Here is a 48,963-nt window from a genome sequence, read left to right on the forward strand (position 1 = left end):
TGCACTGGCAACCGGTCGGGGTGAGAAGCTAACCCCTGTGGCTAACCCGCCACAATGCTGGGTCATTCTAGCCAAGCTGCCGATTAATGTATCAACAGAGGAAGTCTATGGTCGATTCCGTAGTGACCGAATTACGAAGCATCCTTCGGCTAGCAGAATGATCCAGGCGATTGACAGTGGCTCTTTCCATGGGATGTGTCAGGAGCTGGGCAATGTGCTTGAGGAGGTTACATTGCAAATGCATCCGGAGGTAGCTCATCTTAAGGAGACGATGCTTCGTCTGGGAGCGGACGGCGTATTGATGTCGGGTAGCGGCCCAACCGTCTTCGGTCTAGTGTCCAAAGAGTCGAAGGTACCGCGGATTTATAACGGGCTGAGGGGCTTCTGTAAAGAGGTCTATGCCGTCCGCTTGCTGACTTAATGAGCAAAAGTTGTACAAAACCGTACGAAAATGATATATTTTCATTAAAATATTCGGATTTAGCGAGGGGTCTTCGTGAAAAAATTGAAAAGAAGCGCTCGATTAGTTGAAATGACGCAATATCTGTTATCTCGTCCGCATCATCTGATATCTCTGACGACGTTCGCGCAGCGATATGGTGCAGCCAAGTCCTCCATCAGTGAAGATCTGGCGATTATTAAAGAGGTGTTCGAGGATGAAGGAATTGGTGAGCTGCAGACATTGGCAGGCGCAGCCGGTGGGGTCAAGTATATTCCTAAGGTAGGGAAGGAGCAGGCTCTTGAATTTATCAGTGAGCTATGCGAGAAATTGTCAGAGTCCGACCGCATCCTTCCTGGAGGGTATTTGTATATGTCAGACCTGCTGGGACAGCCGGCATTGATGAATGAGGCAGGGAAGCTGTTTGCTACCGCATTTGCCCATATTGACATTGACTGCATTATGACTGTGGAGACGAAGGGCATTCCGTTAGCTTATGCAACCGGTGCCGAATTAAACTTACCAGTTGTACTCGTGCGCAGAGACCATCAGGTGACAGAAGGATCAGCAGTAAGTATTAACTATGTATCGGGATCTCATAAAAGTCTGCATACGATGACTCTGTCTCGTCGTGCGCTTAAGGAGAAGTCCAGAGTGCTCATCGTCGATGACTTTATGAAGGCTGGCGGTACCATACAAGGAATGGTCGACTTACTTGCCGAGTTCGATGCAACTGTGGCTGGAGTTGGGGTGCTGGTAGAGTCTGGTGAAGTTGAAACGGAACAAAGGCTTTTGCAAGATTATGTGTCCTTAGCAACACTCCGTGCTGTAGATGCGAAGGAAAAGGAAATCTCAGTTACCCCTGGTAATTATTTTAATAAATGATTTAAGCCCAAAATTAGTCATTTTCCCGTAAAAACTACCGGAATTATGGCGAATTCTGTCGAATAGTACATTATCCCAAAAAAAATCTTGAATTTGGCCTATTTTATTCACGAAAAAAAAAGGATTTCCGTTTGCTATGTGGAATATTACACCAAGTCTCTAATGGAAAAAGGTGGTGAACACATATGCAAATTACGGATGTAAGACTCCGCCGAGTCAGCTCTGAGGGCAGAATGAAGGCGATTGCATCCATTACCATCGATAACGAATTTGTTGTTCATGACATTCGTGTAATTGACGGTAACAATGGGATGTTCGTAGCTATGCCTAGTAAGCGCACACCGGATGGGGAATTCCGGGATATCGCGCATCCGATCTCTTCGGGTACTCGCGAGAAGATTCAGAGTGCAGTTCTCGCAGAATACGAGCGCGCAGCTGAACAAGAGGAAGTTATTGAAGAAGGGGCTTAAGTTTTTTTGTAATGTCTTAACTAATTGGGGTTCGAGGAAAAGGGAGCCATACCTATGGCTCTCTTTTCTTTTTGCCTTAAATGAGATATAGTCAGTAATGAGTTCAATTGAAGGAGGCCGGGGCCTTGAAAAGATTTGCGATTATTCTTGCTGCAGGACAGGGGAAACGCATGAAGTCGAAGCTCTACAAAGTGCTCCACCCCGTTTGCGGTAAACCGATGGTCGGACATGTCTTGGATACGGTGAAGAAGGTCCTATGTGAACGCAGCATTGTGGTTGTTGGCCATGGTGCGGAAGCTGTTCAGTCTTATCTTGGCACGTCAGCGGAATATGTACTGCAAGAGAAGCAACTAGGGACCGGTCACGCCGTCAAGCAAGTCAAACAGCTGCTTGGCCAAGAGGATGGAACGACGATTGTAATCTGTGGAGACACTCCGCTAGTAACCGAGGAATCGCTGGAAGCAATGATTCAGCTTCATGAGAAGAATGGGGCAGCAGCTACGATTCTTACTGCCGATGTGGATCGTCCTGAGGGTTATGGACGGGTCATTCGTGGTGAGAGTGGTTCTGTGAATCGAATTGTCGAGCAGAAGGATTGTTCTCCTGAAGAAAATGCGGTAAAGGAAATCAATACCGGCACTTATTGTTTTGATAATGCAAAATTATTTTCTGCTCTGGAGAAAGTGACAAATAACAATGCTCAACAAGAGTATTATTTAACAGATGTCATAGGAATCCTGGCTCAAGAAGGCGAAGTTGTTGAAGGTTACAGAACGGACGATCATACCGAGTCTATCGGTGTCAATGATCGTATCGCTCTCTCTGAAGCAGAGACGCTTATGCGAGTTCGCATTGCCCGTAAGCATATGTTGAATGGTGTGACGATTGTAGATCCGAGCTCTACGTATATTGGAGCTGATGTTGCGATCGGAGCGGATACCGTTATTTTGCCGGGTTGTTCCATATATGGACAGACTGTAATCGGAGAGGATTGTATGATCGGTCCTTCTTCTGATATCGAGAACTGTCACATTCTTGACGGTGCAAAGGTCAAACATTCGGTGCTGAGCCAGGCAGAAGTTGGCAAGGACACGACCGTAGGGCCGTTTGCTTATTTGCGTCCTGGGACCAAGTTGGGTAATCATGTGAAGGTGGGCGATTTTGTAGAGATCAAGAATGCCTCGATGGATGATGGCTCGAAGGTCTCTCATCTTAGCTATATCGGCGATGCCAAGGTAGGCAAGAACGTTAACTTTGGTTGCGGCGCGATTACTGTCAACTATGATGGATATAATAAGTCTATTACTGAGATCGAAGACGATGCTTTTATCGGCAGCAATGTTAATCTGATAGCGCCGGTGAAGATCGGCAAGGGTGCGTATGTCGTTGCAGGCTCGACGATCACTAATGCGGTGTCGGACAATGATCTGGCTATTGCACGGAATCGTCAGGAGAATAAGCCGGGCTATGCGGAGAAGCTCCGCGCTCGTGCCAAAGCGAAGAAGCAAAGACAACAAGAAGAATCAAGAGAATAGCAAGATGCCTAGGCAAGGAAGAAGTAGTATGAATCGAAGTTCAGGATTCAGGATGCAGTGATCATATTAATGACGGGGATAGTTCGAGATATCTCTAATCTATCTACACAGCACGGAGGGTATTAAATTTTATGACTTATTGTGATTCTAAACTGAAGATATTCACTTGTAACTCCAATCCGAAATTAGCGCATCAAATCGCCGATTATATCGGAATCCCAATGGGAGAGTCGGAGACGACTAGCTTCAGTGACGGTGAGATTCAAGTCAAATTGTCGGAAAGCGTACGCGGCTGCCATGTATATATCGTGCAGTCTACTTGCGCTCCTGTTAATGACAATCTGATGGAGCTGCTCGTAATGGTGGATGCTTTGAAGCGTGCTTCAGCAAAGAGCATTAATGTAGTTATTCCGTATTATGGATATGCGCGCCAGGACCGTAAGGCGCGTTCGCGCGATCCAATTACGGCCAAGCTGGTAGCTAATCTGATTGAGAAAGCAGGTGCCCACCGCGTCATTACGATGGACCTGCATGCTATGCAGATTCAAGGCTTCTTCGATATCCCAGTGGATCATATGCTGGGTGTACCAATCTTGGCTCAATATTTCCGCTCTAAGAATATTCAGAACCCGGTTGTCGTATCTCCTGACCACGGTGGTGTAGTTCGTGCCCGCAAGCTGGCCGACTTCTTGAATGCCCCGCTGGCGATTATCGACAAGCGTCGTCCGGAACCTAACGTAAGTGAAGTTATGAACATTATCGGGAATATTGAAGGAAAGACGGCTATTCTCATCGATGATATTATCGATACCGCTGGCACGATCGTGCTTGGGGCCAACGCGCTTAAGGAAGGCGGCGTAGAGGAAGTCTATGCTTGCTGTACACATCCCGTGCTGTCCGGTCCTGCGATGGAACGGCTCGACAATTCTCCACTCAAAGAAGTTATCGTAACGGATACGATTCCAATTACGCATCCTAATCCGACTAGCAAGTTGAAGGTGCTGTCTGTTGCTCCTCTTATGGGCGAAGCTATTATTCGTGTGCATGAGGAGTTGTCGATTAGTAAGCTGTTTGAAATAGAGTAAGTAATGTCTCAACCCTCCCAAACCCTCCCTTACCATAAGGGAGGGCTGCAAAGGGCTTGCTGCCCTCTGGACTCCTGCAAAATGGACTAACGTTGGAGGTAGAGAGGTGCTCCTGCGACTGTCCCCCTTCCAAGGGGGAGGCGCTAGGGGCTTTTGTTGCATGGAACGCTTTCCCCCTTCGGGTACGTCTTACTTTGGGAGCACCCGGGCTACCTGAACACAGGGGAGCATAGAGTGGGCTGTGGTACTTTTTGACTGCTACTTTGTGTGAAAGAGCCGCTGTTCCTTCGGAATGCGCTAAGGTTTGAGTAAGGATTATAGTGTGAACTGGAAGGAACTCCGTGGAGCAGAACTAGGAGAGTGAAGTTAGGCGGGGGATTGCAACAGTGAGTGCGCGGAGTCCGCTATTCCTTCGGAATGCACTGGATCGTGCAAGAAGGCCGCTGTTCCTTCGGAATGCGCTGGGTCGTGCAAGAAGGCCGCTGTTCCTTCGGAATGCGCTGGGTCGTGCAATGAGGGCTGTTCCTTCGGGATGTGCTGGGTTGGGCTAGCAAGCTAAGTAAATGGAGGATTAACGAAGATGAAGTGGATTGTCGGCCTTGGGAATCCGGGGAGTCAATATGAGAAGACCCGTCATAATATCGGGTTTATGGCGCTGGATGAGTTGGCGCGCAGGCATAATATTGAAATCAAGCAGAGCAAGTGCAAGGCTTTGGTTGGGGAAGGATTCTTGCCGGGCGGCAAGGTCGCGCTGATCAAGCCGATGACATATATGAATTTATCTGGGGAAGCAGTTCGGGCTTTTATGGATTATTATAAAGTTGCTCTGGAAGATATGATCGTAGTATATGACGATCTGGATACGGAGCTAGGACGTAATCGGCTACGCTATCAAGGTAGTGCTGGTGGGCATAACGGAATTAAGTCGATTATCCAGCACACAGGGACGCAGACGTTCAATCGGGTTCGCATGGGGATTTCCCGGCCGGAGCCGGGGCATGCTGTAGTAGATTATGTCTTGTCCAAGTTTGCTAAGAAGGACCAGCCGCTGCTTCAGCAATCGATTGATGCTGCTTGTGATGCGCTGGAGTACAGTATGGATCATACTTATGAGCAGACGATGGCCAAATTTAATCAATAGTTTCAGACTTCATATAGTTGAACCGAAGAGCTAATGCATAGGGCTAAGCTACGACGTTTCAGGGCATACTGAAGACATAATGATTCTTCAGGAGGCATATAGATGGCTATAAACTATATATGTCGGCACTGCCGAACGTTTATTGGTAGAATAGAGGCACCTTATATATCCGAATCTCAGCTAGGTTTCCATTCCTTGACCCCCGATGAGCGGAGAGATATAATAGCGTATGATTCGAACGGTGATACGACGGTTCGGGTAACCTGCGATTATTGCAGGGAGGCGCTGGAGAAAAATCCAGAGCTGACCTTGCTCTCGAATCCGCTGCAATGATCGGCAGCGAGGATGAAGGATTCACTTTGAAAAGACGGATAATAGAGCCTTGGCAAGCTTGCTGAGGCTCCTTTTTGGTTCGAATATGGACCCTGGAACGCGAGGGTCGCTTTACGGAATCGTGACTTTTCGTCATACGATTTTTATTAGAATAGTATCAATTATGCAATAAGAGAGGTGCCTCATTTGTTAAAAGCACTCATACAGGCTTTTTCGCAGGATTCTGACTTTGCTTCAATGGTAGCCGGGATAGAATCGGGAATGAGAGAGCAGCTTATTTCAGGCTTGTCCGGATCAGCCAGACAGGTCATGCTGGCATCGCTACACAAGAAGGTAGACCGTCCGATGCTGGTGGTTACCCATAATATGTTCTCTGCTCAGAAGATATATGAAGATTTACAGGAAGCGTTGTCATCCGAAGAGATCATGCTGTATCCGGCCAATGAATTGGTAGCCGCAGAGTCGGCCATTTCCAGTCCGGAGACGCTCGCCCAGCGGATTGAGGTGCTACTGCAATGCTCGCAACAGTTTCGCGGTATTGTGGTGGTGCCTTATTCTGGTGTGCGCCGCTACATCCCTACTTCAGAGGTGATGTCCAGTGCCAGCTTATCGATAGAGGTAGGAGGAACTATTCAGCTGGAGTCATTTTTGACCCAGATGGTTGAGTTAGGGTATGAGCGGGTTGAGCGGGTTGAATCCCGTGGGGAAATGAGTGTTCGGGGTGGAATTCTGGACTTTTATCCATTGACCTCGGAGCTGGCCTATCGGGTTGAACTGTTCGATGATGAGGTCGATTCAATTCGTACCTTTGATCCGGCCGACCAACGCTCTGTTGACAAGATCAAGCAGGTGACGATTACGCCTTGTAAGGAACTGATTGCTTCTGGTGATCGTATGTCACGAGCGGCTCAGGCGGCAACGGAGCAACTGGAGCGACAGCTTGATAAGATGACTGATCGTCAGGCAAAGAATAAGCTGAAGGAAGAAGTTTCCCGGGAGATTGAGATGCTACGTGAGCATGTATATTTTCCGGAAATCTATAAATATGTCTCTTTGCTCTATCCAGAGAATCACACATTGTACAATTACATGCCTAAGGATACGCTGCTTGTGTTGGAAGAACCGGCACGTCTACTGGAGACGGCTAAGCAGCTGGAGCGCGATGAAGCGGAGTGGAATTTGCATCTGCTGCAGAATGGGAAGAGTCTGCCTGAGCTTCCGCTAGCAGTGGAGGCGGACCAGGTGCTCTATCATCGTCCATTCCAAACACTGCTGTTGTCGTTATTCTTAAGACAGGTCCCGCATATCCAACCGCAGAACATTATCAATTTCGTAGCTCGCTCGATGCAGGACTTCCACGGACAAATGAATGTGCTTAAGGCAGAGATGGAGCGTTGGAAGAAGAGCGGAGCCAACATCATGATGCTGGCCAGCAACGAAGAACGCATGGACAGAATGCGCAGGGTGTTGCTGGATTATGGAATCGATGAGCCAACGCTACTGAAGGGCAATCTACAATCCGGCTTCGAATTCCCGTCCGTTCACCTGGTTGTGATTACGGAGGGGGAGATGTTCTCCAAGAAGCAGCGCAAAGCCCGTAAGTTCGGTAAGAGTATGGATAATGCGCAGCGAATTAAGAGTTACACTGAACTGAAGGTCGGCGATTACGTGGTTCATCAGAATCATGGGATCGGGAAGTATGTAGGTATCGGAACACTGGAGGTTGGCGGCATCCATAAGGATTACATTCATATCCTGTATGCCGGTGGCGATAAGCTGTCCGTGCCGATTGAACAAATTGATCTGATTCAGAAATATGTAGGCTCAGAGGACAAAGAGCCTAAGGTCTATAAGCTCGGGGGAATGAGTGGACCCGGGTTAAGAATAAAGTGCGCTCCTCGGTACAGGATATTGCTGATGACCTGATTAAGTTGTATGCGGATCGTCAGGCCTCGCCAGGCTTTGCCTTTGAGAAGGATTCGCCGGAGCAGCAAGAATTTGAAGCGATGTTCCCTTACGATGAGACACCGGATCAGCTCCGTGCTATTACAGAGATCAAGAAAGATATGGAAATCTCGCGTCCGATGGATCGTCTGCTCTGTGGAGACGTAGGCTACGGCAAGACCGAGGTGGCCATTCGCGCTGCCTTCAAGTCAGCGATCGAGGGCAAACAGGTCGCCGTATTGGTACCTACGACGATCCTCGCACAGCAGCACTACGAGACGTTCCGTGAACGCTTCGCTGGTTATCCGATCAATATCCAGTCGCTGAGCCGTTTCCGCAGCCGGAAGGAACAGAATGAGACGATTAAAGGAGTTCGTCAGGGGACTGTCGATATTGTTATTGGAACCCATCGTTTGCTGTCCCAGGATCTTATATTCAAGGATTTGGGTCTGCTCATTGTCGATGAGGAGCAACGCTTTGGCGTAACGCACAAAGAGAAGCTGAAGAGACTGAAGACCAACGTGGATGTTCTGACATTAACGGCAACACCGATTCCGCGGACACTCCATATGTCGATGCTCGGTGTACGTGACCTGTCGGTCATCGAGACGCCACCGGAGAACCGTTTCCCGGTACAAACCTATGTTGTGGAATACAGCCCTTCGCTCGTTCGCGAAGCGGTGGAACGCGAGATTGCACGTGGTGGACAGATTTACTATCTGTATAATCGAGTTCAAGGCATTCAAGAGATGGCTGCACAGATCTCCATGCTCGTACCTGAAGCCCGGGTTGCCGTTGGTCATGGACAGATGTCGGAGCAGGAACTGGAGAAGACGATTCTCGACTTCCTAGACGGGGAATATGATGTTCTGGTCAGCACGAGCATTATTGAGACCGGGGTCGATATTCCGAACGTGAACACGTTGATAGTACATGACGCTGACAAAATGGGTCTGTCCCAGCTGTATCAGCTGCGGGGTCGGGTCGGGCATTCCAACCGAATCGCCTATGCTTATTTCACATATCAGCGGGACAAATCCTTGACTGAGGTTGCGGAGAAACGTTTACAGTCCATTAAAGAGTTTACTGAACTCGGCTCAGGGTTTAAAATTGCTATGCGGGACTTGGCAATCCGTGGTGCAGGTAACCTGCTGGGGCGGAGCAGCATGGCTTCATCGCCTCGGTCGGCTTCGACTTGTACTCGCAAATGCTGGCGGAGGAAATCCAGAAACGGAAGGTATCCATGCTTGGCGAGCCTGATCCGATGGAATCATCCTGGAGCACGACGATCGATCTTGGCATCGACGCCTATTTACCGCCGGATTACATTTATGATAGTATGCAGAAGATCGAGATTTACAAAAAAACCGCATCCGCGGCTTCTTTCGAGGATGTCACCGATTTAGAGGACGAGCTGCTTGATCGCTTCGGCGATTTGCCGGTGGCTGTCATGAATCTGCTATCTGTGGCCAGGGTCAAGCTGTATGGCAAGAAGTATGGCATCGAATCCATCGTACTTCGCGGCGACGAGGTAACTCTGAAGTTCTATCAAGGCAGAGAGAAGGACCTGATTCCGGCGAAACTCGCAGAGGTTGGAAATCTGTTCGGAAGACGTGTACAATTTAACCAAGGGTCTGGTATGGTAATCCGGATCAAAACCAAAGGAATGGACGACCAAGAATTGATGGGCCTATTGGAGCAATTCCTGGGAGCCCTAAAGGACTCGTTCAAGACGAAAGGGGAACTACAAGATGTTTCGAAGTAAAGGGCGTTCTTGGAAGACGCTGCTGCTAACTGCTCTCGTGGTCGTACTAACTATGTCTGTATTAGCCGGATGTGGTAAGAAGACTGACAACAATGTCGTTGCTACTTATGACGGCGGAGAAATTACTCAAAAGGAATTCGATCTTGAACAACGCATGGTTCTTGCACTACAGCCAACGATGGCTCAGTTTGTGGAAATGGATGACTTCCGGCAATATTTGGTCAAGCAGGCAATCGCCTATAAATATTGGGAGAACAATGCCGATGACAAGATGAAGGAAGAAGGCAAAAAGAAAGCTGACGAACAATACAAGGCCATGAAGGACGCTAATGGCGCTGATAATGTCAAGCAAATGTTAGACGCTCAGAAAATTACAGAAAAAGAATTCCAGAACTACATGACCCGTATTTATACGGTGATGGAGACACAGTTAAAGGGAATTACGGAAGATGATGTGAAGAAGGAATTCGAAGCATCGAAGGAAGATTACATTACCGCTTCCGTTCGTCATATTCTGATTAGTCTGAAAGACGCTGAAGGTAAAGAACGTAGCAAGGAAGATGCCCTGAAATTAGCCAATGAGGTTAAGGCAAAATTGGACAAGGGTGAGGATTTCGCTACGCTCGCTAAGCAATATAGTGAAGATCCAGGCTCGAAAGATGACGGTGGTCTGTATGCAGATACACCTGTCAACCAATGGGTACCACAGTTTAAAGAAGCAGCAATGACGCTTCCTTTGAATAAAATCAGCGATCCAGTGGAGACGGATTACGGATATCATATTATTCGTGTAGAATCCAGAACCGAGAAGACATTCGCAGACTTAACAGATGCGGAGAAAGATACGCTGAAGATGTCTATTGCTTCTCAGAAATTGGACGAGTTCATGTCCGGTGATCTAGAGAAGAATATTATTAAGAAAATTACCTTGCCTAAGGTAGAGAAGAAGGCCGAGAACACAGATAAAGGCGCTAATTCTGGCAATGCTGGAACAGAAGGAAATGCCGATAAATCTGGAAACTCTGGAAATTCCAGCACCTCTGGTGCTAATAGCGAGAAGAACAGCAAATAATTACGGTCCATCTTGGATCGGGGATTATCTGTTTTTTAGAAGCTTAACGTTAGCGGCGTGAATTTACTTTACGCTGCTTTCTTGTCTCTTGTTACGGATAGCAAGTACTTACCGACAAGGTAAAATACGATGCATAAGGATTTGGGAAGGGATGAATACTATGGTCAGAATCACAAGGAGCCGACAATCCCTCTCATCCTGTACAAATACATCCGAAGATTTAAACCGATATCCCAAACAGTAGTTCAAAACTTCTTAAGAAAGCGGGGCAACATGTGATATGAAAGCTACTGGAATTGTACGTCGTATTGATGATTTAGGTCGGGTGGTTATTCCTAAGGAAATCCGCCGCACTTTACGGATTCGTGAAGGGGATCCACTCGAAATTTTTGTGGATCGTGATGGAGAAGTCATTTTGAAGAAATATTCGCCGATCGGCGAATTAGGGGATTTCGCTAAGGAGTATGCAGAATCGCTCTATGAGAGCACCGGACATACTACACTTATCTCAGATCGGGATACGTTGATCGCCGTTGCAGGGGCTTCTAAGAAGGAATATCTGGACAAGCAAATCAGTCTCCTGCTTGAGAGCAGCATGGAGGGTCGCAAGACAATCCTTGAGACCACGACGGGGACATATGAGATCAATAAGGATCATCCGGAGACGATTTCTGCTTACGTTATTGCGCCGATTATCTCCAGCGGTGATCCTATCGGTACTGTGATTTTGATGAACAAAGACGATTCGGTGAAGATGTCCGAAATGGAGACGAAGATGGCAGAGACCGCTGCTGGGTTCCTTGGCAAGCAGATGGAACAATAAAGGATTCTAATAGTTATACACGTACACTCCAATGCATAAGGCGGTTTACAGCCGTCATATCTCGGAGTGTATTTTTTATGTCTGAGAGGTAGTTCAGTCCCTAGCTTCATCCAACTGAAGCGTTTTGAAAAAACGCACATCGGAAGCTTAAGCTTTGGTGCTGAAAACCGTACTTTTGAACGCTATTATTTGAGATACCCCCTTGGCTCGAATAGCAAAAGTGGTCTCAGTGGTCGGTTTCGTTTTATAATGGACGTGTTCTTGGATCGACAGTTCATTATTTTACGTAAAGTAGGTTCATTATGAAATCAGGAAATAATAACGTATCGTCCCAACTGTTAAGGGGGCGGCGGTACTCAGTCTGGCAGCGATTATTACGAAGCTGCTGGGGACACTACAGAAAATTCCGCTTCAGAATATCGGAGGAGACGGCGTATTCGGCATATATAATACCGTCTATCCGTTTTATACAATCCTGTTAACACTAGCGACAGCCGGATTTCCGACAGCGGTATCTAAATTCGTAGCTGAACGTCATGCGAGAGGGGACGAACGTGGCAAACGAGCGGTACTCCGGTTGGCTACCCTCATGATGATCGCCCTCGGGTTAGCCGGCAGCGCATTAATGTATTTTGGCGCCCCACTGCTGGCGTTCTTGATTGGTAGCAACCAGTTGGTACCTGCGTTGCGGAGCGCGGCTCCGGCACTGCTATTCATACCACTCAGCGCCTCACTTCGCGGTTATTTCCAGGGCCTACAGAATATGATACCGACCGCCGTATCGCAAGTCACGGAACAGGCCGTAAGAGTGGCAGTAATGATTGTATTCTTATTGTATTTAAGTAATGTTGGAGCAACCCAGTCAGTCATAGCCGGGGGTGCACTATCCGGTTCAGCATTTGGTGGTGCAGCAGGCTTATTAGTCATGTTGATGTATTGGATTAACTATCGCCGACAGCTCGGAGCAGGCTCCGGGAAAGTCGGCGACACTAGGGTCGGAGCTAAGCTTGTCGGGGAATGGTTGGCAGAGAGATTCCCTCAGTTGCCGCAGGGAATCCGGGAGAACGAGGCGGAACCCTGCTCTCATCTATACTTCGCTATGCGATCCCAATCTGTCTTGCTTCCCTGGCCGTTCCGTTAATCAGCCTGGTGGACACCTTTACATTGCCGCGGTTGCTGTCCGCTCATGGAGACGAGCTAGCTGTAATGTCGGCTGTTGGTGTTTACAATCGCGGAATTCCTCTTGTACAATTGGTGACTATGCTGGCTTCTTCATTGTCGGTGTTGTTCATCCCTGTATTGGCGGAGATGAATGTTCGGGGATACTACGGGGATCAGGCGGCAGCTGACATTGGCGCTCCGCTGGTTCTGGCTGATCGGTCTTGCCTCCTCGGCAGGGATCGCTCTACTAGCCGAACCGATCAATGTCATGCTGTATCAGGATGGAACAGGTAGTGGAACGATGGCCTGGATTGCTTGGACGGCAGCGCCGAGCGCGCTTGTTACGGTAACAGCAGCACTGCTGCAGGGGCTAGGCTTCGTCCGCGCCCCGGCATTTCATCTGCTGCTGGCCGCTGCGCTCAAGACGGCGCTGAACGCGGCCCTTGTGCCGCAGATGGGCATTACCGGCGCTGCTGTCGCCGGTATCATCGCCTACGCTGTAGCTGCGGCTCTTAATCTCGCGCTGCTGCTCCGGCGCACGGGGCTCCGCCCCCATGCACAAGCAGCGCTGTTGCAGCCGGCCGTCGCCGTATTGGCGCTGGCCCTGCCCGTGCTCTTGCTGCGCCTTGCTGCCGCCCCGCTACCATCGAGCCGCCTGGTAGCGACTCTGGTCAGCCTGCTGGGCGTGCTGCTCGGCGCAGCCGTGTTCGCCGTCGCAGTCCTGCGAACACGTCTCTTGACCGCGGCGGAGGTGGCCGCCCTGCCGCGGATCGGACCGAAGCTACTGAAGCTGTTCGTAAGACTGCGGCTAATACGTCCAGAATAAAACAATAGATAAATCGTCTGCTACATTCTGCGATTGTTGCAATTTCGTAATTGGACAGAACTAGTGGTATAGTATTATCATGCCATTTAGGCATAATTTATGGACTGCAGTGCAGGATAGGCTGAAAAGCCTGCCGGCAAGCCGTTCTAACACGATTGGAACAGGAGTGTGACTCATACATGAGCGCGAGCATAACGGTGATAGGACTTGGATCTGGCAATCCGGAGCAATTGACTCTGGGCAGTCTTAGGAGGCTCAAGGAAGCACAGGAGCGGTACGTGCGTACGAAGGAGCATCCCGTTGTAGGCTGGCTGGAAGAGACAGGAGTTCATTTCACCTCATTTGATGCCGTGTATGTGGCGAAGGAGGATTTCCCTTCTGTATACGCTGAGATCGTAGATCAGCTGATCAAGCGTGCTATAGCTATGCCGGAGGAGCAGGAGATCATATATGCGATTCCTGGTCATCCAATGGTCGCGGAGGCAACGGTGAAGCTGCTGCGGGAGCGTTGTCCTGCTGAGCAAATTGCACTAAATATCATTGGGGGCGAGAGTTTCCTTGATGAAGCGTTCGTACGGCTTGGCTTTGACCCGATCGAGGGATTTCAGCTGCTGGATGCTTCGGAAATATCCGCCGGGGCGTTCAACCCGCGCTTGCATACCTTGATTGGTCAAGTATACGATGAATTTACAGCTTCCGACGTCAAGTTGAGTCTGATGGATATCTACCCGGACGATTATGAGATAACCGTAGGACATGCCCTCGGGGTGGAGGGCAGCGAGCAGATCGTTACCGTTCCGCTCTTTGAACTCGACCGCGTCGAAGGATTCGGTAACTTGTCGCTAGTTTACGTTCCGGCTAATATGGATGATGCCCTGCGCATTCGCACCTTAGATCGTCTGCACGAGATCGTGTCGATTCTACGCAGCCCTGGTGGCTGTCCTTGGGACCGCGAACAGACGCATCAGTCGATCCGCAAAAATCTGATCGAAGAAACTTATGAAGTGTTGGAGACGATCGATGAGGACGATCCAGACCATATGCGTGAGGAACTGGGTGATTTATTGCTGCAAGTTATGTTGCATTCACAGATGGAAGAAGAGGTAGGGACCTTCTCCGTATACGATGTAATACAGGAACTCAATGAGAAGTTGGTCTACCGCCATCCGCACGTGTTCGGAGAACTGAGCGCTGAGGATGCCGAGGCTGCGCTTCGGAACTGGGATGCGATGAAGGCCGAGGAGAAGCGCCGTAAAGGAATCGAACCGGAGCGGTTGTCAGCATTAAGCGGTGTACCTCGAGATTTACCTGCTTTGATGAAGGCATATAAGCTCCAGAAGAAGGCGGCGAAGGTTGGCTTCGACTGGGAACAAATTGATTCAGTCTGGGCTAAGCTGGAGGAAGAGATATTAGAGCTTCGCGAGGCTGTGAAGACGCAGCAACTGTCAGAACAGACACTTGAACTGGGAGATGTTCTATTCTCTGTCGTTAATGCGGCAAGATTCATCGGTGTCGATCCGGAAGAAGCCTTATCGCAGACGATCTCCAAATTTGTCCGTCGATTCAGCTATGTGGAGCAGCGGCTACACGAAGCTGGGAAGACTCCTAGCACTAGCTCCCTTGTCGAAATGGACGAATTATGGGAGGAAGCAAAGGCGAATGAACGGAGATAATTAGGAAAATTGCCTAAAATGCGGGTAATTTTGCGAAAAAAACAAAAAAAATCTAAGTTCCGGGCAGGATTTTCAATTTTAAGCAAGAATACTCATACAAAGATATCCTTGCGGTAAAAGGAGTTATAGCTCCAATTACTGCAATATCAATATCATTTATTTCTTTATCTATTGGGAGGCATTAATAATGAACAAAACAGATCTGATCAACAACATTTCCAGCAAGAGTGGCTTGACTAAAAAAGACGTTGAATCCGTATTGAACGGATTTCTTGGTGAAATCACTGAGGCTCTTGCTGGCGGAGACAAAGTACAATTGATTGGTTTCGGTACTTTCGAAACTCGCAAGCGTTCCGGTCGTACTGGCCGTAACCCACAAACAGGCAAGACGATCGAAATTCCTGCATCTAACGTACCAGCATTCAAAGCCGGCAACAAACTTAAAGAAGCTGTAAAATAATGCGTCTCGACAAATTCCTTAAGGTGTCGCGCTTGATTAAGCGGCGTACAGTCGCAAAGGACGTCTCTGATCAAGGGAGAGTTCTGATCAACGGCCGTGAATCGAAGCCGAGCAGTGCGGTCAAGGTGGGGACGAAATTACGGTGCAATTCGGCCAGAAGCTGGTTACCGTAAGAGTTGAACGCTTGGCTGAGACCACTCGCAAAGAAGAAGCAGCTACGATGTATACCTTGGTGAAGGAAGAACCGATCGCAAAGCATGATTTGTTCGAATAACAAATTGTGATTTTACTGCTTATTCAGCGGTGCCCTATGGCACCGTTTTTATTTTCCCTTCGGTTCTAAACCAGATATCTGCTCCATAAGCTATTTGTAAGAAGGAGGGGTACATGCCATGGTCGAACAAGGAAAAGGGAAGCGTCAGGAGTTGCATTTATTTCAAAGAAAGCTGCTCGAAATATCAGGGGTGCTGAATGTGGAGAGCTTCGATAGCGAGGAGTTTCTGCTGCAGACCGAGCTAGGGCATTTGACGATCCGCGGACAGAATTTACATATCAAGAACTTGAACCTAGAACAGGGGCTTGTCAGTATCGAGGGCCTGGTAAATTCCCTGTCCTATCTGGAGCCGGGCTCCCATTCATCGAATAAGGGCTTCCTCGGTAAATTGTTCCGATGAACTTACATACGCAGTGGATAACCCTTCTCTGGATGTTGGCATGCGGAGGAATTATGGGAATGGTCTTCGACGGCTACCGGGTCGTGTCCTGGCAATTTCGTTTCCCCGCTGGAGTATTCATACCCTTGACCTTTTATATTGGTGCGGTTCTGCGTTATTTGTATTTCGAACTTTATATCATACAAATCAGGGAGAATTAAGATTCTATGTGTTTTTGGGACTTTTTATAGGCGTTTGGATTCATTTTTTGTTTCTTAGTGTTATAACCGAACGTTTTGTGGTAATGTTAATTATAGTAATAAAGCGGTTTTATAGGATATTAGTCGGAATTGTCCGGGTCGTGCTCATTGCACCGATCAGGTTGCTCCTCAAAGGAATTAGGTTGTTACTTGGTTTTATATGGGTTATTTTATTATTCTTGGGGCGGATCACTTTGCTGCCGTTCTGGAAGCTTCTATTGTGGGCTACAAGGCCGCTGCGTAGACGTCTTCGCATTTCGGACAAGCTAACCGCAGCGCGGGACTGGATAAAGTCGTTATGGACACGCTGGTTTCATAGAGAGTAAGATTTCGCAAATGAATAAGAGATTAAGAGATTGGAGGGCGCTCAATTGCATAAGGTATCTACAGATAGACAATCGCAGAATAAAGCCGGAACAATCGGAGCGCGCCGTAGATTGCGGTTATGGATGATATTCATGGCTGTTTTTATGATATGGTCGGGCCATACCTTTATTTCTCAATCCAGCGAGATTGGACAGAAATCTGAGCAGCTGTCGGAGCGTCAAGCTTCTAAGGTAGCGGCGGAACAGAATTTGAATCAATTGAATTATGAATTGAATCGTCTGAAGGATCCTGAATATATCGGTCAGATCGCAATGAAGAAGTATGGACTGTATAAACCTGGTGAAATTCCGGTTCGGGTATCCGATTCCGGCTCGGATAATGATTGAAATCTAAGGGCATCCGTCTGTTGACCTTGTTTCACTCATTCGGTATAATCAAATCACCGCAGTCATGATTTCGAGGCCTGGCTGTATATTTTTAAGGGAGGATCATTTTATTTTATGGCAATAGAAGTGGGCACCAAGTTAGAGGGTAAAGTGACAGGCATCACGCATTTCGGAGCATTTGTGGATCTGTCAGGAGGTGTCACGGGTCTCGTTCACATCTCGGAGATCGCCGACAATTACGTGAAGGACGTCAACGATCACTTGAAGATTGGCGATATGGTTACCGTGAAGGTAATTAATGTCGATAAGGACGGTAAGATCGGACTTTCCATTAAGCAAGCCGTTGATAAGCCGGTTGAGTCAAGCAGACCGCCTCGTGCACCAAGAAGCGATCGCCCAAGCGGCGGCAGAGACGGGGACAGACCAGGTGGCGGATTTAATCGGGATCGAGGGGGACGTTCTTTCTCAAATAAGACTACATTTGAAGATAAAATGTCGCGTTTCCTCAAGGATAGTGAAGAGCGAATTTCTTCGTTGAAGAAGAATACGGAAGGCAAACGCGGAGGACGCGGAGCTAAACGAATGTAATTTCTTAATATGAAACCCACCGTAGGCATAGATATGCCTACGGTTTTTTGTTGTTTGTACGACGGTAGCTTAGGAATTTGTTTTTTGAACTTGTACTTTGAATTTTTTCCAGCTTCTATTTTTGTCGTCTGTCCCGCTCAGGCGACAGGTTATTACGCAATAACACGATTTGTATCAGATCAATCAGTGCTGTAGTGCGTTAAAATGAGGATGCCAGGTACGAACATAAGCACGTATATGAGCTATGTAACCTTTGACTGGCCTAGGTTCGTGGTGTTTCGTAAATCCCTCTCAATTTGTCGGAAATTTCTTAGCTCCCTGCTCCGGTATCTGACAAACTTTCCAATACGCTCTACCTATAATGGGACATACCTAACAAATTGGATAAGGTGGTGCCAGTTGATGGAGAAGTGGAATGTCATTATGTTTCCCGGTTTGAAGAGGCTAAAAGGACATACCAAGGCAAAAGGCAGAAGAGCCTGGATGGATGTACCGCTCTTGGAGCGAGCCGCTCAGCGTTTTACGGTGAATAAATGGAATTTGCTCTTTCTGGTGATGGCATTCTTACTGGGGAGAGCTACTATTCTGGACGAGCTGTCCCCGTTTGCTATCGCCTTCTTCGCAGTGATGATGTTTATGCGACGTGATATCGCGATAACCGCGGGGGCACTAATGGTGATTGGAGCACTCCTATCTCCAGTTCAGCACGGGATATGGATCGCAGCAGAACTGCTTATATTCTACTTGATTCATAGAGGTCTAGAGAATTTTGAGCGAGCGGACATTTCTTATGCCCCTTTAGCTGTATTTACAAGTACCTTTCTTGTAGGTCTATTCCAGGCAGTCGTCGGCCCCTCCTTAAGCTGGTACGCAATGATGATGATGGTAGCTGATTCCATACTTAGCTTTGTACTGACTTTGGTCTTTATTCAATCCGTGCCGGTCTTCTCGCTTCGCAGGAAGGGGCGTCATCTTAGGAATGAGGAGATCCTCTGTCTGGTCATCTTATTGGCATCAGTGATGACCGGTGCCATTGGTTGGGAGATATATGGTCTATCTATCGAACATATTATGTCGAGATATTTGATTCTGTTATTCGCTCTGGTTGGAGGTGCTTCGCTCGGAGCATCAGTAGGTGTGATTACCGGGCTGATTCTCAGTCTGGCCAATATGACAGCACTCTATCAGATGAGTCTGTTAGCCTTTGCCGGCATGCTGGCTGGTATGTTACGGGAAGGACGTAAGTGGGCTGTCGCTTTGGGGATGCTGCTTGGCTCATCGATTCTATCAATATATTTGACGGGTCCTGCTGAGGTGATGTCCTCAACTTGGGAGAGTTGCATTGCGATCCTACTCTTCCTAGTAACCCCGAAGGGAGCGATAAGTGTCATTTCCAAGTATGTACCTGGTACGCAGGATCATCTCAATTCACAGCAGGAATATGCAAAACGGGTCAGGGAGATTACAGCCGGGCGGGTAGCCCAGTTTTCCCAAGTGTTCAAGCAACTGTCGCGCAGCTTTGGTCAGATGGCTAGTAGTGGCGAGATATCCAAGCAGAGCGAAGAGGTTGGCCATTTTATGAATGCGATTACCGAAGGAGCTTGCGGGAATTGCCTCCGTCGCAAAGCTTGTTGGGACAATAATTTCTATCAAACTTATAAATTAATGACAGAGATGATGACGTCTGTAGAAGATAATCCGGATCTCTCAAGACGTGATCTGCCTCCCAAATGGAATAAGTTGTGCGTCAAGATCGATCAAGTGCTCGATCTGATGAAGCAGGAGTATAGTCTATATCAGAATGATATGCAGTGGAAGCGGCAAATATACGACAGCAGACAACTTGTAGCTGAGCAACTCTCAGGGGTCTCGCAGGTCATGGAGGATCTAGCGAGAGAGATTCAGCGAGAAGGACAGGTAATGTATAAGCAGGAGGAGCAAATTCGAGATGCTCTCGACAAAATGGGGCTGTCCATTCATAGCATTGACATTATTAACTTGGATCATGGCAATGTGGAGATTGAAATTGTCCATGCGTATACCCGAGGATTCGATGAGTGCCGGAAAATTATAGCGCCGTTATTATCGGACATTGTGGACGAGCATATTTCGGTGGTTAGGGAGAATATGCCGATGGGCAGAGATGGACTAGCAACTGTAACTTTCGGTTCAGCCAAGGCCTTCGAGGTGACGACCGGAGTAGCTGGGGCTGCTAAAGGTGGAGATTTATTATCAGGCGATAGCTTTAGTGCTATGGAGCTCGGAAATGGGACCTATGCTGTAGCCATTAGCGACGGAATGGGCAATGGAGAGCGGGCTCGACTAGAGAGCAGCACGGCGCTGGAAATTCTCGAACAATTGCTGCAATCGGGGATGGATGAGAAGTTAGCGGTGAAATCGGTCAATTCGATTCTCATGCTTCGCTCTCCGGATGAGGTATATGCTACGGTTGATATGGCCCTGATCGATGAGTTCTCCGCACAGACGACTTTCCTGAAGATCGGTTCATCACCGAGCTTCATTAAGCGAGGGAACGAAGTTATTCCGATTACTGCCAGCAATTTACCGATTGGGATTATTCAAGATATTGAGATAGACCTTGTGACGGTTCAGTTGCTTCCAGGCGACACCCTGATCATGATGACGGACGGAGTGTATGATGCCCCAGGTTATGCAGTGAATAAGGAGCTGTGGATTAAGCGGATAATCTCAGAGATACACGGCGATGACCCACAGGAAATTGCTGACTGCCTACTAGAAACGGTGATTCGTTATCAGAAGAATACGATCCATGATGATATGACAGTAGTAGTAGCTAAAATTGATCATTTAGTGCCACAGTGGGCGACCCTGCATATCCCGGGAATATCACGGTTGGACCGACCGCGGACCGTAAGCTGAAAAATGGAAAGGGACAGACAGTGACTTTAGTAGTGGATTAAAAGACGACAAACTTCAAGAAATGTACACAACTCTGGAATAATTTATCATGGGAAAGTTTTGGAAATTGGAGTAAGATTATCATTGCGGTTTTGTCGAAATTTGTATGATGGATCCCTTAAATTTATTATATATTATTTTGGGCAAAGCTATCGAAAGGTAGTGACGCAAAGCTATAGGGACTAATTCTCCTGAAGGGGGATATGTCAGCCAGTTGCTATTTTAGGTAACCTATAGTGTTTGCTATGCGGTTATCTTTTTTTTTGCCCGAATTATAAGTGGATCCCCATCTTGAAGGGAGAATGTATAAAAACCGATTACCGAAAGGAATTATTAGTAATTCCAAGTCATCACATGGAACGAAAAGGAGACTGAGTATGAAGATTTTTGGCTTTTTTAACCGTTTAAGTATTGTCACAAAGAATATGTTGTTAACGAGTCTATCTATTTTGATGACTGGCGTTATTTTGATTACCGCTAGCTATTATATTCAAGGAGCTGTTTTGACCAATCAGTTGGAGGACAATTCGCAGAAAGTCATGGGTGCCTGGAAGGACAAGATCACTCCAGAAGAAGCCAAAGCAGCGATGACAGACACGGATCGTAATTCGGAGCTTCAGAAGAAACTGACGGAGGTGTTCGATGACTTGTCGGCGACCCATCCTGATGTTGCTCAAGGTTATATTTTCGGGCAAAGGTTGAGAATGACAGCACGCAGATGATCGCTTTCCCAACGGCAGTCCTTGATATGTTCGAGGGTGAGGGCTTGCATTTGGGCGATATGCTTGGACAGCCTGTTTATCATGTGAAGGGCGTCGAGGAAATGCTGAAGACGAAGCATATTACATTTACGAAGCCATATAAGGATGATTACGGTGTTTGGTTGACGGTGCTCTATCCCATTCAGGATAAGAATGGAGAAATATTCTCTTACATGGGCATGGATTTCGATGCCAGTCTAATTATGACCTGGTCAAACGGATTTGCTGAAATATACGGTCCTCTCACTTATTGCAATTCTGATCGTTATTTTGTCGTTCCAATATTTCACGACCCGGAGAACCTTCGCTCCTGTGAAGGGTCTTATGTCCGCACTGGATAAGCTCAGCCATGGCGACTTCAGCGTACAGTTGAAGACAGATGAGAGTGAGCTGGGTCAGGTTAATGCGAAGTTTAATGCAACAGTTCGAAATATGAATGAGCTAGTAGCGACGATCAAGACGGTCTCTACCCAATCAGCGGATCAATCGAAGATTCTATTCGAGACGCTGGAAACCAACCATCAAAGCTCCATGGCTATCAGCGATAATATTGAGGAAATTTCTGAGAAGGCTTCGCAGCAGAGTAAGTCGATCTCCGAGAGTGTTACTTCATTGGAAGAGATCAACTCAGGTGTAGGAACGATTGCCAACAGTACTTCAGCGCTGTCGGATGCATCGATGCAAATGAAGGACAACTCTGAAGTTGGCCGGGATAATATCAGTGGTGTTATTAAGCAGATGGACTCGATCCAGCAATCGGTGCAGCAATCAGTCGTGTCGATTGAACAGTTGCAGAGACGTTCTGGCAAATTGAGGAGATTGTACAGGTGATAACACAAATCGCTGAACAGACTCATCTGTTGTCATTGAATGCTAGTATCGAGGCAGCCAGAGCAGGTGAGGAAGGAAGAGGCTTTGCGGTTGTAGCCAACCAGGTGAAGAAGCTGGCTGAAGAATCCGCCAAATCGGCAGAGCAAATTGCTGATCTGGTTCACTATATCCAGAAGGAGACGACAACGGCCGTTGCCGCGATTAGCGAAGGAGAACGGAATGTTGCGGCTGGCATTCAGATCGTGCAAGAGACGGGAGAACTCTTCGCTACGATACTGGATGGGACGGATTCTGTGACCAGTCAAATTCAAGAGGTATCTGCGGCCACTGAGGAGATGGTGGCTGAGACGGAACAGATTACAGCGACGATTAAACAGATTGCTGAATATGCAGAGAGAAATGCGGTTGTTTCCGAGCGAATCAAAGAAGGTGCCATGGAGCAACGGGCTTCTTCCGACAATATTATGAATTCTGCCGAGCACTTGAATCAAATCTCCGGAAATTAGAGAAACTGGTAGAGGGATTGAAGCTGTAGTTTGTTCAGGGGAGACGAATTGAACAACTTGTAAATAGAGAGAGAGAATAGGAGCTGATCACTTGTGAGTACCCTACTGATGAATCAGAATGCCCGGGAATATTGGCTAAGAGAGCTTCAGCCGCCATTATCCGGATTTAATATCCATACCGACTACCCAGATTTGGCTGTGGTTGGTGATTTCAAGAGAATGGCCTATGAATTGAATATCAGTTCATTATCGATAAGACAGGTGGTCCCGGAAGTTGACGTTCAGACCTGGATGATCGCCTGTTACTATGCCTTTCTGTATCGAATGAGTGGTGAACAGGACCAAATCGTCGGAGTACAAGCCCCGGAAGGCAGCGTACTTCCATTACGTATTCATACTGAAGCTGATATGCCATTCAGCCAATTGCTATCGACTATAGCGGAGAGGCTTGTTCTATCCAATGAGGCCAGCTTGCCTATTCAGGAGATTGAAAAGCTGGTCTCGCAGTCTCCCGTGGTTCAGACCATTTATGGCCAAAATGTCGCTTATGAGGCAAGTCGTCTTAACTGGTATGTGCGGACAGAAGGGGAAAAGTGGATAGCTGAGATCACTTATCCGAGCCGTCTGTTCAAAGAGAGTACGGTTAACAAGTTCGCCAGACATTTTCAATGCATTGTTCAGGCGGTATTGGATTATCCTGAGATCGTTCTAGGTGACATTTCCATCATGACTGACGAGGATGTACTGGCTTATGAGCAGCTCAATGATACAACTAGAAATTGGGGAGTAGAGCTGACGATTACATCTATGCTCAGCAGGACTGTTAAGAGTTTCCCAGACCGGATAGCATTATCATCGGCAGAGTGGAAGTTGACCTATGCTGAGCTTGACCGGTTATCTAATCAGGTTGCCCATGCACTAATTGAGCAACGACTTTACAAAGGTGGATTTGTGGCCATCTACATGGAGCGAAGCATGGAAGCCGTCGTCAGTATGCTCGGTGTCCTCAAAGCAGGTGGACTTATATTCCGCTGGACCCAGAGCATCCGGATGATCGAAATCAGTATATTATCGAGGATACCAGCTCCCATATTGTCCTAACTAAGGAAACCTATCTATCTAAGTTGCAGCCGCTTGTAGCAGGTAATGTGAATGAGTTGAAGCTATTATGCTTCGACCTCGAGCGGTTTGCTTCTTATCCAGAGGAAGCCTGCCATATTTCCATCGATCAGGATAATATTGCATACACGATTTACACGTCAGGTACAACGGGAAGACCAAAGGGAGTTCTGATCCGGCATGCGGGTGTCGTGAACCTGTCATTGTCTACGGTTATGCAGCTTCAATTTTCAGAGCAGGACGTCATTTTGCAATATTCTACCTTCAGCTTTGATGCTTCTGTGTACGATATATTCAGTGCAATATGCTGCGGTGCTAAGCTTCACCTATTGTCCAATGAACAGCGTTATTCGGTCGACAGCTTCACCACAGCGATTGAAGATACGGGGGCGACGCGGATCGGGATTTTGCCGACCGTATTCTTCAATCAATTATCCGCGTATTTAACGGAGGAAGAGGCGATAAAGTATCAAGCGATACGCAGCTTTGTTATTGGTGGTGAAGCGCTCCCTGGGGAGTCCGTCCGTCAATTACAGAAGAAGCTGGGGCACCAGCCGTTCATCGTAAATGCGTATGGGCCAACTGAGATCACGGTGGCCGCGACAACGCATATGATCAAGGAACAGGTATCAGAAGACTTGACTACGGTCAGTATCGGCAAGCCACTCGCTAATTACGAGGTGCTGATCGTCAACGAGAATGACCAACTCTGCCCGGTGAATGTTATGGGTGAGCTGTTGATTCATTCCATCGGTCTGGCTAAAGGCTATTTAAACCTGCCTGATAAGACGGAGGAGGCTTTTATTATCGATCCAACAGACCCCTCCTCAGGCAAAAGATATTATCGATCTGGCGACTTGGTTCGCCTACTGAACGATGGCGGTATCGAGTACATGGGAAGAAAGGATCTCCAGGTGAAGATTCGGGGCTACCGGATTGAGATCGGAGAGATCGAGGAGAATCTGGCGAAGCATGAGAAGGTGAAGGATGTTGCTGTGATCGTCAAAGAGGATGATAACGGCGAGAAGGTGCTGATTGGCTTTTATACTTCCAAGTCCGGCGAGGTGATCGGTAAGCAGGAGCTTGCTTCCTTCCTGAAGACTAAGGTTCCCGCCTATATGGTTCCTGGTCAATTTATGATATTGGATTCGATGCCGTTGTCACCGACAGGCAAGATTGATCGTAAACGGCTAGGTACCTACGATATCCCTGTAGAGATCGATGAAGACCCTAACTATGTCGCGCCGGTCACTGAATTAGAGAAGGAAATCACAGCCGCCTGGGAGAAGTCACTTCATCGCAGCCGCGTGGGCTTATATGACAACTTCTTCGAGATCGGTGGACATTCTCTGAAAATATTGGAGACGCTGGTGTTGCTAAAACCGCGGTTCCCCAAATTGAAAATTAACGATTTCTTCGTATACTCGACAGTACATACTATGGCTGAGCGAGTGATTGAATTAATGGATGCCGCTGAAGAAGAGGATTCCTTCGCAGGTAGCGAGGAAATTCGCGATTTGGCAGAATTTCCACTTGTGTTTGGCAAGAATAGTAAGCCTTTCGTGTCCGCTCAGAATCATATTCTATTGACTGGGGCTACGGGGTATTTGGGTTCCTCTCTACTCTATCAATTGCTGCAAACTTCTGAGGCGGTCATATATTGCCTCATTCGTGCCAAAGAAGGGGAAGAACCATACCAACGTCTCGTCGATGTGATGAAGGGGTATCACGGAGCTGAAATTACGCGGAAGATGGAAAATCGGGTTGTCGCAGTCCGCGGGGATTTACAGCAGTCGAATCTTGGCCTTAGTCCTCAAGATTCAGCGCTGCTTAGCCAGCATTTGGATTCCATAATTCATTGTGGAGCTGAGGTGAAGCATTTCGGTTCAACCGACTATTTCACTAAAGTGAACGTTGAGAGTACGGACCGACTACTCGATTTGGCCCGCGGGAAGGATGTACGCTTCCATTATGTATCTACACTGGGGATTCCAGAGGATCTGGCCTTCCTCGGCTTATGGGAGTCGTTCACAGAAGGCAGTGGCTACGATGCAGTAGCAACCGAGAACGTATATACGAATAGTAAGCTCGAAGCGGAGAAGCTGGTGATTCGGGCATGTGAAGAAGAAGGAGTGGCTACTTCGGTATACCGGGTAGGCAATCTGTCTTGCTACTCGACTACGGGTATGTTCCAAAAGAACATTGATAATAACGCCTTCTATCGGATGCTGAAGGCGATGCTGTTGCTTGGTAAGGCGCCGAGAGTACATTGGCAGGTAGACTTCGCTCCAGTGGATTATGCGGGTGCGTCTATCTCTGCTCTGGCACTGCAGGAGAAGAGTGCGGTAGATTGTTCCACATCTGCAATCCGGTGCAAATCTCTTATGTAGATATGGTCGATCACTTGCGTGAGTATGGCTATTATGTTGAACTGCTAGAATGGCGTGATTATGAGGCTTGGCTACTGGATCCGAATCAACCGAAGAATCAGGCTGGCATGGAACTGGCGATGGCCCAATTGGAGGGAGACGGAGCGAAAAATTCCATCTACCGCTTCGCCTGCCCGCAGACGAATGAATTTTTAGCGGGTACGCCTGTTGTCTGCCATGCTCCGGACCGCGAGTTTTTCGAACGTATGATAGACTACGCGGTACGGATCGGATACTTTCCTAAGCCTTAGAAGCTATGATTCTATATTTTCAATGATAATCGAAGTACAGAAGCGGCAGCGTCGTCTCATTGGCGTGAGCCGCTTCTGCTATTTTTGCTCAAGGTATAGTTAGCATTTCAAGAATCCATTACCCAGCCGCTTCCATCCCTCGATTAGTTCAACTGATCTAGTTTGAATCCTATCAGTCCTGGAAATGCTAGAGAAGAGAGATTACAGGAATGATTAGGAGGCGAATTATAGCGATGAAACAAATTATGTTGATTACAGATGGTTGTTCCAATGTAGGGGAGAGTCCAGTGATGGCGGCGGCATTGGCTCGTCAGGAGGGGATTACCGTCAATGTGGTAGGTATTGTTGATTACGGAACGATCGGTGAGCTTGGCAGCATTGAGATTGAGGAGATCGCTAGAAGCGGCGGGGGGATGAGTCGGTTAACAGGGACGGAGAAGCTGGCGCAGACGATGCAGATGCTAACGCGTAAGACGGTCGTTCAGACGATTCAGCAGGCGGTGGGTAAGGAGCTGAAGCATATTTTAGGGGAGTCCTCGATCGAGGTGTTGCCGCCGGAGCAGCGCGCCGAAGTGGTAGAGGTGATCGATGAGCTTAGCGAGAATAGTCCCTTGCAGGTAGCCCTACTGATCGATGCCAGCGCCAGTATGAAGCCGAAGCTTGCTGCTGTTGAGGATGCGATCCGCGATATGATGCTTAGCTTAGGGGCGAGAAAGGGGAGTAGCCAGGTGGCTGTCTTTCATTTTCCCGGTGCTCACAGCGGTGAGGATGCAGTCTTGGATATAGGTTGGACCAGCAATCTTGGCTCAGCCCGGTCTATCTTCCAGCGTCTCATGATGAGGGGGCAACTCCGACCTGTCCGGCGATCCTGAAGGTGATTGAATTCTTCCGTTATGGTACACTGAATGGACATGGAGCTAGGAATGGTTCGGACGAGAAAGGTGAAGGAGAAGCGATGCTTGGTGACTACGTCGTCTAAATGGACCCTGCCGCCAGGAACGATTATTACTGGGCGCTGGAAGGGTGAACGCTACTTAATTCAGCGTCTGCTTGGACAAGGCGCCAACGGGGTCGTCTATTTGGTAAAGCAGGTGAAGAGCTCGAGACAGTATGCACTCAAAATGGGCTTCGACACGATCGATCTACAATCGGAAATCAACGTGCTTAAGGCGCTGCAGCGGAAGAAGCGGAAGAGTGGGTTAACAGGGCAAAGGGATCTCTCATATCTGGTAGAGGTAGATGATTACTCTCTAGAGGGCAAGGAGATTCCTTTCTATGTTATGCGCTATGTGAAGGGTGAGCCACTACGGCCATTCCTGGCACAGCAGGGCAGCAGATGGCTGAATGTGGCCGGATATTCGTTGCTGCAGCAGCTGGAAGGGCTACATCGTCTAGGGTTCACGTTTGGGGACTTGAAGCCGGAGAATGTTCTTGTCTCGCCCTATGGCGAGGTAGAGCTCATCGACTACGGGGGCGTTAGCGAGAACGGTCGGAGTGTGCGGCAATTTACAGAATGGTATGATCGTGGCTACTGGGGGGCGGGAGGAAGGACGGCGGAGCCTTCCTATGATCTATTCTCATTCGCGGTCGTATGTATTCATTTGCTGGCTGAGGCTCCGCTGAAGGAGGTCGCCTCCGGCTTGCCGCAGACCCGAAGTAAGGGCGATTTGCTTGCGATCGTGCAGGGTGAGGCATCCCTGCAGCCTTATCGTAAATGGCTCGAGCGGGCGCTGGAGGGGAAGTTCCGCAGCACAGCGGAGGCTCGTCAATTGTGGAGGGAACAGGTACAGAAGCAAGTTCTGCAGCGTAAGTCCAAATCATCGACACCAGCGTGGATGATGGGGGCTTTTACGCTATCTTTGCTTTTACTTTTCTGCGCCTTGTTGTTCACTTTCTGGAAATAGACTTATAATGGAGAGATGACGATTGGAGGGGGAGGGCGCATGAACAGTAGAATTATGCACCGATTAGTTGAGCAAGTGCGCCAGATCGGCAACGAGGAAAGGCTGTGGTCTCCGGGAGACTGCATTATCGTGGCTGTATCGGGAGGCCCTGACTCTGTTGCGCTTCTACATATATTACATCATTTGGCGGCTGAGCCTAATCTCAAGCTGCGTCTTGTCTGTGCCCATGTGAACCATGGGTTCCGCGGAGCGGAGTCGGATGAGGAGGCGGAATTCGTACGCAGGATGGCCAGCGAACTTGGTATCCCGTTCGAGCTTGGTGTCTACGATATTCCTGCCTATATGAAGGAATCGGGACACGGATCTCAGCTGGCAGCCCGCGAGAAAAGGTATGAGTTCTTGCACAGCGTCGCAAAGAAATATGGGGCGGCTGCGATAGCTCTGGCCCATCATGCCGACGATCAGGCGGAGACAGTACTGATGCGAATTTTGCGTGGGAGTGGATCTTCTGGCCTTGCCGGCATGAGATTAAAACGGCTCGAAAAAAATGTGGAACTTATCCGTCCGTTGCTTCGTATATACAAGAATGATCTAATTCATATGTGCGAGAAGACAGGCATACCGTATGTTACAGACAGCACGAATTTATTGCCTAAGTACGCAAGAAATGCAATTCGTCTGGATGTGCTGCCCTTTTGGGCAGTATAATAGCGGACTTGCAGAATCTTTAAATCGTCTGGCCGAAGTAGTCGGTACAGAAGACGATTTTATACAGCAGAAGGCGGAACAGGTATATCAGGAGCTGGTCTTTGACGAAGGCGGAATTTTTTCATTTAAGATTGAGCCTTTTGTCGCCTTACATGCCGCTTTACAACGGAGGTTGATTAAACTAATATTAAATTATCTGCCTTTGGGCACAGAAGACAATGATTTTACCAAGATTGAAGCGATTCGCAAGGGTGCAATTCAGGAGCTGCCTACGACGTGGAGTCTTGATCTTGGCGGTGGACTGCGCTGTATGCGTGAATATGATACGATCCGGTTTATGCCTGATGGGGGAAATTCAGGTTTGTCCTATACATATCCCGTAGAGGATTTTCCGGCTGAAATATCTGTTCCAGGTACGGAGCATTGTTTGCGTTTCACCCGGTATAGGGCTAATATGGGCTCTGTATCCCTAGATGAATTGTGGGACGAGGAAGCGGTATTCGATGCGGATAGGCTCCTTTATCCGCTTACTGTGCGTTCCCGGCTGCCAGGAGACTTTATGAAGGTCATAGGATTAAATGGAAGCAAAAAAGTAAAGGATATTTTCATCGACGCGAAAATACCTCCTTCTTCTCGCTCCCAAATTCCTATGGTGACGGATGCAGAGGGCCAAATTATATGGATTCCCGGTCTTCGTCGCTCCGCAATTGCTACGGTAAGCCAGCATACGACTTCCGTTTTGCGAATAGTTTTGGATACGAGAGGGTTTAACTGAAGCAGGAACTGCAAATCTAAGGCATTCATAGTTTAACGTAGGGGGTTTACTTACATTGCATAACGACATTCAAGAGGTTCTGTTCACCCAGGAACAGATCGAAGCAAAAGTTGCAGAAATGGGTAAAAAATTAAGTGAAGAATATGAGGGACGCAATCCGCTGGTCATCTGTATTCTTAAAGGTGCTTTTATATTCATGGCGGATTTGGTTAAGCAAATTACAGTGCCTTTAGAGATGGACTTTATGGCTGTCTCAAGTTACGGGACGTCTACCCGTTCTTCAGGTGAAGTGAAGATTATTAAGGATCTAGATTCTTCCGTTGAAGGACGTGATATCCTAATTGTGGAAGATATTATCGACAGCGGGTTGACCCTAAGCTATCTGGTGGATGTGCTCCAGCGTCGCAATGTGAATTCTATAAAGCTCGTTACATTGTTTGATAAGCCAGTCCGTCGGACCGTTGATTTGAAGGCTGATATATCCGGGTTTATTCTACCGGATGCCTTCGTAGTCGGATATGGACTGGATTATGCTGAAAAATACCGTAACCTTCCTTACATTGGGGTGCTTAAGCCGGAGGTTTACTCTAGCTAATATCAGCCGTTACCTACGGTTTGATGGACTCCTGGCCTGTTTTTTGAAAAGGCGTATGCGGCTATGGTAAAATATTTTAAGGTTCTGAGAGGAGGTAGGGGATGAATCGGTTCATCCGGAATTCTGGTTTTTATTTGATACTTTTCTTAGTCGTGGTGGGCATCGCTCAATTTCTTATTGGCGGACAAGAGGAAACCGTCACCCCTAGTTATACAGAGTTGCGCCAGCAATTGAAGGCGAACAATGTTGAGGAATTAACCGGTAAATTTGACGGTTATGCCTATCTGGTAACCGGTGAGTATAAAGAAAAAGTCGGTGACAGCAGGACGAAGAAGTTCTCGGCTTATATTCCATTTGACGAGAACGTGCTCAAGGAGATTACAGATCTCAGTGAGCAGAATAACTTTAAAGTAACCTGGAAGAAAATGCAGGAACAGAGCATCTGGCTTACTTTCCTGACTTCGATTGTTCCACTGGCAATTATGTTCATTCTGTTCTTCTTCCTGTTTAATCAGGCGCAGGGCGGCGGAGGCAAAGTGATGAACTTTGGTAAGAGCCGAGCCCGTCTCTATAACGAGGAGAAGAAGAAGGTTACCTTCGAGGATGTAGCTGGGGCAGATGAAGAGAAGCAAGAGCTCGTTGAAGTTGTTGACTTCTTGAAGGATCCGCGTAAGTTCTCGGCAGTTGGTGCACGAATTCCGAAGGGCGTCCTGCTTGTAGGCCCTCCGGGTACAGGTAAAACCCTGCTCGCTCGTGCCGTAGCTGGCGAAGCAGGCGTTCCATTCTTCAGCATCTCGGGTTCTGACTTCGTTGAAATGTTCGTCGGTGTCGGTGCTTCCCGGGTGCGGGACTTGTTCGAGAATGCGAAGAAGAATGCTCCATGTATAATCTTTATTGACGAGATTGATGCGGTGGGTCGTCAGCGTGGCGCCGGCCTTGGTGGCGGACATGATGAACGTGAACAGACACTCAACCAATTGCTCGTTGAGATGGATGGTTTTGGTGGTAATGAAGGTATTATTATCATTGCAGCAACGAACCGTAATGATATTCTAGACCCTGCTTTGCTCCGTCCGGGACGTTTTGACCGTCAAATCACAGTTGACCGTCCGGATGTTAAAGGCCGTGAAGCAGTACTTAAAGTACATGCCCGCAACAAACCGCTCACGAAGGATGTCCGTCTGGATGTCATCGCGAAGCGGACGACTGGATTTACTGGTGCAGATTTAGAGAACCTACTGAACGAAGCTGCATTGCTTGCAGCGCGCCGTAATCGTAAGGATATTTCCATGATCGAGGTTGATGAGGCTATCGACCGCGTCATTGTTGGTACAGAGAAACGCAGCCGTGTAATCAGCGATCGTGAGAAGCGCATTGTCGCTTTCCATGAAGCGGGTCATACGATTGTCGGATATTTCTTGGCAAATGCCGATATGGTTCACAAGGTAACGATTATTCCACGCGGACGCGCTGGTGGTTATGTCATCATGCTGCCGAAGGAAGATCGTATGCTAGTGACGAAGCAAGAATTGCTCGAGAAGGTAACTGGCCTTCTGGGTGGCCGTGTATCCGAGGAATTGTTCATCGGTGAGATCGGTACTGGAGCTTATAGTGACTTCCAACAAGCGACTGGCATTGTTCGCAGCATGATCGTCGAGTACGGAATGAGCGAGAAGCTAGGCCCTATGCAATTCGGAACCTCGCAAGGGCAAGTATTCCTTGGCCGTGACTTCGGGCATGAGCAGAACTATAGCGATCGTATTGCTTATGAAATCGACCAAGAGATGCAGCGCTTCATTAACGAGTGCTATGAGCAGTGTAGACAAATCCTGACTGAGCATTCCAAGGAAGTTCATCTTATCGCTGAGACGTTGCTTGAAGTGGAGACACTGGAATATGATCAAATTGATCAATTGATCAAGCACGGTAGATTGCTGGAGAATGGCGAAGTTATCGACGGTAATAGTGAGGGCTCCTCGGAATCTGGAGAGCCGATCATTGATTCTGTTGGTGATGTGAAGGTGCGTATTCAAGGCAAAGCCGATGATACGAATCCTATCATCCCTAGAGGGGACATTCCGAACGATGTGCCAAGTGGTACAGCGAATGACTTCACACAGGATCCAGTCGTGGATAAGCCGCAGGGAACTGTAGGCGATGCTCCGATTACTCCGGAAGATGGCGACAATAACGGATCCAATAACGGTGGCGGCACGCCAACCGTATAAGCGAATCGATACGTTCCCGAGACTGGGGACAGAACAGCCGGGGGGCCAGAGATGGCCTTCCGGTTTTTTTATGTGCATAATTAGAGCTATATAAGAGGTTGTTTAAAAAGTCCCCCTTTGATCACGAAGTAGTACGGGTAGCTTAATCGACATCGAATCTTGAATTCAGCGGGGCCTAAGCAAATGCTTACGAAGTCATGTTTCCTACGGAAACATCTTAGGTGCTCACGTACCCACTACGTACGCTCCGCTCCTCAGACCCTAGCTTCATCCAACCTTCACGGTGCTGAAAGTTTGACTTTTTAAATACGCACTATAAGTTGAACTAATGGGTTCAGAACAGGTGAATAATGCCAGCCGGGTTGATTGACAGTGAAACTTACCTTGTGTAAATTAATTGTTAACACCGTGTGACTTGGCACGCACCTGTGCATGCTGTTAGAGGACACGACATGGAATGTATAGTTGTTAAGTGGTCATAGAGAGAAGCCGCGGCATAGAATCGTGAGCGCATGATGGGGAGGAAGGATCAAGTGGAGGCTCAGGCACTGGAGCGGAAGGCGGAGATGAACCGCGAACTGCGGGAGAAGCTCGTACAGCTCAAGAAGGAACGCAACGCAATTATTTTAGCGCATTATTATCAACGTGATGAAATTCAGGAGGTTGCCGATTTCCGTGGCGACTCATTTTTGCTTGCCCAGAAGGCGGCTTCAACTGATGCAGAGACGATCGTCTTCTGTGGAGTTCATTTTATGGGAGAGAGCGCGAAGATTTTGGCACCGAACAAGACGGTACTTATACCGGACGAACGGGCAGGATGTCCGATGGCCGATATGGTGAATGTCGATGGCCTTCGCAAGCTAAAAGCGCAGCATCCTAATGCCAAAGTAGTCACCTATATTAATTCTTCCGCTGAGGTTAAGGCAGAGACGGATATATGCTGCACATCCGCAAATGCAGTCAAGGTGATCAATTCGGTAGATGCCGATGAGATTATCTGGGTTCCGGATAAGAACCTGGGTCATTACGTCCAGCAGCACACGGACAAGAAAATGATCATCTGGGAAGGCTACTGTAACACACATGATATGCTAACTGTAAAAGATGTGGTTGAGATGAAGGCGAAGCATCCGAATGCTGAGTTTGTCGTTCATCCTGAGTGTCGTCCGGAGGTCGTCGCTATGGGCGATTTTGTCGGCAGTACGACAGCGATCATTGATTATTGTAAGAAATCGAACACACAGGAATTTATCGTAGGAACGGAAGATGGAACTGGGTATCAGCTTAGAATGGATAGTCCTGATAAGACATTCCATTTTGCATCCAAATTCCTCGTGTGCCCTAATATGAAGGTTAATAACTTGAAGAAACTCGTGAAATGTCTCGAGACGATGCAGCCGCAGATTTATGTTCCGCCTGCTGTCGCCGACAAGGCCAGAATTTCTCTAGAGCGCATGTTACAAGTTTAGTAGCATGCGCTACTCTCATCTCAAGACAGGTGACTATCGTGATTCCACAATATTTGGTCGATTTTGATCTCGGGCAATTGCCTGTGATCGACACAGACATCATTGTAATCGGCTCGGGTATCGCTGGGCTGTTCACAGCTATTAAGGCAAGTGAAGATCGGCACGTAACGATGATTACGAAGAAGGCACTTATGGAGAGCAATACAAGGTATGCGCAAGGCGGTATAGCCGCCGTCATGTCCGACGATGATTCTGCAGAATCTCATAGAGAAGATACTCTGATGGCAGGTGCAGGGTTGTGCTCCTTAGAATCCGTAAATAATCTGGTTCATGAAGGGCCTGCAGGCGTAGAGGAATTAATACGTCTTGGTACGGCCTTTGATGTGGAGAATGGAGAGATTGCCCTGACCAGGGAGGGAGCGCATAGCCATCGTCGTATCCTCCATGCTAATGGAGATGCTACAGGTTATGAGATCGTTCGGGCGTTATCTGAGCAGGTGACTTCCCATGATCGTATCGATGTATGGACCGATCATTATGTCATCGACTTGATTACCGAGGATAATGAGTGTTTGGGGGCACTGGTACAGCGGCCGGATGGACAGCGTGTATTCTTACGCGGGCAAGCCACGATTCTCTGCACCGGGGGCGCTGGTCAATTGTATCGCTATACGACGAATCCGGAGATAGCTACCGGAGATGGCATGGCGATCGCTTATCGAGCTGGAGCCTATCTGCGTGATCTGGAATTCATTCAATTTCACCCTACCTCGCTATGCTACCCGGGGGCGCCGCGGTTTCTGATCTCGGAGGCGGTGCGTGGAGAAGGGGCTGTGCTTCGTAATATTAAAGGCGAACGATTTATGGAGAAATATCATGAATTGCTGGAGCTGGCGCCCCGGGACATCGTAGCCAGGGCGATCGTAAGCGAGATGGAGGCTACCCATTCTACTCATGTGTATCTGGATATTTCCCATGAATCGCCTGAGTTGATCAAGCGTCGGTTCCCGACCATATATGAGACATGTCTCGGTTATGGGCTGGATATGACGACGGACTGGATTCCGGTCGCCCCGGCTGCGCATTATATGATGGGGGGCGTTCGTACCGGTCATCATGGGGAGACCAACGTTGAGCGGCTATTCGCCTGCGGTGAAGTCTCATCTACAGGTGTGCATGGAGCCAATCGTTTGGCCAGCAATTCGCTATCTGAAGCGATTGTATATGGGCGCCGTATTATCGAATGTATTCGTCAATTAGAACCACTTCGGAAGACTGGCTTAAATATCGCCTATTCCAGGGAGCGCACAGAGCCGGTGGCACACCCAATGGTGGAACACAGGTTGAAGATGCAGAAGAATATGGTTCGCCAGGTAGGTGTGCGCCGGACGCGTGAGGGCCTGCTTAAGGGATTAGAGGAGCTGCAACGGCTGCAGGCTATTTACACGACAGAACTGCATACAAGTGAGCAGATGGAGTTCGCGAATATGCTAACTTGTTCGCTATTGCTGACAGAATCAGCGTTAGCCAGGGAAGAGAGTCGCGGTGGGCATTATCGTGAAGATTTCCCAGTGCGGAACGATGAGCGTTGGCTAAGGCATATTTTGCGGCACCGAGAACAAGGGATGCTGGAGGATATTAGTGATGATGATTAATGGATATAATGAAGGGCTTATTGAGTCGATTCGTATATGGCTGCGCGAAGATGTGGGCTCGGGCGATGTTACTACGAGTGTAACGGTGCCGTCCGGCCATGAATCCAAAGGAATTATTCACGCCAAGGAGGCAGGTATAGTAGCTGGTATGCCTGTCGTGCAATTGGTGTTCGAGGTTGTGGATCCCACGCTGAAATTTACTCCATTCGTTCAGGATGGGGAAGCGATAGCGAAAGGGACCGTTTTAGCAGAGGTTGAGGGAAGCACACATAGTATTCTGACGGGTGAACGGCTTGCGTTGAACCTCTTGCAGCGTCTATCAGGTATCGCGACGCGTACGCGGTCGTTTGTTGACGCTCTGGAAGGTTTGTCTGTACGCCTTGTTGATACGCGCAAGACGACTCCTGGTCATCGCATGCTGGAGAAATATGCTGTTCGTATGGGTGGCGGAGCGAATCATCGCTTCGGATTATATGATGCGGTGATGATCAAGGATAATCATATCAAGGGTGCGGGCGGAATCGCAGAAGCAGTTAGCCGTGCCCGGGCGAATATTCCGCATACAATGAAGATCGAAGTGGAGACAGAGAGTCTTGAGCAAGTGAAGGAGGCTCTGACCGCCAAGGCGGACATTATTATGCTAGATAATATGGCGCCAGAGTTGATGAAGGAGGCGGTAGCTCTGATCAAGTCTAAGGCACCGCATGTAACGGTTGAGGCATCCGGAAATGTCTCGCTTCAGACAATCCATGGTATTGCCGAGAGCGGCGTTGATGTGATCTCTGTAGGACGGTTGACATATTCGTTTGAAAGTCTGGATATCAGTTTGGATCTGGGCGAGAAGAAAGTGAGGTAAAATCGATGTTCCTTGTGGTGGATGTCGGCAATACAAATATCGTCCTTGGTATTTATAAGGAGCGGGAGCTGCTGCATCACTTCCGGATTGGTACGAATCGGCAGTCTACAGTTGATGAATATGGGGTGCTGATTAATAACCTGTTCCAAATGTCTAATATAGATATTAAGCTGATCGAGGGTGTCATTATCTCTTCGGTAGTTCCTCCTCTGATGCATGTGCTGGAGGATCTCTGTGTGAAGTATTTACGGAGGAAGCCTCTGGTTGTTGGACCGGGAATTAGAACAGGTCTCAATCTAAGATACGAGAATCCGCGTGAAGTAGGTGCTGACCGGATTGTGAATGCTGTTGCAGCGATCGAGAAGTTTGGCGGCCCGCTCGTTGTCGTCGATTTCGGCACAGCGACGACCTTCGACTGCGTGGATGCTGCGGGAAATTATCTTGGTGGCGCGATAGTACCCGGTATCGGGATATCGACTGAGGCACTGTATCAAAGAGCCTCTAAATTGCCACGGATTGAGCTCGAGAAACCGAAGAAGGTTATTGGGCGTAACACGATCCATGCGATGCAGGCCGGTATCATATTTGGATATGCCGGACAGGTTGATGGTATCGTGGAGAGGATCGGCCGTGAGATGGATGGAGATATCAAGGTAATCGCCACCGGCGGCCTTGCTGAGCTAATTGCCAGCGAATCCAAATCTATTCAGGAAGTAGATCCACTCTTGACCCTAGAGGGCCTACGTATTATTTATGAGCGCAACCAATAAACAACTTTTACATTATAGGATAAGTTGAACTGAATCGACTTATATAGACAAGGGAGGATACTCGGGTGGAGAATACTGCAAATACAACAACACAAGATCGTCTTATTCGCGGGATCGCACTGAATGGGAAGGTTCGCGCCTTCGCTGTGCGTACAACCGAGCTCGTCGAAGAACTTCGTCGCAGACATGATACTTTCCCTACGACGACGGCTGCATTAGGCAGAACAGTTACAGCGGCAGCTATGATGGGCGCTATGTTGAAGGGTGAAGAGAAATTAACGGTGCAAGTGAAGGGTGATGGTCCTGTCGGGCAGATTATTGCCGATGCTAACGCTAAAGGTGAGGTGCGTGGTACAGTTAAGAACCCTCATGTTCAGACGCCGAGCAAGAGACCAGGCAAGATGGATGTGGCCGCTGCTGTGGGCACCTCAGGATACATTTATGTAACCAAGGATTTAGGGCTGAAGGAGCCGTACAGCGGCAGCTCGCCTATTGTTTCGGGTGAGATCGCTGAAGACTTCACTTATTATTTTGCGGTATCGGAACAAACTCCGTCAGCGGTAGGTCTGGGGTTCTAGTGAATGAGGATAACTCGGTCATCGTGGCCGGAGGGTTCATCATTCAGCTGATGCCTGGGCTTAGTGATGAAGAGATCAGTGCCATTGAGCAATCCATCGGAGCATTTCCGCCAGTGACCACGCTACTTGAGCAGAGTATGGAACTTGATGAGATGCTGCGTAGGATCGTTCCTGATGTGAAAATACTGGACGAGATGGATATTGTATTCGCTTGTCATTGTTCGCGGGAGCGGGTTGAACGTACTCTGATTAGCTTAGGTAGAAAAGAGCTGGAGGAGATCCGCGATTCTGGACATGAAGAAGAAGAGGTTATTTGTGACTTCTGCAATGAGGTGTACAAGTTCAGTCGCGAAGATATCAGTCATTTAATCTCACAGCTTGATGAACAGGAATAACAGAGTAGGCTGCAGTGACGTTTAGATAGCTTTGAACCTAAGAATGAGATGCTTTGCCCTTGGAATTAAGAATGATCCGAATGGGGCAAAGTATTTTTTGTGTCCTTTCTTGACAACTCCTACCTTGGGTTGTTAAGATAATATTAGTAAAACCGACTTGATTACTCGGAAATAAATGAAAGCAGGAGAACTTAACCATTTTCTTCGAAAGTCTTTCATTTTACATCATGATTATATGTAAAAGTTAAAAGAACAGCATGTCGTAATACGGCTGTTACTTCGATGAATTACCTTATGCTTTATATCCAAAGGAGGGCTTTGTATGGCAAAGATCGTTAATAATGTAACAGAGTTGATCGGTGGTACACCTCTAGTACGCTTGAATCGGATTGTTCCTGAGGATAGCGCGGAAATCTATGTGAAGCTGGAATACCAAAATCCAGGCTCCAGTGTTAAGGATCGGATCGCAATTAGCATCGTTGAGGAAGCTGAGAAGTCTGGCAAATTGAAACCGGGCGGAACGATTGTTGAAGCCACTAGTGGTAATACGGGAATCGGTCTTGCATTGGTTGCTGCAGCCAAAGGATACAAGGCGGTTATCATTATGCCTGAGACGATGAGTATTGAACGTCGCAACCTGCTGCGTGCATATGGGGCAGAGCTTGTGTTGACTCCAGGATCGGAAGGAATGAACGGAGCTGTTAAGAAGGCGGAAGAAATTCTGGCTGCAAATCCGGATTATTTCTTGGCAGATCAATTTAGAAACCAAGCTAACGTGAAAATTCACCGTGAGACGACGGGTCCTGAAATTGTTGAGGCTATTGAGTCGCTTGACGGTAAATTGGATGCTTTCGTAGCTGGGATCGGAACTGGCGGTACAATTAGTGGTGCAGGTGAAGTTCTTAAGAAGCACTTCCCTGACGTGAAGATCTATGCGGTAGAGCCTGCAGCGTCTCCAATTCTGTCAGGTGGCAAACCAGGTCCTCATAAGATCCAAGGCCTCGGAGCTAACTTCATCCCTGAGATTTTGAATCGTGATATCTATGATGAAATTATCCATGTTGAGAATGACGAAGCCTTCGATCAAGCGCGTCATGTCGCTAGAGAAGAAGGGATTCTAGGCGGTATTTCTTCCGGTGCGGCTGTATTTGCTGCTCTTAAGGTAGCTAAGGAACTCGGCAAAGGCAAACGGGTAGTAGCGGTGATTCCAAGTAATGGCGAACGCTATCTGAGCACACCGCTATACAATTTCGAGGCTTAATATTACGCGAGTCAGATCATACACCATCCCCCGGGTAGTTCGGTTCGAACTCCTGGGTTTTTTGTATACAATTTGATGTTGCTTACAAGGTCCACTTTTTGAACATACGCTTTTATAAGAGAGAAAAGCTTAGTATACTAACAAGCACAAACAAGATGATGGAGGATACAGCGCCTAATGAAGACTATACTAACGTTTGAAGATTGGGTTCGCCTGGCACAAGAGGGAAGTTGGACGATGCTTCCTTATGCAGTGAAGATGCATGCCGAGGACCCGTTGCCTGACCATTGGTCTGCTGCTTGGGAAGAAGCTCACCCGTATTCCTGTGTACTTGAGAGTGGAAAGGGGGGCGCTACACTTTTCTCGGTTTGACACTGGTGTCTGTGATCCGAGGGAAGGGGAATTCAGCCCGTATCTATGATCTGAAGTGTGAGCAGGCTGAGGTGGCAAGGATAGAGGGTAAGCCGCTTGAATTGTTAGGGAACTGGCTTGCTCCTTATAAGTCTCCGTCGATCTCGGAGCTTCCTTTCTTCTGCGGCGGAGCCGTTGGATTTCTGGGTTATGATGTGGCTAGATCGCTGGAGCGTCTGCCGAAAATGGCTGAGGACGATCTCAAACTTGATGATTATAGCTGGATGAGATTTGAAGAGCTCTGGGTCGTAGATGCTATGCAGGGTGATATTTATGCAGTTGTTCATTGTCCGATAGCTGGTATGGAAGAAGGCCTCGAGAATTTACGAGAGAAATATGACTTGGCGGGCAGAACGGCTGCTCGAATGTTAGAGCAATGGCAAAAGTTCAGCAGAATACAGAGCGGTAATTCTAAGCGGAACCCGTCGTCTACATTGGTGTCGAATCCGGAGCCTACGGCACATAGCGCTTCCTTCTCGCAAGAGGGCTTCGAGCGGGCGGTTGAGAAAGTTCAGAAGATATCTCTGCGGGCGATGTATTTCAGGTTAACCTGTCGTTGAGACAGGCATTCCCTCTGGCGGCCTTGCCCGAGCATATCTATGAGGATCTGAGACAGATTAACCCTTCTCCTTATATGGGTTTCATGCGCTTTCCGGACTTTCAGCTTGTATCTGCTTCGCCTGAGCTGCTGATTAAGCTGGATCAGGGGGTCATGCGCACCCGTCCAATTGCGGGAACCCGTCGTCGCGGTCTGACTGAAGAAGAGGATCTAAAGATGGAGGAAGAGCTGCGCACGAACGAGAAGGAGCAGGCGGAGCATATTATGCTTGTCGATTTGTTACGCAATGATCTAGGACGGGTGGCCGAGTTTGGCTCTGTCAGAGTGAGTGAGCTGTTCACGATTGAACGTTATTCGCATGTCATGCATCTTGTATCTGAGGTGGAGGGACGTCTTCCGGAAGACAAGACAGCAATGGATGCGATCGCGGCTGTATTCCCCGGAGGAACGATTACAGGCGCACCCAAGATCAGAACGATGGAGATCATCGAGGAGCTGGAGCCTGTCACCCGTGGGCCTTATACTGGGGCGATGGGGTGGATTGACTATAACGGCAATATGGAATTAAATATTATTATACGTACGCTGGTCGTAAAAGACGGTTTCGGATATATTCAAGCGGGAGCAGGAATCGTTATCGATTCTTCGCCTTACCGGGAGTACCGGGAATGTCATAATAAGGCTAAGGCAATAGCCATGGCGCTGGGAAGAAGCGAGCAAGACGGATGCCAAGGCGGTAAGAAGGGGGATGAAGGAAAATGATACTGGTCATCGATAATTATGATTCTTTTACGTACAATCTGGTGCAATATCTAGGGGAACTTGGAGAAGAAGTGACCGTCAGACGCAATGATGAGATTGATCTAGACGGGATAGCTGAACTTAAGCCTGATCACATTCTGCTCTCTCCGGGTCCTTGTACACCAAATGAGGCCGGATTATATTGGATGTCATTGAGCGGTTCAAGGGAGTAATTCCGATTTTTGGTGTATGTCTCGGTCATCAAGCGATTGGTCAGGCCTTCGGTGGGAATGTAATTCGTGCAGAGCGCTTAATGCATGGGAAGACATCGCCAATTCACCATCAAGGTGAATCGGTATTCGCTAGTTTGCCATCACCATTTACGGCGACACGGTATCATTCCCTGATCGTTGAGCGGGAGAGTTTGCCGGACTGCCTGGAGATTACCGCAGAGACTGCAGAGGGAGAAATTATGGGCCTGCGTCATAAAGAGTATGCTGTTGAAGGTGTGCAATTCCATCCCGAATCCATTATCACCGATCATGGACATCAGATTCTCCGCAATTTCTTAAGCCGGAAGGCAGAAGCAATTATATGAAATATATCGGGGTGAACGGAGTTCCCACCCCAACCGCTGAAGCCGTGCTGTCCGTAATGGATCACGGCTTCATGTACGGGATGGGCTTATTCGAGACTTTTCGAACCTATGATGGACGTCCTTTTTTATTGGAGAGGCATCTGGAACGGCTTGAGCAAGGCTGTAGAAGTCTGGGGATTGGTTACTCACTGCAGTTGAATCAGGTTGTCCAAGAGATCGGAGAACTGCTTCACCTCAATGAGCTACAGGACGGCTATATTCGTCTGACGATGTCGGCGGGAGAAGGTCCGCTTGGGCTTCCCTCAGAGGATTACGAGAATCCAACCGTTATCATTTATGTTAAGTCTCTGTCGCCCGCAGATTCGCAATTGTATGTTCAAGGTAAGTCATTATGGCGGTTGAATACACCTCGTAATACGCCAGAAGGTGAGATCCGCCTTAAGTCGCTGCATTATATGAATAATATGTTGGCGAAGCGTGAATTAAGAGAATATACGCATTTAAGGGCAGGCAATGACGAGGGCATGCAACTGACTACGGGTGGTTATTTGGCTGAGGGAATTGTAAGCAATCTATTCTTTATACAGGATGGTAAGCTATATACGCCTGATATAGGGACCGGGATTTTGCCGGGATTACCCGTGCGTTCATTCTCGAATTGGCCAACCAATTGGAATTACCGTTTAAAGAAGGATATTATAGGTGGGATCGATTGAAAGAAGCGGATGAGATCTTTGTAACGAACTCTATTCAAGAGGCAGTTCCTATAACATGTCTTCTCGAGCCTACGGGTGGCAGTCATATAGTCGGGAATGGAGAGATCGGACCTATTACAAGACAACTATTAGAGCAATATAGACAAAAGGCGGGAAAATAAATGCAACCAAAACTATATAAACGTAGTTATCGCTGTGGCGATACGGTGCTTGAGCTAGGTAACCGCACGTTAGTTATGGGTATCCTTAATGTGACACCGGATTCCTTCTCGGATGGAGGCCGTTATAATCAGATAGATGTGGCAATTCGTCATGCTGAGGAGATGGTGGCTGCCGGGGCAGATATTATTGATATTGGTGGGGAATCAACACGGCCCGGGCATAACCCGGTAGGGGCAGAGGAAGAACTGGAACGGGTTGTCCCTATCGTGGAGGCGCTCCATCGTGCGATGCCTCATGTTCCTTTGTCGGTGGATACTTATAAAGCTGTCGTTGCTAGAGAGTCGCTTCAGGCTGGAGCTCATATTATTAATGATGTGTGGGGCTTTAAGGCAGATCCGGAGATGGCCGCGGTTGCAGCGCAATTTGATTGCCCGGCGATCATCATGCACAATCGGAATGACCGTAATTATCAAGCTCTGATGCAGGATGTAGCGGATGACCTGCTGGAGAGCGTTAGAATTGCTAGGGATGCCGGAGTGCGTGACGATAATATCATTCTCGATCCGGGGATTGGTTTTGCCAAGGACTATGAGGAGAACTTGAAGGTGATGCAATCGCTGGACGAGCTGGTCCATCTTGGCTTCCCGGTGCTTCTCGGTACATCACGTAAGAGATTTATTAGAACGACGCTTGATCTTCCGGTAGATGAACTTGTGTTCGGAACCGCAGCTACGGTAGCGCTTGGTATTGCCCAAGGCTGTCAGATTGTACGGGTGCATGATGTGAAGGAGATTAAGCAGACGGTACAAATGTGTGATGCTATTGTGTATATTTAACACTTATTACGAAGATCACTCATTCTGATATGGAAGTAAGATATATGGAAAGGCGGACATAATTAAATTATGGATAAAATAGTTCTTCGCGGTATGGAATATTACGGGTATCACGGTGTTTTTGCTGAGGAGCGCAAGTTGGGCCAGCGTTTCATCGTAGATTTGGAACTAGAGTTGGATTTAAATGCTGCCGGTAGCAGCGATGACCTGACTACAACGGTAAATTATGCCGAAGTTCATGAGCTGGTTCAAGGAATCGTCCAGCATAAGAGTTTTAAGCTGATTGAAGCTCTAGCCGAGCATATTGCATCCTCAGTTTTGGACACTTATACTATGGTAGATGCATTAAAGGTTGGTGTAACTAAACCACATCCTCCTTTTGATATTCATTTTGAGGGCGTTACGGTGGAATTATACCGTTCAAGAAAGTGAGAAGCATACATGACAATACAGTCTTCCACTGATGCTTCAGTGGCTTATATTGCATTAGGGGCCAATCTGGGTGACCGTGAGGTTACCTTGAAGGAAGCGATCAGTTTCTTAAACGAACACCCTGAAATTTCTATACTTCGTTGCTCGAATATGTATGAGACCGATCCAGTCGGATATGCGGATCAGCCTGATTTTGTAAATATGGCTATTGCCCTGAGAACTACGCTGGAGCCGGGAGCACTGCTTGATGTCATGTTGCAGACGGAGCATGCGCTGGGCAGGGAACGCCTTATTAGATGGGGGCCCCGGACTGTCGATTTGGATTTGTTATGGGTGGAAGGGCAACAGTTGTCCACACCTCATTTAATTCTCCCGCATCCTCGGATGTTTGAACGGGCATTCGTGCTTGTTCCTCTGGTTGATATTGTCCCGGCTGAAGAAGCTACGGGTCTATATCGGCGTGTCCACGATGCTCTGGAACAGATGGATGATAAGGGGGCGTCCGATTTTGGAAAGCATGCAATTGGGCCAGCGCATCCGTGCGTTCCGGAAACTGAAAGGATTCACTCAGCAAGAGTTGGCTCATCAGACAGGGATTTCATTAGCAATTCTCGGTGCGATTGAGCGCGGGAACCGACATGTAGAAGATCAAATTTTAATTAAAATTTCAGATTGTCTAGGGATTTCCCTACAGGAACTGAAGTTGGAATAAAATAAATCCGATGATATTAAAGGAGGGCCATCATGCTGAAGATTGGCGATGTTGAAATGAAAAACCAAGTTGTGCTTGCTCCGATGGCTGGCGTCTGCAATCCGGCCTTCCGGTTGATTGCCAAGGAATTTGGTACAGGGTTGGTCTGTGCAGAGATGGTAAGCGACAAAGCTATTATCCATGGTAATAAACGCACAAAGGAAATGCTGTTTGTTGATGAGCGCGAAAAGCCACTAAGTTTGCAAATTTTTGGTGGGGATCGGGCATCTTTGGTGGAGGCGGCGAAAGTTGTCGATCAGCAGACAAATGCGGATATTATCGATATTAATATGGGCTGTCCAGTGCCTAAGGTTACGAAATGTGACGCGGGTGCAAGATGGTTGCTTGATCCAAATAAAATATTTGAAATGGTGTCCGCTGTCGTTGATGCCGTCAGTAAGCCAGTTACTGTGAAAATGCGCATCGGTTGGGATTCGGAACATATCTATGTGGTCGATAATGCTAAGGCCGTTGAACAGGCTGGAGCTAAGGCGGTCAGTGTGCATGGACGGACGCGTGAACAGCTATATACAGGGGTTGCTGACTGGAGTTACATCAAGCAGGTCAAGGACGCGGTATCCATCCCGGTTATCGGTAACGGGGATGTTCACACCCCTGAGGATGCTAAACGCATGTTGTCAGAGACAGGTTGTGACGGTGTTATGATTGGCCGGGCTGCGCTAGGTAATCCGTGGATGCTGTATCGTACCATTGAATATCTGAAATCAGGTGAACTTCTGCCAGAACCAGGGGCCGAAGAGAAGATCCGCATTGCAATTTTGCATATGGATCGTCTATCTGCGCTGAAAGGTGAGAGTGTTGCCGTTCGCGAGATGCGCAAGCACCTGGCTTGGTACTTGAAGGGCTTAAAGGGGCCGCCCGGATCAAGGACTCCATTATGGAAGAGACGAGACGAAATGAAATGGTTCGCATTCTTGAAGATTTTGTCGCTAGCATCCCCTTGGAGTCGGAAAAGGCTGAAGCATCAGCATAGTGACAAGAATAACCAGCTAAATCCAACCGAGGCAAAAAGTGAACTTTTTGAAACGTTTACAATTGGAAATTTAGCTGTCATTGACATTTCAGAATCGTTCCCCTATAATTTCACAGTATAAATTCGCCTCAGGAGATAACTTCCACAACATGGAGTGGTCTGACCTCCAAGAGATTGCATATTATAATCTCAATGATGCGTTATTTTTTGCCGCCTCGGCCAGGCGGAAATCCAGGGCCTTCGCCGTACGTGGGGGGATTGCTGCTCCTATTTGCAGGATATATCGACCGCTTATATTTAGAGGAGTTAAAGATCGCTTTACACGAGTGCGAAAATTATTTCCATGACAGGAGAATCGGTTGAGATGAGCGATAAAGAGGTTATTCTTACACAAGATGGTCTGAAAAGACTGGAAGAAGAACTTGAAAATCTGAAGTCTGTTAGACGTCGTGAAGTTGCTGAACGGATTAAAACTGCGATTGGCTACGGTGATATTAGCGAGAACTCGGAATACGAGGATGCGAAGAACGAGCAGGCATTTATTGAAGGGCGTATTATTACGCTGGAGAAGTTGCTTCGTAACGCTCGGATTATTAACAACGACGAGATCGATACAGATACTGTAAGCATCGGTTCAACGGTTATTGTAGAAGACTTGGAGTTCGGCGACACGATGGAATACGCAATCGTAGGTACAGCTGAATCCGATCCGTTGCAGAATAAAATATCGAATGAAAGCCCGGTAGGCAAGGCGATTCTGGGCCAACAGAAAGGCGCTGTAGTCGATGTGAACGTACCGGCTGGCGTTATTCAATATAAAATCGTTGATATTAAGAAATAAGCTGATTTAGCGATCCAAGAAGCTTCCTTAGCGGAAGCTTCTTTCACTGTTTTATGTGATTGGTTTGTGATTGAAGGTGTAAATAGCCCAAATTATAGTCTGTAAGGAGTGGAGCGAAAAAATGAGCGAAGAAATGCATAATAATGAAATGCATAATGAAGAAGTCGTTGAGATTAGCGAGCTATTGAAGGTTCGTCGCGATAAGTTGGACGAGCTGCGCGAGCTTGGAATTGATCCTTTTGGCCACAAATATGTGCGCGACAATACAGCGGGAATATTCTGAGCAAATACGATGGCATGACGAAGGAAGAACTGGACGAGCAGCAAGTGAAGGTATCCGTTGCTGGCCGCATTATGGCTAAGCGTGGAATGGGTAAGGCAAGCTTTGCTCATATTCAGGACCTGTCCGGCAAAATCCAGATCTATGTTCGCAAGGATAGCATACTTGAGGACAAGTATGAGGCATTCAAGCTGCTTGATCTTGGTGATATTATCGGTGTAACCGGTGAAGTGTTCAAGACGAAAACAGGCGAGACATTCGATTAAGGTAGAGGATCTGGTGGTTCTGTCCAAGTCTCTCTATCCATTACCTGATAAATACCATGGTCTGAAGGACGTTGAACTGCGTTACCGTCAGCGCTACGTCGACTTAATCGTAAATCCGGAAGTTCAACAGACTTTTATAAATCGCTCCCGGATCATTCAGTCCATGCGTCGTTATCTTGACTCGATCGGTTATCTGGAGGTTGAAACTCCAACACTTCATAATATTGCAGGTGGTGCGGCGGCCCGTCCGTTCATTACCTACCATAATGCACTCGATATGCAGCTCTATATGCGGATCGCTCTTGAGCTTCATTTGAAGCGTCTGATCGTTGGTGGTATGGAGAAGGTATATGAAATTGGCCGGGTATATCGCAACGAGGGGATCTCGACTCGTCATAATCCGGAGTTCACAATGATGGAATTGTATGAAGCTTATGCGGATTATAAGGATATCATGTCTTTGACTGAGAATATGGTCGCTCATATCGCCCAAGAGGTATTGGGTACTACTGTGATTAACTATCAAGGACAAGAAGTGGATCTGACTCCAGAGTGGCGCCGTGTATCGATGGTTGACGCAGTTAAGGAAGTGACAGGGGTCGACTTTGGCGTTCAGATGACAAATGAAGAGGCACATCAATTGGCCAAGGAGCATAAGGTTCCTGTTGATCCACATATGACTTATGGGCATATCTTGAATGCGTTCTTCGAACAATTTGTTGAGGAGACTTTGATTCAGCCTACATTCGTGTACGGCCATCCTGTGGAGATTTCTCCATTGGCTAAGAAGAATGAAGAGGATCCGCGTTTCACAGATCGCTTCGAGTTGTTCATCGTGGCGCGCGAGCATGCTAATGCGTTCTCCGAGCTCAATGATCCGATTGATCAGCGCCAACGGTTTGAAGCACAAATGCTCGAACGTGAACACGGCAATGATGAAGCGCATGAGATGGATGAAGACTTCATCCGTTCGCTTGAATATGGTATGCCACCAACGGGTGGACTTGGTATCGGGGTAGACCGTCTCGTTATGCTGTTAACGAACTCTCCTTCGATCCGTGATGTATTGTTGTTCCCACATATGCGTTAACTAGAGGATAGTTCAAAAAGTCCACTTTTGATCACGAAGTGAATCATGAAGTAACTCGACATCGAATCTTGAATTCAGCCGGGCCTTCCGGTGCTCACGTACAAACTACGTACGCTGCGCTCCTCAGTCCCTAGCTTCATCCAACCTTCTCGGTGCTGAAAACTGAACTTTTTGAACATAACTAATAGGAACTAAGGGGCTGTCTTTCGCGAGTAGTTATTCTACCGTCGGGGACAGCTCTTTTATTATGTGATAAGATAAATTTATAAAGTGCTTGCATTGTCTATGATGACATGGTATATTAAATGTCCAGTCGTTAATTGAAGCGTTGTTGGACAGCTTCTTAAAAAAGAAATTAAAAATAATGCTTGCAATGATGACTCGGATGTGATATATTATAAGAGTTGCTGCTGAGAACGCAGCGACGCT

The 48,963-nt window shown here is 47.8% G+C and carries 38 protein-coding genes, 12 pseudogenes and 1 riboswitch (1 of these 51 cut by a window edge); all 50 genes and pseudogenes read left to right on the plus strand.

All coding sequences use genetic code 11. The features are described from left to right. Window positions 1–421 carry the end of a 4-(cytidine 5'-diphospho)-2-C-methyl-D-erythritol kinase gene (ispE, locus tag RE628_RS29135; protein ID WP_309156818.1) on the plus strand. It extends 434 nt beyond the left edge of the window, so the window shows 421 of its 855 coding nt (coding positions 435–855); its start codon lies off the left edge, out of view; its stop codon occupies window positions 419–421. A gap of 75 nt (window positions 422–496) precedes the next feature. After that, on the plus strand, window positions 497–1,324 hold the full coding sequence (gene purR, locus RE628_RS29140; RefSeq protein ID WP_309156820.1) for a pur operon repressor: 828 nt from the start codon (window positions 497–499) through the stop codon (window positions 1,322–1,324). Window positions 1,325–1,509: 185 nt separating this feature from the next. Further along, a complete protein-coding gene (gene spoVG / locus RE628_RS29145; protein WP_068778569.1) occupies window positions 1,510–1,794 on the plus strand; it encodes a septation regulator SpoVG in 285 nt (94 codons plus the stop codon). A 125-nt stretch (window positions 1,795–1,919) separates the two neighbouring features. Then, window positions 1,920–3,329: a bifunctional UDP-N-acetylglucosamine diphosphorylase/glucosamine-1-phosphate N-acetyltransferase GlmU gene (gene glmU / locus RE628_RS29150; protein ID WP_309156824.1), complete on the plus strand. Its 1,410-nt coding sequence runs from the start codon at window positions 1,920–1,922 to the stop codon at window positions 3,327–3,329. Between the two features lie 131 nt (window positions 3,330–3,460). Continuing rightward, a complete protein-coding gene (locus RE628_RS29155; RefSeq protein ID WP_309156826.1) occupies window positions 3,461–4,414 on the plus strand; it encodes a ribose-phosphate diphosphokinase in 954 nt (317 codons plus the stop codon). A 390-nt stretch (window positions 4,415–4,804) separates the two neighbouring features. Continuing rightward, a complete protein-coding gene (locus tag RE628_RS29160) occupies window positions 4,805–4,930 on the plus strand; it encodes a hypothetical protein (protein WP_309156827.1) in 126 nt (41 codons plus the stop codon). Window positions 4,931–4,994: 64 nt separating this feature from the next. Then, window positions 4,995–5,555 (plus strand): aminoacyl-tRNA hydrolase, encoded by a 561-nt coding sequence (gene pth / locus RE628_RS29165; protein ID WP_309156828.1) that lies wholly within the window; start codon window positions 4,995–4,997, stop codon window positions 5,553–5,555. A gap of 102 nt (window positions 5,556–5,657) precedes the next feature. Beyond that, complete coding sequence (locus RE628_RS29170) at window positions 5,658–5,888, plus strand: anti-sigma-F factor Fin (protein WP_309156830.1); 231 nt, start codon at window positions 5,658–5,660, stop codon at window positions 5,886–5,888. A gap of 186 nt (window positions 5,889–6,074) precedes the next feature. Further along, window positions 6,075–9,597, plus strand: a pseudogene (mfd, locus tag RE628_RS29175) (transcription-repair coupling factor). Then, on the plus strand, window positions 9,584–10,669 hold the full coding sequence (locus tag RE628_RS29180; RefSeq protein WP_309156831.1) for a peptidylprolyl isomerase: 1,086 nt from the start codon (window positions 9,584–9,586) through the stop codon (window positions 10,667–10,669). Before mfd ends, RE628_RS29180 begins: the two are co-directional and overlap by 14 nt. A 280-nt stretch (window positions 10,670–10,949) precedes the next feature. Next, entirely contained in the window at window positions 10,950–11,492 is a 543-nt protein-coding gene (spoVT, locus tag RE628_RS29185) for a stage V sporulation protein T (RefSeq protein WP_309156832.1), read from the plus strand. Between the two features lie 385 nt (window positions 11,493–11,877). Then, on the plus strand, window positions 11,878–12,633 hold the full coding sequence (locus RE628_RS29940; RefSeq protein WP_375143146.1) for an oligosaccharide flippase family protein: 756 nt from the start codon (window positions 11,878–11,880) through the stop codon (window positions 12,631–12,633). A 23-nt stretch (window positions 12,634–12,656) separates the two neighbouring features. Beyond that, window positions 12,657–12,947, plus strand: a complete 291-nt coding sequence (locus RE628_RS29945; protein WP_375143019.1) for a hypothetical protein — start codon at window positions 12,657–12,659, stop codon at window positions 12,945–12,947. A gap of 7 nt (window positions 12,948–12,954) precedes the next feature. Further along, a complete protein-coding gene (locus RE628_RS29950) occupies window positions 12,955–13,479 on the plus strand; it encodes a polysaccharide biosynthesis C-terminal domain-containing protein (RefSeq protein WP_375143020.1) in 525 nt (174 codons plus the stop codon). A 179-nt stretch (window positions 13,480–13,658) separates the two neighbouring features. Next, window positions 13,659–15,152, plus strand: coding sequence for a bifunctional methyltransferase/pyrophosphohydrolase YabN (gene mazG, locus RE628_RS29195; RefSeq protein WP_309156833.1), 1,494 nt, complete (start codon window positions 13,659–13,661; stop codon window positions 15,150–15,152). A 187-nt stretch (window positions 15,153–15,339) separates the two neighbouring features. Further along, a complete protein-coding gene (locus RE628_RS29200; protein WP_018753532.1) occupies window positions 15,340–15,612 on the plus strand; it encodes an HU family DNA-binding protein in 273 nt (90 codons plus the stop codon). Beyond that, window positions 15,612–15,886, plus strand: a pseudogene (locus tag RE628_RS29205) (RNA-binding S4 domain-containing protein). The gene RE628_RS29200 and the pseudogene RE628_RS29205 overlap by 1 nt, the downstream one beginning before the upstream one ends. A gap of 118 nt (window positions 15,887–16,004) precedes the next feature. Further along, window positions 16,005–16,286, plus strand: a complete 282-nt coding sequence (yabP, locus tag RE628_RS29210; RefSeq protein ID WP_309156834.1) for a sporulation protein YabP — start codon at window positions 16,005–16,007, stop codon at window positions 16,284–16,286. A gap of 40 nt (window positions 16,287–16,326) precedes the next feature. Beyond that, window positions 16,327–16,851 carry a spore cortex biosynthesis protein YabQ gene (yabQ, locus tag RE628_RS29215; protein ID WP_309159608.1) on the plus strand — a complete coding sequence of 175 codons (525 nt, stop codon included), beginning with the start codon at window positions 16,327–16,329 and terminating at the stop codon, window positions 16,849–16,851. Window positions 16,852–16,896: 45 nt separating this feature from the next. Beyond that, a complete protein-coding gene (locus tag RE628_RS29220; RefSeq protein ID WP_309156835.1) occupies window positions 16,897–17,238 on the plus strand; it encodes an FtsB family cell division protein in 342 nt (113 codons plus the stop codon). Between the two features lie 114 nt (window positions 17,239–17,352). Then, window positions 17,353–17,826: a S1 domain-containing RNA-binding protein gene (locus RE628_RS29225; RefSeq protein ID WP_309156836.1), complete on the plus strand. Its 474-nt coding sequence runs from the start codon at window positions 17,353–17,355 to the stop codon at window positions 17,824–17,826. A gap of 399 nt (window positions 17,827–18,225) precedes the next feature. Further along, window positions 18,226–20,727 carry a stage II sporulation protein E gene (gene spoIIE, locus RE628_RS29230; RefSeq protein ID WP_309156837.1) on the plus strand — a complete coding sequence of 834 codons (2,502 nt, stop codon included), beginning with the start codon at window positions 18,226–18,228 and terminating at the stop codon, window positions 20,725–20,727. A gap of 171 nt (window positions 20,728–20,898) precedes the next feature. Next, window positions 20,899–20,988, plus strand: a riboswitch (cyclic di-GMP riboswitch). A 155-nt stretch (window positions 20,989–21,143) separates the two neighbouring features. Beyond that, window positions 21,144–21,488, plus strand: coding sequence for a hypothetical protein (locus RE628_RS29235; protein WP_309156838.1), 345 nt, complete (start codon window positions 21,144–21,146; stop codon window positions 21,486–21,488). Then, a complete protein-coding gene (locus RE628_RS29240) occupies window positions 21,485–21,868 on the plus strand; it encodes a hypothetical protein (RefSeq protein ID WP_309156839.1) in 384 nt (127 codons plus the stop codon). The genes RE628_RS29235 and RE628_RS29240 overlap by 4 nt, the downstream gene beginning before the upstream one ends. Beyond that, window positions 21,852–22,358: a methyl-accepting chemotaxis protein gene (locus RE628_RS29245; protein WP_309156840.1), complete on the plus strand. Its 507-nt coding sequence runs from the start codon at window positions 21,852–21,854 to the stop codon at window positions 22,356–22,358. The genes RE628_RS29240 and RE628_RS29245 overlap by 17 nt, the downstream gene beginning before the upstream one ends. Beyond that, a complete protein-coding gene (locus RE628_RS29250; RefSeq protein WP_309156841.1) occupies window positions 22,355–22,864 on the plus strand; it encodes a methyl-accepting chemotaxis protein in 510 nt (169 codons plus the stop codon). The genes RE628_RS29245 and RE628_RS29250 overlap by 4 nt, the downstream gene beginning before the upstream one ends. An 807-nt stretch (window positions 22,865–23,671) precedes the next feature. Next, window positions 23,672–25,098: pseudogene (locus tag RE628_RS29255) on the plus strand (amino acid adenylation domain-containing protein); the annotation flags it as partial. 36 nt (window positions 25,099–25,134) lie between these two features. After that, a complete protein-coding gene (locus tag RE628_RS29260; protein WP_375143147.1) occupies window positions 25,135–26,373 on the plus strand; it encodes an SDR family oxidoreductase in 1,239 nt (412 codons plus the stop codon). After that, complete coding sequence (locus RE628_RS29265; RefSeq protein WP_309156842.1) at window positions 26,355–26,663, plus strand: hypothetical protein; 309 nt, start codon at window positions 26,355–26,357, stop codon at window positions 26,661–26,663. The genes RE628_RS29260 and RE628_RS29265 overlap by 19 nt, the downstream gene beginning before the upstream one ends. A 233-nt stretch (window positions 26,664–26,896) precedes the next feature. Next, window positions 26,897–27,642: pseudogene (locus RE628_RS29270) on the plus strand (hypothetical protein). Further along, the gene (locus RE628_RS29275; RefSeq protein WP_309159610.1) at window positions 27,626–28,567 is read left to right on the plus strand and encodes a serine/threonine protein kinase; all 942 of its coding nucleotides are present in this window, start codon (window positions 27,626–27,628) and stop codon (window positions 28,565–28,567) included. The pseudogene RE628_RS29270 and the gene RE628_RS29275 overlap by 17 nt, the downstream one beginning before the upstream one ends. A gap of 39 nt (window positions 28,568–28,606) precedes the next feature. Beyond that, window positions 28,607–30,050: pseudogene (tilS, locus tag RE628_RS29280) on the plus strand (tRNA lysidine(34) synthetase TilS). Between the two features lie 55 nt (window positions 30,051–30,105). Then, window positions 30,106–30,645 carry a hypoxanthine phosphoribosyltransferase gene (gene hpt, locus RE628_RS29285; RefSeq protein ID WP_309156843.1) on the plus strand — a complete coding sequence of 180 codons (540 nt, stop codon included), beginning with the start codon at window positions 30,106–30,108 and terminating at the stop codon, window positions 30,643–30,645. A 101-nt stretch (window positions 30,646–30,746) separates the two neighbouring features. Beyond that, window positions 30,747–32,873, plus strand: a complete 2,127-nt coding sequence (ftsH, locus tag RE628_RS29290) for an ATP-dependent zinc metalloprotease FtsH (RefSeq protein ID WP_309156844.1) — start codon at window positions 30,747–30,749, stop codon at window positions 32,871–32,873. Window positions 32,874–33,406: 533 nt separating this feature from the next. After that, window positions 33,407–34,342 (plus strand): quinolinate synthase NadA, encoded by a 936-nt coding sequence (gene nadA, locus RE628_RS29295; protein WP_309156845.1) that lies wholly within the window; start codon window positions 33,407–33,409, stop codon window positions 34,340–34,342. Between the two features lie 38 nt (window positions 34,343–34,380). Continuing rightward, entirely contained in the window at window positions 34,381–35,997 is a 1,617-nt protein-coding gene (nadB, locus tag RE628_RS29300; protein ID WP_309156846.1) for an L-aspartate oxidase, read from the plus strand. Then, the gene (nadC, locus tag RE628_RS29305) at window positions 35,987–36,853 is read left to right on the plus strand and encodes a carboxylating nicotinate-nucleotide diphosphorylase (RefSeq protein WP_309156847.1); all 867 of its coding nucleotides are present in this window, start codon (window positions 35,987–35,989) and stop codon (window positions 36,851–36,853) included. The genes nadB and nadC overlap by 11 nt, the downstream gene beginning before the upstream one ends. Before the next feature lie 5 nt (window positions 36,854–36,858). Further along, window positions 36,859–37,623, plus strand: coding sequence for a type III pantothenate kinase (locus RE628_RS29310; protein ID WP_309156848.1), 765 nt, complete (start codon window positions 36,859–36,861; stop codon window positions 37,621–37,623). A 65-nt stretch (window positions 37,624–37,688) separates the two neighbouring features. After that, window positions 37,689–38,596: pseudogene (gene hslO / locus RE628_RS29315) on the plus strand (Hsp33 family molecular chaperone HslO). Between the two features lie 322 nt (window positions 38,597–38,918). Beyond that, complete coding sequence (gene cysK, locus RE628_RS29320) at window positions 38,919–39,857, plus strand: cysteine synthase A (protein WP_309156849.1); 939 nt, start codon at window positions 38,919–38,921, stop codon at window positions 39,855–39,857. A 177-nt stretch (window positions 39,858–40,034) separates the two neighbouring features. Beyond that, window positions 40,035–41,589 (plus strand): annotated as a pseudogene (locus RE628_RS29325) (anthranilate synthase component I family protein). Further along, window positions 41,586–42,166, plus strand: a pseudogene (gene pabA / locus RE628_RS29330) (aminodeoxychorismate/anthranilate synthase component II). Before RE628_RS29325 ends, pabA begins: the two co-directional pseudogenes overlap by 4 nt. Then, window positions 42,163–43,043, plus strand: a pseudogene (gene pabC / locus RE628_RS29335) (aminodeoxychorismate lyase). Before pabA ends, pabC begins: the two co-directional pseudogenes overlap by 4 nt. Then, window positions 43,044–43,880, plus strand: coding sequence for a dihydropteroate synthase (gene folP / locus RE628_RS29340; RefSeq protein ID WP_309156850.1), 837 nt, complete (start codon window positions 43,044–43,046; stop codon window positions 43,878–43,880). A 69-nt stretch (window positions 43,881–43,949) separates the two neighbouring features. Next, entirely contained in the window at window positions 43,950–44,312 is a 363-nt protein-coding gene (gene folB, locus RE628_RS29345) for a dihydroneopterin aldolase (protein WP_309156851.1), read from the plus strand. A 9-nt stretch (window positions 44,313–44,321) separates the two neighbouring features. Then, window positions 44,322–44,869 (plus strand): annotated as a pseudogene (folK, locus tag RE628_RS29350) (2-amino-4-hydroxy-6-hydroxymethyldihydropteridine diphosphokinase). Beyond that, a complete protein-coding gene (locus RE628_RS29355; RefSeq protein WP_309156852.1) occupies window positions 44,821–45,024 on the plus strand; it encodes a helix-turn-helix domain-containing protein in 204 nt (67 codons plus the stop codon). Before folK ends, RE628_RS29355 begins: the two are co-directional and overlap by 49 nt. Before the next feature lie 32 nt (window positions 45,025–45,056). After that, window positions 45,057–46,057: pseudogene (gene dusB / locus RE628_RS29360) on the plus strand (tRNA dihydrouridine synthase DusB). A 364-nt stretch (window positions 46,058–46,421) separates the two neighbouring features. Then, window positions 46,422–46,898 (plus strand): transcription elongation factor GreA, encoded by a 477-nt coding sequence (gene greA, locus RE628_RS29365; RefSeq protein WP_309156853.1) that lies wholly within the window; start codon window positions 46,422–46,424, stop codon window positions 46,896–46,898. Window positions 46,899–47,019: 121 nt separating this feature from the next. After that, a pseudogene (gene lysS / locus RE628_RS29370) lies at window positions 47,020–48,534 on the plus strand (lysine--tRNA ligase). Window positions 48,535–48,963: the final 429 nt, after the last annotated feature.

The organism is Paenibacillus sp. D2_2, assembly GCF_031199965.1.
In the GTDB taxonomy this organism is placed as follows: domain Bacteria; phylum Bacillota; class Bacilli; order Paenibacillales; family Paenibacillaceae; genus Fontibacillus.

Excerpts from the sequence above, each read along its gene's own strand:
- RE628_RS29225 (WP_309156836.1), top strand. The coding sequence starts at position 17,353 with ATGGCAATAGAAGTGGGCACCAAGTTAGAGGGTAAAGTGACAGGCATC.
- folB (WP_309156851.1), top strand. The coding sequence starts at position 43,950 with ATGGATAAAATAGTTCTTCGCGGTATGGAATATTACGGGTATCACGGT.
- RE628_RS29950 (WP_375143020.1), top strand. The coding sequence starts at position 12,955 with ATGGCCTGGATTGCTTGGACGGCAGCGCCGAGCGCGCTTGTTACGGTA.
- folP (WP_309156850.1), top strand. The coding sequence starts at position 43,044 with ATGCAACCAAAACTATATAAACGTAGTTATCGCTGTGGCGATACGGTG.
- spoVG (WP_068778569.1), top strand. The coding sequence starts at position 1,510 with ATGCAAATTACGGATGTAAGACTCCGCCGAGTCAGCTCTGAGGGCAGA.
- nadC (WP_309156847.1), top strand. The coding sequence starts at position 35,987 with ATGATGATTAATGGATATAATGAAGGGCTTATTGAGTCGATTCGTATA.
- RE628_RS29235 (WP_309156838.1), top strand. The coding sequence starts at position 21,144 with ATGAAGATTTTTGGCTTTTTTAACCGTTTAAGTATTGTCACAAAGAAT.
- RE628_RS29180 (WP_309156831.1), top strand. The coding sequence starts at position 9,584 with ATGTTTCGAAGTAAAGGGCGTTCTTGGAAGACGCTGCTGCTAACTGCT.
- RE628_RS29245 (WP_309156840.1), top strand. The coding sequence starts at position 21,852 with ATGTCCGCACTGGATAAGCTCAGCCATGGCGACTTCAGCGTACAGTTG.
- ftsH (WP_309156844.1), top strand. The coding sequence starts at position 30,747 with ATGAATCGGTTCATCCGGAATTCTGGTTTTTATTTGATACTTTTCTTA.
- pth (WP_309156828.1), top strand. The coding sequence starts at position 4,995 with ATGAAGTGGATTGTCGGCCTTGGGAATCCGGGGAGTCAATATGAGAAG.
- yabQ (WP_309159608.1), top strand. The coding sequence starts at position 16,327 with ATGCGGAGGAATTATGGGAATGGTCTTCGACGGCTACCGGGTCGTGTC.
- RE628_RS29170 (WP_309156830.1), top strand. The coding sequence starts at position 5,658 with ATGGCTATAAACTATATATGTCGGCACTGCCGAACGTTTATTGGTAGA.
- cysK (WP_309156849.1), top strand. The coding sequence starts at position 38,919 with ATGGCAAAGATCGTTAATAATGTAACAGAGTTGATCGGTGGTACACCT.
- RE628_RS29155 (WP_309156826.1), top strand. The coding sequence starts at position 3,461 with ATGACTTATTGTGATTCTAAACTGAAGATATTCACTTGTAACTCCAAT.
- RE628_RS29240 (WP_309156839.1), top strand. The coding sequence starts at position 21,485 with ATGATCGCTTTCCCAACGGCAGTCCTTGATATGTTCGAGGGTGAGGGC.
- RE628_RS29200 (WP_018753532.1), top strand. The coding sequence starts at position 15,340 with ATGAACAAAACAGATCTGATCAACAACATTTCCAGCAAGAGTGGCTTG.
- spoVT (WP_309156832.1), top strand. The coding sequence starts at position 10,950 with ATGAAAGCTACTGGAATTGTACGTCGTATTGATGATTTAGGTCGGGTG.
- mazG (WP_309156833.1), top strand. The coding sequence starts at position 13,659 with ATGAGCGCGAGCATAACGGTGATAGGACTTGGATCTGGCAATCCGGAG.
- greA (WP_309156853.1), top strand. The coding sequence starts at position 46,422 with ATGAGCGATAAAGAGGTTATTCTTACACAAGATGGTCTGAAAAGACTG.
- RE628_RS29260 (WP_375143147.1), top strand. The coding sequence starts at position 25,135 with ATGCCGTTGTCACCGACAGGCAAGATTGATCGTAAACGGCTAGGTACC.
- yabP (WP_309156834.1), top strand. The coding sequence starts at position 16,005 with ATGGTCGAACAAGGAAAAGGGAAGCGTCAGGAGTTGCATTTATTTCAA.
- RE628_RS29310 (WP_309156848.1), top strand. The coding sequence starts at position 36,859 with ATGTTCCTTGTGGTGGATGTCGGCAATACAAATATCGTCCTTGGTATT.